This is a genomic window from Halomonas sp. G15 (genome assembly GCF_021282295.1).
Lineage (GTDB): Bacteria > Pseudomonadota > Gammaproteobacteria > Pseudomonadales > Halomonadaceae > Halomonas > Halomonas alimentaria.
This window is the reverse complement of sequence record NZ_JAJSPA010000013.1, coordinates 1-57,671: the sequence shown is the minus strand read 5'-3', so window position 1 is coordinate 57,671 and position 57,671 is coordinate 1. Positions and strand designations below refer to the sequence as shown.

The following is a 57,671-nucleotide window of genomic DNA, read 5'->3' as shown; positions in this document are numbered from 1 at the left end:
CTGGTTTCCTTCATCTGGTCGATCGCCGACGACTGCCTGCGCGACGTCTACGTGCGCGGCAAGTACCGTGATGTGATCCTGCCGATGGTGGTACTGCGCCGTCTCGACGCCCTGCTGGAGGCAAGCAAGGCCAACGTACTGAAGGAAGTGACCTTTCAGCGTAAGGAGCTGGAGCTGGCAGAGCCGGACGAGGCGGGGCTACGCGACGCCTCCGGCTATGTGTTCTACAACACCAGCAAGTGGACCCTGAGCCAGCTCTACAAGACGGCCACCAACAACCAGCAGATCCTGCTGGCCAACGTCGAGGACTACCTCGAGGGCTACAGCCCCAACGTGAAGGAGATCATCGACAAGTTCGACCTCCGCCGTCAGATCCGCCACATGGCCAGCAAGGACGTGCTGCTGGATGTGCTGGAGAAATTCACCTCACCCTATATCAACCTGACCCACGAAGACGCCGAGGACCCGGACGGCAACCGCCTGCCGGCACTCTCCAACCTGGGCATGGGCTACGTCTTCGAGGAGCTGATTCGCAAGTTCAACGAGGAGAACAACGAGGAAGCCGGGGAGCACTTCACCCCCCGCGAGGTGATCGAGCTGATGACCCACCTGGTCTTCGATCCCGTCAAAGACTGCCTGCCCCCGGTGATGACCATCTATGACCCGGCCTGCGGCAGTGGCGGCATGCTCACCGAGTCCCAGAACTTCATCAAAGACGAGGAAGGCGCCATCCGCGCCGGTGGCGACGTCTATCTCTACGGCAAGGAGATCAACGACGAGACCTACGCCATCTGCAAGTCCGACATGATGATCAAGGGCAACGACCCGGCCAACATCCGCTCCGGCTCCACCCTCTCCACCGACGAGTTCGCCGGGGACCGCTTCGACTTCATGCTCTCCAACCCGCCCTACGGCAAGAGCTGGGCCAGCGAGCAGAAGTTCATCAAGGATGGCAAGGAGGTCATCGACCCTCGCTTCAAGGTCGAGCTGGGCGACTACTGGGGCAATCGCGAAACCCTCGATGCCACGCCCCGCTCCAGCGACGGCCAGTTGCTGTTCCTGATGGAGATGATCAGCAAGATGAAGGCCGGCGAGGCCGGACTGGGCTCACGCATCGCCTCGGTGCATAACGGCTCCAGCCTGTTCACCGGCGACGCCGGCAGCGGCGAGAGCAACATTCGTCGCTACATCATCGAGAACGACCTGCTGGAGGCGATCATCCAGCTGCCCAACAACCTGTTCTACAACACTGGCATCACCACCTACATCTGGCTGCTCAGCAACCGCAAGGCCGAAGCGCGCCGTGGCAAGGTCCAGCTGATCGACGCCAGCCTGCTCTATCGCAAGCTGCGCCGAAACCTCGGCAACAAGAACTGCGAGTTCTCTCCCGAGCATATCGGGGAGATCACCCGGTGCTATCAGGCGCTGGAAAGCATCGACCGCCCGGCGGGAGGCGACGGCATCGCCGCACAGGTCTTCGACAACCGCGACTTCGGCTACCACAAGGTCACCATCGAACGCCCCGATCGGCGCAAGGCGCAGTTCAGCGCCGAGCGCATCGAGACCCTTCGCTTCGACAAGGCCCTGCGCGAGCCCATGGCATGGGCCTATGCGCAGTGGGGCGACGCGCTCTACGAGCCCGATACCCTCAAGGAGCATGAGAAGGCGATCCTCGCCTGGTGCGAGGAGCAGGAGCTCGGCCTCAACGCCAAGCAGCGCAGGAAGCTGCTGGATGAGGCCACCTGGCAGAAACACCTCACCCTGGTCAGCGCCGCCCAGGAGCTGATGGCGACCATCGGCACCGAGGAGTTCAACGACTACAACCGCTTCAAGTCGCTGGTGGAGCAGGAGTTCAAGGCGCTTAGCAAGCGGAAGGGCATCAAGCTCTCCGCCGGCGACAAGAGCGCCATCCTCAACGCCATGAGCTGGTACAGCGAGGACGCCGAGAAGGTCATCAAGCAGACCGTGAAGCTGACCGGCGAGGTACTCGCCCAGCGCCTCGCGTTCCTGGGCTGCCGGGAGGAGGACCTGCCCGACTTCGGCTATACCCCCACCGGCAAGCCAGGTGAATATGTCATCTATGAGGCGAGCGCGGAGCTACGCGACAGCGAGAGCATCCCCCTCGACCAGAGTATCCATGGCTTCTTCCTGGACGAGGTCAGGCCCCACGTGCCGGAAGGCTGGATCAATATGGCATCGGTGAAGATCGGCTACGAGATCAGCTTCAACAAGTACTTCTACAAGCACCAGCCGCTGCGCAGCATGGAAGAGGTCGCCCGCGATATCGTGGCGCTGGAGCAGCAGGCGGAAGGGCTGATTGCCGATATTCTGGGCATTGAAGTCAAGGAAGTTTCGGGGATAGACAATGCATAAGAACTCCTTGTCTGTAGATGAAAATTATGATTACGAGGACTCCGGCGTAGAGTGGCTTGGAAAAATCCCAGCTCACTGGAAACTGTATCGCTTCAAATATATTGCCTCTATTATGACGGGAGACAAAGATACTGCCCACAGGAATTATGCTGGCGCTTACCCGTTCTTCATACGCTCTCCAAAAATTCAAAAAATCGACACCTACTCTTACGATGGAGAAGCTATTCTTACGGCTGGCGATGGGGATATCGGGAAAATCTTCCATTACATAAATGGTAAGTTTGATTACCACCAGAGGGTTTATAAATTTTCCGAATTTAAAAAGGTTTATGGAAAATACCTATACTACTATCTAAAAAACAGCTTAGCAGAAGAGGTTGTAAAACTTTCCGCAAAAACAACCGTAGACTCTTTACGACTCCCCTTCCTGCAAAACTTCCCAGTCGCGGCGCCACCACTTAGAGAACAAAATAATATATATAAATTTCTCGATAAAAATATCGCTCTTATAGACCAGTCAATAAAAATTAAGCAGCACCAGATCGATCTTCTCAAGGAACGCAAGCAGATCCTGATCCAGAATGCCGTTACGCGCGGGCTCAACCCAGATGCGCCCATGCGGGATTCGTGCATTCCCTGGATAGGACAGATACCGGCTCACTGGAAAATCCTGAGATTCAAACACCTATTCTCTCAGAGCAGGATTCCCGTGCGTCTAGCAGACGGCGTCGTGACTTCATACCGTGACGGGCAGGTAACACTTCGATCGAAACGTCGAATTGATGGCTACACAGAAGCTATTCTTGAACAAGGTTATCAAGGCGTACGCAAAGGACAGCTTGTTGTAAATTCCATGGACGCCTTCGAAGGTGCGATTGGCGTCTCGGACTCTGATGGCAAGTGCACCCCAGAATACATTGTCTGCGACCCACGCTCAGAAGAATATGATCCCGGGTACTTTTCCTACCTACTCAGGGAAATGGCCTTGGCAAGGTACATTCAGGTCATTTGTCACGCTGTTCGCCAACGTGCAGTTCGCATTAGATACAACAACCTGGCCAATCTTTCCATGGCAATACCACCTAAATCAGAACAAATTGATATCGTATACCACATAAAATCGGAGTCTCTAAAAGTCGACAAGGCTATTGCACTATTACAGGATCAGATCGAACGCCTCAAGGAGTACCGCGCCACCCTGATCGATAGCGCCGTCACCGGCAAGATCCGGGTGCCCGGCGTGGAGGATCCCGCCCCCGCCCTTTCCATGGATGGACCTAAGGAGAACTCATGGATATAAATAGAATGCGAAGCCAGTTTGACGACCTGAGCCACACCGTTCCTGAAGAAGATATCGAGTTCTGGTTTGCCCGCGACCTGATGAAGCCACTGGGTTATGCGCGATGGGAAAATTTCCAGACTGCTATCCGCCGAGCCATAGAGTCTTGCGAATCAACAGGTTATAGCCCTGAAGACCATTTTCGTGGCGTCACGAAAATGGTCCCTCTGGGCAGTGGCTCTGAGCGACCAGTGGATGACTTCATGCTCACCCGCTACGCCTGCTACCTGATTGCTCAGAACGGCGACCCTCGCAAGGAGCCCATTGCCTTTGCCCAGAGCTATTTCGCCGTTCAGACCCGCAAGCAGGAGCTGATTGAAGACCGCATGCGGCTGATTGCCCGGATGGATGCCCGGGAGCGTCTGCGTGAATCCGAAAAGGGCCTGTCGCAGAACATCTACGAACGAGGCGTGGATGACAAGGGCTTTGGCCGCATCCGCTCCCGGGGAGATGCCGCCTTGTTCGGCGGTAACACCACCCAGCTGATGAAGCAGCGCTACGGCATCACCAAGAGCCGCCCACTCGCCGACTTTCTGCCCACGCTGACCATCGCGGCCAAGAACCTGGCCACCGAAATGACCAATCACAATGTCATGCAGGAAAACCTGCAAGGCGAAAAGTCGATTACCCAGGAGCATGAACAGAACAATGTAAGCGTCCGCGACATGCTGGGTCAGCGTGGTATTCAGCCGGAAAACCTGCCGCCAGAGGAAGACATCAAGAAGTTGGAGCGCCGGGTAAAAAGTGAACAAAAACGGCTTGAAAGACAGTCTGGTAAATTACCCGGCGATGAGGAGTAGTCATTACGCTGTTGCCAGCGGCGTCCGACTCCACGGAACCGCAAGGCCTACCGCTACGTTCACTACTGGGCCTGGGACGTTGCTGCGCTTTCTCTCCATGCCAGAGAGGCTACTAACCCACAGAATTAGACGAATGCAGACGCGAAGCGAGCCGGAAGCTGCGGGAAGCCTTGAAAATAAGCTATATTTTACAAATGGTTATGTGGTCATCAACAAATGTCTAACCGCCACTCGCTAGACATTTCTAGACATTCCCTCGGCCCCGCAAGCTAGAGAATGGCTGCGGCTCGAAGGCAAAGAGGGGCAGGAAAGCTTCAATTGACGACCATTTGATGGGCTACCCTGGCAGAAGCAGCGGATCACAGGAAAGTCTATTAATAACAATGAATTATAAAAAATCCTTCATTTGACGGACTACAAGGAAGTCAAGTCACACGCAGGAGAGGTCATGGTCAGCCAGACGAACGAGCAAGCACTGGAAGCGAGCATCGAGCGCGCCCTGACGGGCAGCTGCCGCGAGGACGGCATCGCACTGGGCGAGAACCAGGCCGAGCGCCCCTTCAGCCCGGCGCATGGCTACCACCCGGGCCGCCCCGATCACTTCAACCCGCACTACGCCGTCGATACCCACCAGCTGTGGCGCTTCCTCGAGGCCACCCAGGCCAGGGAGCTGGATAAGCTCAGGCAGCGCCATCCGGACTGGGAGCGCAAGCTGCTGGAGCGCTACGACCGCCTGGTCGGCAAGCATGGCCTGCTGCACCTGCTCAAGAAGGGGCTGAGCCTCGATGACGCCCACTTCACCCTGATGTATCCCTCACCACTGGCCAGCAGCTCGGCCAGCGTCAAGGAACGCTTCGCGGCCAACCGGTTCAGCTGCACCCGCCAGGTGCGCTATTCGCTGGCCAATAGCCTCGAAGAGATCGACATGGTGCTGTTCATCAACGGCCTGCCCTTCGCCACCCTGGAGCTGAAGAACCCCTGGACCGGGCAGACCGCGCGCTATCACGGCCAGAAACAGTATCGGCAGGACCGCGACCCCAGCCAGCCGCTGCTACAATTCGGGCGCTGCCTGGTGCACATGACCGTGGATACCGACGAGGTCTACATGACCACGCGGCTGTCGGGCTCGAGAACCGACTTCCTCCCTTTCAACAAGGGCAGCGAGAGCCACGGGGCGGGCAATCCGCGCAACCCGCACGGCCATCGCAGCGCCTACCTGTGGCAGGAGGTCTTCACCCGGGAGAGCGTGGCCAACATCATCCAGCACTTCATGCGCCTGGACGGCAGCAGCCGCATGCCGCTGACCAGGCGGACACTGTTCTTCCCCCGCTATCACCAGTTGGATGTCGTGCGCCGCCTGGTGGCCCACGTCAGCGAGCATGGCGTCGGCCAGACCTATCTGGTGCAGCACTCGGCCGGCTCGGGCAAGTCCAACTCCATCACCTGGGCGGCCTACCAGCTGATCGAGACCTACCCAAGCGCCGAGGACGTGCGCGGTGCCCGCGGGCTGGAAACACCACTGTTCGACTCGGTCATCGTGGTCACCGACAGGCGGCTACTCGACAGGCAGCTACGCGACAACATCCGGGAGTTCTCGGAGGTCAAGAACATCGTTGCGCCGGCACAGCGCTCGGCCGACCTGAAGCAGGCCCTGGAGCAGGGCAAGAAGATCATCATCACCACCATCCAGAAGTTTCCCTACATCATCGATGGCATCAGCGACCTGAGCGACAAGCGCTTCGCCGTGATCATCGATGAGGCGCACGGCTCTCAGGATGGCGATGCCCACGGCAAGATGAACCAGGCCATGGGCGGCGACGCGGGGCCCGAGGAGGACGTGCAGGACCAGGTGCTCCAGGCCATGCGTGACCGCCGGATGCGCGGCAACGCCTCCTATTTCGCCTTCACCGCCACCCCCAAGCGCAGCACGCTGGAGAAGTTCGGCCAGGCCACCCCGGAGGGCGAGTTCAAGCCTTTCCACCTCTACTCGATGAAGCAGGCCATCGAGGAGGGCTTCATCCTCGACGTGCTGGCCAACTACACCACTTACCGCAGCTACTACGAGATCCAGAAGTCCATCGACGATAACCCGCTGTTCGATACGGCCAGGGCCCAGAAGAAGCTGCGCGCCTACGTGGAACGGCACCCCCAGACCATCCGCGCCAAGGCGGAGATCATGCTCGACCACTTCATCCAGCAGGTGGTCAATCACAAGAAGCTGAAGGGCCAGGCCAAGGGCATGGTGGTCACCCAGAACATCGAAGCCGCCATCCGCTACCACCAGGCCATCTCGCGCCTGCTGGAAGAGCGTGGCAGCCCCTTCACGGCGCTGGCGGCCTTCTCGGGAACCAAGACGGTGGATGGCATCGAGTACACCGAGGCCGACATCAACGGCTTACCCGAGGCCGAGACGAGGGAGACGTTCGATGGCGACGAGTACCGGCTGCTGGTGGTGGCCAACAAGTACCTGACCGGCTTCGACCAGCCGAAGCTGACGGCCATGTACGTGGACAAGAAGCTCCAGGGCGTACTCGCGGTTCAGACCCTTTCCCGCCTCAACCGCGCGGCAACGAAGCTGGGCAAGAAGACCGAGGATCTCTTCGTCCTGGACTTCTTCAACACCACCGACGACATCAAGAAGGCCTTCGATGATTTCTACACGGCCACCAGCCTGTCGGAGCCGACCGATGTCAACGTGCTGCATGAGCTCAAGGAGGCCCTGGACGAGGTCGGCGTCTATGAGTGGCATGAGGTGGAAAGCTTCATCGGGCACTACTTCGGCAATGCCGATGCCCAGGCGCTGAGCCCGCTGATCGATGCAGCCGCGGACCGCTTCAATGACGAATTGGAGCTAGATGACCCGCACAAGGCGGATTTCAAGATCAAGGCCAAGCAGTTCGTGAAGATCTACAGCCAGATGGCCTCGATCATGCCGTATGAGGTGATCGATTGGGAAAAGCTGTTCTGGTTTCTCAAGTTCCTGATTCCCAAGCTTGTCGTCCGTGACAGGGAGGCCGACGAGATCGATGCGCTGCTGGAGTCGGTCGACCTGTCGTCCTACGGCCTGGAACGGGTCAAGCTTGGCCATCGAATCGGGCTGGACGAGACACCCACGGAGCTCGACCCCACCAACCCGAACCCTCGCGGCGCCCATGACGGTGGCTCCGAAGCCGACCCGCTGGACGAGATCATCCGCACCTTCAACGAGCGCTGGTTCCAGGGCTGGGAAGCCACGCCGGAGGAGCAGCGCGTCAAGTTCCTCAGTATCGCCAGGAGCATCCAGGCTCACCCGGACTTCGAGGAGAAGTACAAGAACAACCAGGACACCCATAACCGCGTGCTGGCCTTCGAGAAGATCTTCGAGGAGGTGATGCTGAAGCGCCGTCGCGCCGATCTGGAACTTTACAAGCTGCTGACCCACGATGAAGCCTTCAAGTCGTCTATGCAGGAAAATCTGAGAAAAGTGCTGGGATAGCCGCGCTACAAGGGATAAAAAGCCCCTGCAGTGCGCCATGAATTCATGCGATACTTCGCGCTTTTCTCACGGCACACGCCGCTTCACCCAGTTACCAATCAGGGATGCCGACCATGCACCAGGGTACCCTCTTCATCGTTTCCGCCCCCTCCGGCGCCGGCAAGACCAGCCTGGTGCGCGAGCTGGTCGAGAGCCTCGACGGCATCCAGGTTTCGGTCTCTCACACCACCCGCGCCCGCCGCGAGGGCGAGGTGGACGGCGTCAACTACCACTTCGTGGATGTGCCCGGCTTCGAAGCGATGATCGAGCGCGGTGAGTTCTTCGAGTACGCCCGGGTCTTCGACAACTACTACGGCACCTCGCGCCCGGCGGTGCAGGCCGCCCTGGCCGCCGGTCAGGACGTGATCCTGGAGATCGACTGGCAGGGCGCCCGCCAGGTTCGCCAGCAGCTGCCCGAGGCGGTGTCGGTGTTCATCCTGCCGCCCTCCCGGGAGGAGCTGGAGCGCCGCCTCTCCGGCCGCGGCACCGACGAACACGCGGTGATCGAGCGGCGCATGCGCGACGCGGTGAGCGAGATGGCCCACCACGACGAGTATGACTACCTGGTGATCAATGACGACTTCACCACCGCCCTGGACGAGTTGCGCGCCCTGGTGGTGTCATGCCGCCTGACCCGCGAGCGCGCCGGCACCAGCCACGCCGCCCTGCTCCAGGCACTGCTCGCCTAGGCATTCTGACTGTTACGGATCGCGAGAGGCGCTGGGGCCTGGCGCCGGAACAGCCTCGAATACATACGCCCGAATAAGCCCCAGCCCCCGCACCGTGGCGCTTGTCAGCGCTGCCGGGCGTCGAGTAACCTATCGGGTCTATCCATAACGGACTCCCGTCCACGCACCCACCGCGTGTCCGACGCCGGGGTCCCGTCAGCTCTTCAGGAAGGCACCCATGGCGCGAGTCACAGTCGAAGATTGTCTGGAAAATGTCGAAAACCGCTTCAAGTTGGTGATGATCTCCACTCACCGCGCCCGCCAGCTGGCTCGCGGCTCCCGCGACGCCATGCTGCCGTGGGAGAACGACAAGCCCACCGTCATGGCCCTGCGCGAGATCGCCGCCGGCCTGGTCGACGCCAGCGTGCTCGACGAGCCCGTCGAGGCCCTGGTGCGTCCGCCGCAGCCCCAGTACGGCAGCTTCACCGAGGAGTGATCCATGACGGCGCCCGGGCGCCGTCTTCCCCTTCCGGACACTCACGCAGGAGTCAGGGCGCGCCGCATGTTCACCATCGATGACCTGGCCGACCGTCTCGGCGGCTACCTACCCCAGGGCGAGATCCAGCAGGTCAAGCGCGCCTTCTATTACGCCGAGCAGGCCCACGACGGCCAGCGCCGGCGCTCCGGCGAAGCCTACGTCACCCATCCCCTGGCCGTCGCCAACATCCTCGCCAACATGCATATGGACCATCAGAGTCTGATGGCGGCCATGCTGCATGACGTCATCGAGGATACCGGCGTCGGCAAGGAAGCCCTGGCCCGTCAGTTCGGCGCCCCGGTGGCAGAGCTGGTTGATGGCGTCTCCAAGCTGACCCAGATCGCCTTCGAGGACAAGGCGGTGGCCCAGGCGGAGAACTTCCAGAAGATGGTGATGGCGATGTCCCGGGACATCCGGGTAATCATCGTCAAGCTCGCCGATCGCCTGCACAACATGCGCACCCTGGGCGCCCTGCGTCCCGAGAAGAAGCGCCGCATCGCCCGCGAGACCCTGGAGATCTACGCCCGCATTGCCAGCCGGCTGGGCATCAACACCATCCGCGTGGAGCTGGAGGACCTCTCCTTCCACGCCCTCCACCCGATGCGGGCCGAGCGCATCAAGCGCGCCGTCTCCAGCGCCCGGGGCCACCGTCGCTCGACGATCCGCCAGATCCAGAACAACCTGCAGCGCAGCCTGGACGACGAGGGGCTGCCCAGCACCGTGGTGGGGCGCCAGAAGCACCTGCTGTCGATCTACCGGAAGATGCGCGACCAGCGCAAGTCGTTCAACGAGATCATGGACGTCTTCGGCTTTCGCATCCTCACCGAGGATGTCGACAGCTGCTATCGCATCCTCGGCATGGTGCACAACCTCTACAAGCCGGTGCCCGGACGCTTCAAGGACTATATCGCCATCCCCAAGGCCAACGGCTACCAGAGCCTGCACACCACCCTGTTCGGTCCCGGCGGCATGCCCATCGAGGTGCAGATCCGTACCCGTGAAATGGAGGCCATGGCCAACAACGGCATCGCCGCCCACTGGCTCTACAAGGCGGGGCAGACCGACCACCCCATCGCCGAGGGTAGCCGCGCCCGGGCGCGCTCCTGGATCAAGGGGCTACTGGAGATGCAGCGCCACGCCGGGGACTCGCTGGAGTTCATCGAGCACGTCAAGAACGACCTGTTCCCCGACGATATCTACGTGTTCACCCCCAAGGGCGACATCATGGAACTGCCCCAGGGCGCCACGGTGATCGACTTCGCCTACAGCGTACACACCGATATCGGCAACAGCACCATCGCCTGCCGCATCGACCGCCACCTGGCTCCCCTCTCGACCCGCCTGGAGAGCGGCCAGACCCTGGAGATCATCACCGCCCCCGGGGCGCGCCCCAACCTCTCCTGGCTCAACTTCGTGGCCACCGCCAAGGCGCGATCGGCGATCCGCCATGCCTTGAAGCACCAGCAGCACACCGAGGCGGTCCAGCTCGGCCGACGACTGCTCAACAAGGCCCTCGGGGGGTTCGAGACCAGCCTGGAGGAGCTGCCCGACGGGCTGCTTCCCGGCCTGCTCGACGAGTTGGGCCTGAAGAACGAGGATGCCCTGCTCGAGTCCATCGGCCTCGGCTCGCGAGTCGCCCACGTGATCGCCCGGCGTCTGATGGACCTGCAACACGGCGAGGCGACGGTTCGCTCCAACCTCCCGGGCAGCCGCCAGCATGGCCCCATCGTGATCAGCGGCGCCGAAGGCATGGTCATCAAGTTCGCCCGCTGCTGTCACCCCCTGCCAGGCGACCCGGTGGTGGGCCACCTCTCGGTGGGCAAGGGGATCGTGGTGCACCGAGCCGAGTGCCGTAACCTAGGCGAACTGAAGGACGACCCCGAGAAGCTGTTCCCGCTGGAATGGGCGGAGAACATCGACGAGGACTTCCCGGTGGCGCTGCGCCTCGAGGTGGAGAGCCGCCGTGGCCTGGTGGCCGAACTCGCCGGGGTGGTCACCGATGCCGATGCCAATATCGAACGTATCGGCATCGAGGAGCGCGACGCCCACCTGGCCACGGTCAACCTGACCCTGGCGGTACGCGACCGCGTCCACCTGGCGCGCATCATCAAGCGGCTGCGCAACCTCTCCCACGTCGAGCGCATCAGCCGCCTGGGCAACTGACACTTCCCCCACCGGTCCGGTCGCCCCCGCCGGGGGGCACCGGGCCGTTTCCTTGCTGAACAGAACCACAACGGAGCGACACCATGAGCAACAAGGCCGTGATCAACACCGAGAAGGCACCCGCCGCCATCGGCCCCTACTCCCAGGCCATCAAGGCCGGCAACACCGTCTACCTCTCCGGTCAGATCCCCCTGGACCCGGCCACCATGGAGCTGGTCTCCGACGACTTCGAGGCCCAGGCCCGCCAGGTCTTCACCAACCTGCGTAGCGTCTGCGAGGAGGCCGCCGGCTCCCTGCAGGACATCGTCAAGCTGAACCTCTACCTGGTCGACCTGGGCCAGTTCGCCGTGGTCAACGCCATGATGGAGGAGTTCTTCGAGAAGCCCTATCCGGCACGCGCCGCCATCGGCGTAAAGGCGCTGCCCAAGGGCGCACAGTTCGAGGCCGAAGGGGTAATGGTCATCGGCGACTGACCGAGCCGTGCGACTATTTCTGGCTCTGGAGCCCCCGCCCGCGCTGCGCGCGCGGTTGGGGGCGCTGGCCGACCTCGCCCAGGCGCAGTGCGGCGGGCGGCGAGTGCCGGACGAGAGCCTGCACCTGACCCTGGCCTTCCTAGGTGAGGTGGAGACCGCACGGGCCGAGGCACTGATCGAGTGGCTGCAGGGCGAGTCGCACGAAGGCGGTGAATGGCGTCTGGATCGCTGGGGAACCTTCCGCCGGCCGGGCATCGTCTGGGTCGGCGGAAGCACGCCCGACCCGGCACTCGGCGCACTGCAGGCGCGACTGTGGGACGGACTGGAGGCCCTCGGCCATGCGGGGCGGCCGACGCGCTTCGTGCCCCACGTCACCCTGCTGCGCCGTGCCCGTCAGCTGTCGGTCGAGGCGCTAGCACCGGTCGAGCTCACCTGGCGCTGGCGGCGCCTGACGCTGCTGCGCTCTTTCACCCTGCAGGACGGGCCCCGCTACGAGGTGCTGGCGCGCTCGGCCTGAGCGGCCGGAACTGAGTGGCCGGCCCTGTGCGGGTCAGGCCTTCTCCGGCAGGAAGCCGCCCTCCCGCAGCACCTGCGCATACCCCTCGCGAAAGCTGGGATAGCGGAACTGGTAGCCGCTCTCCAGCAGCCGGGCGTTGCTGCAGCGCTTGCTGGCGCGGCGGCGCAGCGGCGACTGGATGGTCTCCGTGGCCTCGACCTTCAACTGCCTGGCCAGCCAGGCCATGACGTCGTGGAGGGGCGCGGGCTCGCAGTCGGTGGCCAGATAGAGCTCCTCTAAGCTCTCGCCCTCCAGCATCCGGCCGATCAGGTGGGCGAGCACCCCGGCGCAGTCGTCGCGATGGATGCGGTTGGTGTACATGGCGGGGCTCGGCGGGGCGATGCGCCCCTCACCCACCTGACGGATCAGGCGGTCGCGGCCGGGGCCATAGATCCCCGAGAAGCGCACCACGCTGCCGGGCAGGGCGTGGTCGAGCAGCGCCCGTTCGGCCTCGCACATCAGCTGGCCCGAGAAGCCGGTGGGCTCGGTGGGGCTCGCCTCGTCCACCGTCTCGCCGTCGCGCTGGGCATAAACGCTGGTGGAGGAGACGAAGAAGACATGCCGCGGCGCCTTCTTGCGCGCGCCGAACTCGGCCAGGGCGGCCGCCAGCCCCTCGGGGTAAGCGGCACGATAGGCGGCCTCCTCGAAGCGATCCGCGCTGGCCACATAGACCAGGATATCGGCGTCAGGCAGCGCGGCCAGGCTGTCCGGGTCGGTGAAGTCGGCGGAGACCGCCTCCAGGCCCGTATCCCTGAGCGACTCGGCCCTGCGGCGGACCCCGATCACGCGCTGGCCTTGCGCCTGGAGGCGTTGACCAAGTGCCGTGCCGATATCACCGCAGCCCAGAATCAGTGTGGTTGTCTTCACCTTTGCCTCGCCCCCTGATAAAAAGTCCCTATTGGAAATCCACGAGGATGCCGTCCAGGCAACCCAGATGACTCTAACAGAACTCCGCTACATCGTGACACTGGCACAGGAACGCCACTTTGGTCGTGCCGCCGAACGCTGCTTCGTCTCCCAGCCGACCCTCTCGGTGGCGGTGAAGAAGCTCGAGGAGGAGCTCGGCGTGCCGCTCTTCGAGCGTTCCAAGTCCACGGTCCAGGTCACGCCGCTGGGCGAGAAGATCGTCGAGCAGGCCCAGCGGGTACTGGAGCAGACCAGCGTGATCAAGGAGCTGGCCACGGCGGGGCGCGACCAGCTGGCGAGCCCCCTGCGCATCGGCGCCATCTACACCATCGGCCCCTACCTCTTCCCCCACCTGGTGCCGGAGCTGGCGCGCAGTGCCCCGCAGATGCCGCTCTATATCGAGGAGGGCTTCACCGGCAACCTGCGCCGCAAGCTGCGCAGCGGCGAGCTGGACGCCATCATCGTCGCCCTGCCCTTCACCGAGACCGACGTGCTTACCAAGGCCCTCTACGAGGAGGAGTTCGAGGTGCTGGTACCGGCGGACCACGCCTGGGCCGGCCGCGACTGCGTGTACAAGGAGGAGCTGCTCCAGGAGCGCCTGCTGCTGCTCGGCGAGGGCCACTGCTTCCGAGACCAGATCCTCGAGGCCTGTCCGGCGATCAGCCAGAAGCTCAACAGCCCCCACAACACCCTGACCGCCGAAGGCGGCTCGCTGGAGACCATCCGCCATATGGTGGCCTCCAAGCTCGGTATCACCGTGCTGCCGCACTCGGCCATCGGCACCGTCCACTACGAGAGTGGCCTGCTCGCCAGCGTACCCTTCGCGGCCCCCGCCCCGACGCGCACCGTGGCCATCGCCTGGCGCGCCAGCTTCCCGCGGCCCAAGGCGATCGACGCCATCACCGACGCCGTCGCTCGCTGCCGCCAGGCCGACCCCGCCTCGGCATGAGCGCCGACCAGACGGCTCTCGACGCGCCGGTCACCTCGCTCAAGGGCGTCGGCGAGGCGCTGGCCCAGAAACTCTCCCGGCTGCGCATCGACAGCGTGGCCGACCTGCTCTTCCACCTGCCGCTGCGCTACCAGGATCGCACCCGCATCACCCCCATCGGCACCCTGCGCGCCGGCCACGAGGCGGTGGTGGAGGGCGAGGTGGTGGCCGCCGAGGTGGTGCGCGGCCGCCGCCGCAGCCTGCTGGTGCGCCTGCGCGACGGCAGCGGCCTGCTCAGCCTGCGCTTCTTCCACTTCTCGCCGGCCCAGCAGCAGCAGTTCCAGCCCGGCGGCTGGGTACGCGGCTTCGGCGAGGCCCGCGCCGGCGCCACCGGGCTCGAGATCTACCACCCCGAGTATCGCCTGCTCAAGGCCGATGCCCCGCCGGTGGAAGACCACCTCACCCCGATCTACCCCGCCACCGAGGGGCTGCACCAGACCCGCCTGCGGGCACTGATCGAGCAGGCCCTGGCGCGCCTAGACGCTGCGCCCGAGGCGCTGCCCGACTGGATCACCGAGGACCTGCGCCAACGCTTCCGGCTGCCCGAGCTGCACCGCTGCCTGCACGTGCTCCACCAGCCGCCGCCGGAGATCGACCCCGAGCAGCTGGCGAGTGGCCGCCACCCGGCCACCCGCCGCCTGGCGCTGGAGGAGCTGCTCGCCCACCGCCTCAGCCTGCAGGCGGTACGCCTGCAGATCCAGCAGGATGGTGCCCCGGCCCTGCCCTCGGGGCGTGGCCTGCAGGCGCGCTTCCTGACCCAGCTGCCCTTCTCGCTGACCGCCGCCCAGCGCCGAGTGCTCGACGAGATCGCCGCCGACCTGGCTCGGGAAGTACCCATGCTGCGCCTGGTGCAGGGCGACGTGGGCTCCGGCAAGACGGTGGTGGCCGCCATGGCGGCACTCTCCGCCATCGCCGGCGACTGCCAGGCGGCCATGATGGCCCCCACCGAGATACTCGCCGAGCAGCACTACCGCGCCTTCCGGGCCTGGTTCGCCCCGCTGGGCATAGAGGTCGCCTGGCTGGCCGGCAAGCTCAAGGGCAAGGCGCGCCTGGACACCAAGGCGGCGATACAGGACGGCCGCGCGCGCATGGTGGTGGGCACCCACGCGCTCTTCCAGGGCGACGTGCACTTCCAGCGCCTGGGACTGGCGATCGTCGACGAGCAGCATCGCTTCGGGGTCCACCAGCGTTTGGCGCTGCGGGAGAAGGGCGAGGCCGGCGGCCTCACGCCCCACCAGCTGGTGATGACCGCCACCCCCATCCCGCGCACCCTGGCGATGAGCGCCTACGCCGACCTGGATGTCTCGGTGATCGACGAACTGCCCCCCGGCCGCACCCCGGTGAAGACCGTGGCGATGCCCGACGAGCGGCGTCCCGAGGTGGTCGAGCGCATCCGCCACGCCTGCACCGAGGGACGCCAGGCCTACTGGGTCTGCACCCTGATCGAGGAGTCCGAGGTGCTGGAGTGCCAGGCCGCCGAGGCGACCCGGGACGAACTCACCGAGGCACTGCCGGAACTCGCCATCGGCCTGGTCCACGGGCGCATGAAGGCCGCCGAGAAGGCGGAGGTGATGGATGCCTTCAAGGCCGGGGAGCTGGACCTGCTGGTGGCCACCACGGTGATCGAGGTGGGGGTCGACGTGCCCAACGCCAGCCTGATGATCATCGAGAACCCCGAGCGGCTGGGGCTCTCCCAGCTGCACCAGTTGCGCGGGCGGGTAGGGCGCGGCGCCACCAACAGCTTCTGCGTGCTGCTCTACCACCCGCCGCTCTCCGCCCACTCCAAGGAGCGCCTGGCGGTGATGCGCGAGACCACCGACGGCTTTCGCATCGCCGAGAAGGACCTGGAGCTGCGCGGCCCCGGAGAAGTTCTGGGCACCCGCCAGACGGGCCTTGCCCAGATGAAGATCGCCGACCTGGAACGCGACGCCGACCTGCTGGACCGCGTCGCCCCCCTGGCCGAGGCACTGATGGCCACCCACCCCGAGGCCAGCCAGCCACTGATTCGCCGCTGGCTGGGCGAAGAGGCCGGCCGCTACGGACAGGTGTGACGGCCGCAAGCCCGCAAGATCGCGATCCTGGTCAAGGCTGATCCTCGATCAGCCTTGCCGAGGCTTCCCGCAGCGGCACCAGCTGATGACCGATCAGCTCAAGCTGAGCCCCCAGCAGAGAGTCCGGCGCCGCCTCGGTCACCTCCAGGGAGGCATGCGGATCGATCGGTTCCCGCCGCTCCAGCGCCCGGGCCAAGCCGTCCAGTTCGGCGAGGACCGCCTCGGCCAGCGCACTCTCCGCCGGTGTCACCCCGCGACTCTCGCCGCGATGGGCGCCCAGCGCGGAAAGATAGTTGAGCAGGGTGTGGGCGTGGAGCTGGAAGGGCAGCCCGCGGTCGACGTCGCGGCGGAAGGGGCCCGGCTCCTGCTGCACATTGGCCAGCATCGCGGCGAGCTCCGCATCGGCGTTGTGGGCATTGCGGCGGGCCAGGCGATAGGCCAGGTCGTCGCGCTTGCCGCTGGCATACTGCTCGACCAGCGCCGCCAGATAGTCGCGCCCTGCCGCCAGGGTGGCGGCCGCCTGACGATGCAGCCGCCTGCCCTGCCAGTCGGGCAGGATCGTCAGCACGGCAAGCCCGGCGATGCCGGCGCCCAGCAGGGTGTCCAGGAGACGCGGCCAGATCAGCCCGAAACCATCCCCCACCTGGTTGAAGCAGCTCAGTACCATCAGGGTGATCGCCCCCGTGGCCAGGGTGTAGTGGCGCCCGCGCAGGGCGAAGAAGGCGACCCCGGCGACCACCGCGATCCCCGCCTGGAGCGCCGGCGACGGGAACAGGCTGATCAGCGCCCAGCCCACCACCAGCCCCAGCACCGTGCCCAGGATGCGCTGCCACAGGAAGCGCCGAGTGGCGCCGAAGCTGGGCCGGCAGACGAACAGGCTGGTCAGCAAGATCCAGTAGCCCTGGGTGGGATGGATCAGGTGCAGGACCGCATAGCCAGCGACCAGGGTGGCGGCCAGGCGCACGGCGTGACGGAAGACCGGCGAACGTGGGGTCAGCTGGGCCTGAAGGCGTTCGATCACGTCACCCAGGCCCCGGGGGGTGCGGTCATGGAGCGCATCATCGTCCCCCTCGCCGAGCTCCGGATGGCGCGCCCCGGCCAGGGCTCGCTCCAGGGTCCCCAGATTATCGGCCACGGCCCCCAGGGGGGGCAGCAGCGGCTGGCTCTCGTCGGATATCGTCCCCCGCAGGTGCACCAGGGAGGCCTCCAGGTCGACCAGCGCCTGCTCGCTGGGGGCCAGGTCGAAGGAGCGCTTGAGCAGCAGGCCCCGGGCCAGGGTCCGGCACGCCTCGCCCTGAGCCTGGAGCACCCGCTGGACGCGGAACAGCACGTCGTGATGGAAGAAGGCCTCGGCCAGCTCGGCATAGGGGGAGTGGGAGGAACTGGCCCGCTCGTGGATATCCTGGGCGATGAAGTAGAGACGCAGGTAGCGCGCCAACCGCGGCGAGGCGCGCTGCCCCTCCAGGCGACGAAAGAGGCGCTCCTTGGCGTCGTTGAGGGCCTCCACCACCCGGCCGTTCTGGCGCGCCAGCGCCAGGCGCCGACCCTCCACATCCAGCCCGCGCAACGGCTCGAAGAGCGCTGCCTTGAGTCCGAGGTAGCGGGCCAGCTCGCGGTAGACCCTCGCCATGGCCAGCTGCAGCGGCTGACGCGAGAAGAGCGAACACCACGCCACGGAGATCGCGCCATACCAGGCGGCACCCGCCACCAGCAGCGCCGGCTCACGCCACAGTTCGCCCAGCGCCGGGCTGCCGCGCTGCTCGAGGCTGATCAGGGTGTAGATGGTCAGGATCAGGGTGGCATTGGCGATGGTCGCGTAGCGCTGGCTGACCGCGCCGAGCATGGTCATGCCAAAGGCCGCCAGGCCCAGGGTCACCACCAGGGGCCAGGGGTGTGTAAAGAGCAGTTCCATCGCCAGGGAGGCCAGCGCAAAGCAGACCAGGGTGACCAGCAGGGCGGCAAGCCGGCCGGACCACTCATCATCGGTCTCGGCCAGGGCACTGGCGATGGCACCCAGGAACAGCGGAATCAGGCTGGCCATGTCGCCGCGCCACCAGCACAGCAGCGTGATACCGGCCAGGGCGATGAAGACCCGCAGGCTGTAAGCGGCGGGCTCGAGGGTCCAGAAGCGGCGCAGGACCAGGGAGGGGGACATGGCGGGCACAGATCTCCCGCGGTCAGAGGTGGCGCAGCAGCTTCTGCAGACGCTGGAGATCGGCGGCGTCGCCGACCAGGCGCACGCGCCCATCCATCATGCCGTCGAGGAAGACCTGCTGGGTCGGCTTGCGCAGCACCTCGAGCGCGGTGGCCGCGTCCTCGAAGCGCAGCTCCAGGTCGAGGTCCACGGGCAGGCCGCGGCCATGCTCGATGCCGCGGGGTGACATGCGATAGTGGCGCGCGATGGAGAGGTCCTCGGTGGCCACCCCCCAGTCGAGGCCGCGCATCTCGCCGAGCAGCTCGCGGAAGCGGGGCTTGCGACGCAGGGCGCGGGTGAGCAGCCAGCCCAGCACCCAGAGCATCAGTTTCAACTTCATGTCATCACCACCGGATCCCTGGAGGGTGGAAACGAAGACGCCTGGCGCCGGAACCTGGCCAGGCGTCCCGGGGTTACCTTCCCGGAGTTACTTGGCCACGGCGTCCTTGAGCCCCTTGCCCGGCTTGAAGGCTACCGTCTTGCTGGCCGGAATGGTCAGCGGCTGGCCGGTCTGGGGGTTCTTGCCGGTGCGCGCGGCGCGCTCGCGCACGGCAAAGGTGCCGAAGCCGATCAGCGAGACATCCTGTCCCTGGGAGACACTCCCGGTGATCTCGTCGAGGATGACATTGAGGACCTGGCTCGCCTTGTCCTTCGACAGGTCGGCACGCTCGGCAATCGCCGCCGCGAGTTCTGGCTTACGCATACAACCCTCCTGGTGTGGCACTGGATCCCGGCGCATCGCACGGGATGTTGTTGTCATGGCAGACGGCGCTCGCCGTTCACCCGGTGACGTCACCGGGCGACGGGCGAACGGCGTCGAAAGGTACGCTGCGGCGACCGCCACGGGTCGCCATCGCCGGTCTAGCCTAGCAACGCCGGCGCAGCCCGCGCCAGTTCGACTTTCCGACGCACGCAGGCGCCTGTCAACGCAAATCCGATCAAACGTCCGTCCTCGGCCTCGGCCAGGGCAGTGAGATCCCCCGCCTCCCCCTCGATCCGCCAGCGTGCCGGGGCACGCATGGGCGGCAGCGCCACCACCGGCAGCAGCGGCGTCTTGACCAGCACCGGCCAGGCGCCGTAGCGCACCGGGGTGGGTGTGCCGGTCAGGGTGCGGGCCAGGGCCCGAGCGGAGGCCTGGAGCGGCTGCACGTACATGGCGTTGACCCCCTCGACGCAGGCCACATCTCCCAGCGCATAGACATCCGGCGCCGAGGTAGCCAGGGTCCGATCGGTGTGGATTCCCGCGGCGCTGACCGCGAGGCCCGCCGCCTCGGCCAGCGCCGTGCGGGGCGACAGGCCGGTGGCCAACAGGATCAGGTCGGCCACCACGGCAGTGCCGTCCTCGAGACATACCAGCGCATCGCCGCCCTCGGCCTGGAGTCCCACGACCCCCGCGCCCAGGTGCAGGCCCATGCCGGCGTCCCGGAAGGCCTCGCCCAGCGCTCGCCCCAGCGGCTCGGGAAGCAGGCGCGGCAGCGGCGCGGCCTCCGGTGCCACCAGACTCACCCGATGGCCGCCGGCCAGCAGGTCGTTGGCGAACTCGCAGCCCACCAGGCCGGCACCGACGATGGCCACCCGGGCCGGCCGGCCCAGGTCGCTCACTGCGGCGTGGAAGGCGCGATAATCGTCCAGGTCGTTGACCGTCATCACCCGTCCGGCCAGGGCCTCGGGCACGTCGAAGGGGGCGACCGGTGCCGCCCCGGTGGCCAGCACCAACTCCCCGTAGTCCAGCCGCTCCTCGCCGATGCGCAGGGTATGGGCCCGGGTATCGATGGCCTCGACCCGGGTATGGGTGCGCACCACCGCGTTCAGAGACTCGGCGATCGCCAGGGCGCTGCGGGCGGCCAGCCGCTCGGGCGGCAGCCCCTTGGCGAAGCCGGTGGAGAGCAGCGGCTTGGAGTAGTCGTCGCCGCTGTCGGCGGTGATCAGGGTCACCGGTCGCTCGGTGTCAAGGGCGCGCAGCTGGCGCAACAGGCCGAGGCCCGCCATGCCGCTGCCGAGGATGGTCAAGGGGGCGCTCATGGGTCTCCTCGTCGAGGAAGGGGGATGGTGGCGCATGGTACACTACCCGGCCCCAAGGATGGACACGGAGCCCGTGGTGCCCGATTCCTCACGTCACGCCCTGCCCGGTCCGGTGCGCTGGCTGCCGCTGGCCGCGGCGCGGCCCTCCATGAGCCCCGCCTGGCGGCGCTGGGTCGGCTCCCGGGATTCTCTGACCCTGCGACTCACCGAGGCCGGTCGGCCGCGCCCCTTCCAGGTCCAGCTGCTCGACCAGCGTACCGGAACCCCGCGGCGCGACGAGGCCCAGGCCCTCGCCCTGCCACCGGGACGCCAGGCCTGGCTGCGCGAGGTCGCGCTGTGCCTGGGCGAATCACCCTGGGTGGTGGCGCGTTCGGTGGCCCCCCTTGAGGGGCTGCCCGCCCATGACCTGGAGCATCTCGGCGAACGCTCCCTGGGCAGCTGGCTGTTCCGCCAGCCGGACCTCGAGCGCGGAGAGATCGAGGTGACCCGCGCCCCTGCCGGCTTCCACCCGGACCGCGGGCCCTGGGGACGCCGCTCGGTGTTTCGCCACGGCGACTTCCGCGTGCTGGTGCAGGAATGGTTCCTCGACGCCATGGCGGATGACCTCGGCCTGCCTTCGCGCTAGGCTCTGGGATTCCCGATGCCCAGGGGCGCCGGGGATACGCCGAAGAGGAGGTCCTACGCCAGGGAAGGCGTCGGTAGCGCCCAGGGAAGGGTTCACAGCGCCTCCTCGAAGGCGTATCACCGGAACAGCCCCGTCAGCGCATCCCCCCACTCCACAACCCACCGCGAGGTAGAGATGGACCGCTCCCTGATGCGCCCCACGGGCCTGGCCCGGATCCCCGACTTCCTGCGCCTGATGCGCCTCGACCGCCCCATCGGCACCTGGCTGCTGATGTGGCCCACCCTGTGGGCGCTGTGGGTAGCCGCCGAGGGCCTGCCGGAGCGCCACCTGCTGCTGATCTTCGTCGCCGGCGTCTACCTGATGCGCGCCGCCGGCTGCGTGGTCAACGACTACGCCGACCGCCACTTCGACGGCCACGTCAAGCGGACCCTGGATCGCCCCCTGGCCACCGGCCGCATCAGCGAAGGCGAGGCCCAGGCGCTGTTCCTGCTGCTGGTGCTCGCGGCCTTCGTGGTGGTGCTGTTCACCAACCTGTTCACGGTCCTGCTGTCGATCGGCGGCCTGATCCTGGCCTTCATCTACCCCTTCATGAAGCGCTACACCCACCTGCCCCAGCTCTTCCTGGGGGCCGCCTTCTCCTGGGCGATCCCCATGGCCTTCGGCGCGGTGCTCGGCCAGGTGCCCTTCGAGGCGTGGCTGCTGTTCGCCGCCAATGTGGTATGGACCGTGGCCTACGACACCCAGTACGCCATGGTCGACCGCGACGACGACCTGAAGATCGGCATCAAGTCCACCGCGGTGCTGTTCGGCGGCGCCGACCGCTTCATGATCGGCCTGCTGCAGCTGGTGACGCTGGCGCTTCTGGCCTGGGCCGGGGCACGGCTCGACCTGGGCGGTTTCTTCTGGCTGGGCCTGGCGGCCATGGCCGCCACCTTCGCCTGGCAGCACTGGCTGATCCGCGAACGCGAACGCGAGCCCTGCTTCCGGGCCTTCCTCAACAACTACTGGTCGGGGCTGCTGGTGTTCGCCGGCATCGCCCTGAGCCTGTGGCCGGGCATCCAGTAGGGCAGTGCTGTCACTCCAGTGTCATAATGGCGTGGTGCAATCGACATCGACCCGTCATTGACCCGAGGCTTCAGGATGACCGCCAAGACCGTACTGATTGTCGACGATGAAGCGCCGATCCGCGAGATGATCGCGATGGCGCTGGAGATGGCCGACTATCGTGTGCTCGAGGCGGACAACGCCCAGACCGCCCACGCCATGGTGGTGGACCACCAGCCCGACCTGCTGCTGCTCGACTGGATGATGCCCGGCACCAGCGGCATCGAGCTGGCGAGGCGCCTCAAGCGCGAGGAGACCACCGCCGAGCTGCCGATCATCATGCTCACCGCCAAGGGCGAGGAGGACAACAAGATCCAGGGGCTCGAGTCCGGCGCCGATGACTACATCACCAAGCCCTTCTCGCCCCGCGAGCTGGTGGCGCGCCTCAAGGCCGTGCTGCGCCGCGCCACACCGCGCGGCGTCGAGGATCCGGTGGAGGTGGAGGGACTGCTGCTCGACCCGGTCAGCCATCGGGTCAGCGCCGACGGCCAGGGGCTCGAGATGGGTCCCACCGAGTACCGCCTGTTGCAGTTCTTCATGACCCACCAGGAGCGCGCCTACACCCGCAGCCAGCTGCTGGACCAGGTGTGGGGCGGTAACGTCTACGTCGAGGAGCGTACCGTCGACGTGCATATCCGCCGCCTGCGCAAGGCGCTGGGCGAGCGCCACCAGCATCTGGTACAGACGGTGCGCGGCACCGGCTACCGGTTCTCCGCCAAGGCCTGATGTGAGGCTCTGGAAGCGCGAGCTGTGGCGTCTTCTTCTGCTGGCTGGCCTGGGCCTGGCGATCGGCTGGCCGCTGGGCGCACCGGGCGCCGGACTGTCCCTGGGCCTCGCGCTGTGCCTCGCCTACCACCTCCATCAGTTGCGCAGCCTTCACCATTGGCTGACCCATGACACCCAGGCGGAGCCGCCCTCGGCCGCGGGGCTGTGGGGCGACCTGATGGACCGCCTCTACCGCTATCAGAAGGGCCAGCGCATCACCCAGGGGCGGCTGCTCAGCACCCTGCGGCGTATCCAGGAGTCCTCCGAGGCGATGCGCGACAGCGTGGTGATGCTCGACCGCCATGGCGACATGGAGTGGTGGAACAGCGCTGCGGAGCAGATGCTGGGGCTGAAGGCGGCGCTGGATCGCGGTCACCACATCACCAACCTGCTGCGCGACCCACGCTTCGTCGACTACTTCCACCGTCGCGACTACCGCGAACCGCTGACCCTGCCCTCGCCCATCGACGAGCGCATGATCCTGCAGTTCCAGATCACCCTCTACGGTGACGACGAGCGCCTGCTGATGGCCCGCGATATCACCCGCCTGCACCGCCTGGAGGAGATGCGCCGCGACTTCGTGGCCAACGTCTCCCATGAGCTGCGCACGCCGCTCACGGTGCTCGCCGGCTACCTGGAGACCTATGCCGACCAGGCCGAGCTGCTCCCCCCCCGCCTGGGCCGCGGCCTCGCCAGCATGCAGGAGCAGACCACCCGCATGCAGAACCTGGTCGAGGACCTGCTGCTGCTGTCGCGACTGGAGATCGACCGCGGCGGCGCCGACCATGTGCCACTGGACATGGCCGCACTGCTGGAGAGCGTCAGACGCGACGCCGAGGCGCTCTCCGGCGGGCGCCATGTCATCACGGTGGAGCTCAAGGAGCCGCGGGCCCTGACGGGCAGCGAACAGGAGGTCCGCAGCGCCCTCTCCAACCTGGCCTTCAACGCCGTGCGCTATACCGCTGAGGGCAGCCATATCACCCTGAGCTGGCGCCCAGGCCCCGACCACGGCTCCTGCCTGGAGGTGATCGATGACGGCGAGGGCATCGATCCGGTGCATATCCCGCGCCTTACCGAGCGCTTCTACCGGGTCGACAAGGGGCGCAGCGCGGCGACCGGAGGTACCGGCCTGGGCCTGGCCATCGTCAAGCATGTGCTGCTGCGCCACGACGCCCATCTGGAGATCGACTCCCGACCCCACCAGGGAGCCACCTTCCGCTGCGTCTTCCCCGCCACCCGGCTGGCAACCGGCACCCACGCCGGCTGACGCCTCAGCCGCGGCGCGCCGGCAGGTTCCGGTAGTGGCCATCCCACATCAGCACTCCAGCAGCCACCGCCCCGGGCAGCAGGAAGAGGTTGGCCAGCGGGATCCAGGTGATCAGGGTGACCCCGCCACCGTAGCTCAGCGTCGGCCACCAGCGAGACTTCAGGCGGCGCCGCATGTCGGCGAAGCTCACCTTGTTGTTGTCCATGGGGTAATCGAGGTAGGTGATCGCCATCATCCAGGCCGAGAACAGCGCCCACAGCAGCGGTGCTGCCAGGTTGACCACCGGGATCCAGCTGATCACGAACAGTACCGCCATGCGCGGCAGGATGTAGGCGAGCTTGACCATCTCGCGGCCCAGGGCATCCACCGCGGTCTTGGCCAGGCCACGGTCGTCGAGGGGCGCCCGGCCGGTGGCGGCGATCTCCACCTTCTCGGCCAGGAAACCGTAGAAGGGCGCGGCGATGATATGGGTCACCAGGGTGAAGGTGAAGAACACCGCCAGCACCAGGCTGAGTACGAACAGTGGCCAGATCAGCCACTCCAGCCAGGCGAGCCAGCCGGGCACCATGGCCATCCAGTGGTCCAGCCAGCTGCCGAAGTTGGCCAGCACGAACCACAGCATGGCGACATAGACCAGCAGGTTCACGGCGATGGGAGCAAATACGTAGCGGCGCAGGCCGGCCCCGTAGACCAGACGGGTACCACGGGCCAGGGCCGTGAAGGCATCAAGCATTGCAGTTCCTTGCGAGAGCGACGACCAATGAAAGCAGGCCATCACCCTGTGGCGATGGCCTGCGCTATTGACGATGAATCGCTGCCCGAGGTCAATCCCTGCGCGAGATCGCCTCGGCGTCGAGGTCCTCGGGGTCGGTGTGGCGGATATCCATGCCCTTGACCAGGTAGACCACGTACTCGGCCAGGTTGTTGGCGTGGTCACCGATACGCTCCAGGGCACGCAGGATCCACATCAGGCTGAGCACCGGCGAGATCGAGCGCGCATCCTCCATCATGAAGGTCATCAGCGAACGCATGGCGCTCTGGTACTCGTTGTCGACCTGCTCATCCTCGTGGACCAGCTTGAGCGCCAGCTCGGTGTCGAAGCGGGCAAAGGAGGTCAGGGCGTCACGCACCATGCGCCGCACATGCTCGCTGATCATGCGCACCTCGACGAAGCCGCGGCTGCCGTTGTCGCCGTCGATCAGCTCGCAGGCGTTGCGGGCGATCTTGCTCGCCTCGTCGCCGATGCGCTCCAGGTCGGAGCCGGCACGGATCACCGCCAGCACCAGGCGCAGGTCGGAGGCGGTGGGCTGGCGGCGCGCCAGCACCTGGGTGCACTCCGCGTCGATCTTGATCTGCATATCGTTGACCGCGCGGTCATTCTCGACCACCTGGCGGCCCAGCGCAGAATCGCCCTCGAGCAGGGCAGTGACGGCGTCCTGAACCTGCTTCTCGACCAGCCCCCCCATCGCCATCAGGTGGGTCTTGAGCTCCTCGAGCTCCTGGTTGAACTGCCGGGAAATATGCTGGCTGTGGATATCGCTGCTGATGTCCATGGGACTCTCCTTGGGGCCGGACCGGTCAGATCATGCGCCCGGTAATGTAGTTCTCGGTGCGCCGCAGGCGCGGATTGGTGAATAACGTCTGAGTGGGGCCGTACTCCACCAGCTCACCCTGCTGCAGGAAGGCGGTGTAGTCGGAGACCCGGGCCGCCTGCTGCATGTTGTGGGTGACCAGCACCAGGCTGAGCTGCGACTTCAGGTTGCGGATCAGTTCCTCGATCTTCAGCGTCGAGATCGGATCCAGGGCCGAGGCCGGCTCGTCGAGCAGCAGCACCTCGGGCTGCACCGCCAGGGTCCGGGCGATCACCAGACGCTGCTGCTGGCCGCCGGAGAGGGTCCATGCCGAGGCGCGCAGGCGATCCTTCACCTCTTCCCACAGCGCCGCCGAGTGCAGGGCCCACTCGACGGTGTCGTCGATCTCGCGCCTGCGCATGCCGCCCTGCAGGCGCAGGCCGAATGCCACATTCTCGTAGATCGACATGGGGAAGGGATTGGGTGCCTGGAACACCATGCCCACCCGGCGCCGCAGCTCCGCCACATCCACCTGCGGGGCGTGAATATCCTGCCCTTCGAGGCGGATCTCGCCGCTCCGCACCACCTCATCGTTGAGGTCATGGAGCCGGTTGAGGGCCCGCAGCAGGGTCGACTTGCCGCACCCCGAGGGCCCGATGAAGGCCGTCACCCGATGCCGCGGAATACGCAGCGTGAGATCGCGCAGCGCCGGCTTCTCGCCATAGGCGAGGCTCAGGCCAGCGATCTCCAGGCTGCTCTCGGCGGCCGCGAAATCGATGATCGGCCCGCCGGCGGCGGATGACGAGGTGAAAACGGACACGAAACAGTCTCTCCCCGGGGCTCGCGCTACCAGCGCGACGGTGCCCCATGACGCGCCCTCAGATGATGACGCAGGAATATTGCAGTCAGGTTAAGCACCAGGATCACCAGCACCAGCAGCAACGCCGTGGCGAAGACCAGCGGTATGGCGGCCTGGACGTCATCACCGTGGAAGGCGGCATCATAGATGTGGTAGCCAAGATGCATGAACTTGCGCTCAAGATGCAGGAAGGGGAAGTCGCCGTCCACCGGCACCTGGGGAGCGAGCTTGGCCACGCCCACCAGCATCAGCGGCGCCACCTCGCCGGCGGCCCTGGCCACGGCCAGGATCATCCCGGTCAGCATGGCGGGCACGGTCATCGGCAGCACCACCCGGGTCAGCATCTCCATGCGCGTGGCCCCCAGGGCCAGGGCGCCCTCCCGTTGATGGTCGGGTACCCGGGCCAGCCCCTCCTCGGTGGCCACGATTACCACCGGCAGGGTCAGCAATGCCAGGGTCAGCGAGGCCCACAGCAGGCCGCCGGTGCCGAAGGTGGGCGACGGCAGTGACTCGGCGAAGAACCACTCGTCCAGGGTGCCGCCGATGCCATAGACGAACACCCCGAGCCCGAACACCCCATAGACGATGGAGGGGACCCCGGCCAGGTTGCGTACCCCGATGCGCACCAGCCGAGTGAGAGGCCCCTGGTGGGCCACCTCGTTGAGGTAGATCCCCGCCAGCACCCCGAAGGGGGTCACCACCAGCGACATCAGCAGCACCATCAGCACGGTGCCGAAGATTGCCGGCCATACCCCGCCGTCGCTGTTGGCGGCACGTGGCCCCTCGGAGAGGAAACGCCATACCCCCCCTGCCCAGGCGACCAGCTTGTCCGGCGACGACATGGCATTGGGGCGCCAGGCGCGCAGCACAGTGTCCAGGGGCTGCTCGATGCGGCGCCCGTCGACACTCTCCAGTATCAGGATGTCGTCACCCATGGCCGACTGGAGCTCGCGGATCCGTGCATTGGCCGCGGCCAGCGCCGCACGGGAATCCGCGTCGCCGAGGTTCCCGGCGTTGTCGAGGCGCCGGACCAGGGGCACCACCACATCGTCGCGCAGCCGGTCGCGCTCGTCGCGCAGGACGTCGAGTTCGGACAGCCGCGCCTGCAGGGCAGGCCAGGCCGCCTCGCCGGTGTGGTGCTCGCCGCCACCGGTGACAGCCACCAGCCGGCCGTGGAACTCTCCCCAGCGGCTGCGCTGCAGCACCACCAGTTCGGCGGGGTGGCGGATATCGGCGATGGCACTCACCTCGACCCAGCGCCAGCGATCGCCGTCCAGGTCGCGGTTGCCGGTAAAATAGAGCCGCTCACGCGTCTCCTCGCCGGGAATCTGCTCCTCGCGCACCGCCACCCCGGCGAAGGGCTGACCATCCTGGAGAGCCACCACGGCCACTTCGGCAGGCCAGAAGTGGCCCAGGCCACGGATCGCCAGCAGCAACAGCAGTGCCAGCAGCATCAACAGCGACAGCGCTACGCTGCCGGCGGCCAGCCATGGCCAGGGGCCTTCGCCACGCCGGCGCCACAGGGTCCTCATGTACCGCCCTCCAGCCGCCGGTAGCGGCGCCGCAGTCGAGTGCGCACCCCCTCGGCCAGGGTGTTGACCAGGAAGGTGAAGGCGAACAGCACCAGTGCCGCCAGGAACAGCAGCCGGTAGTGGGTGCCGCCGACGGCGGCCTCCGGCAGTTCGATGGCGATGGTGGCCGACAGCGAGCGCAACCCCTCCAGCGGGTTGAGGCTCATCAGGGCGGTATTACCGCTCGCCATCAGCACGATCATGGTCTCGCCCACCGCACGGCCGGCGCCGATCATGATCGCGCTGAAGATGCCTGGCGCGGCGGCGGGCAGCAGCACCTTCCATAGCGTCTGCCAGCGAGTGGCCCCCAGCGCCTGGGCCCCCTCGCCGAGGCTGTCGGGCACTCCGGCCAAGGCATCCTCGGCCAGGGCATAGATGCCGGGAATCACCGCGAAGCCCATGGCCAGGCCGACGACCATGGCATTGCGCGCCACATAGTCGAGGCCCAGGGTAGTGGCGAGCCAGCCGCGCAGGTCGCCGCCGACCAGCGTGGCCTCGGCCACTGGGGCCAGCCACAGGGTGGCGATTCCTACCAGCACCAGCCAGGGCATCAGCCAAAGCCCCGCCCAGCCGAGGGGCAAACGCTCCCTCAGGGGAACCGGCAGCAGTGCCCTGCCTCCTCCTGCCAGCAGTGCCCCGAGGGGCATCATCACCAGCAGCAGCAGGGCGGCGGCCAGATGACGCTCCACCCAGGGCGCCAGCAGCATGCCGGCGACGAAACCGATCACCACCCCGGGCAGCGCCTCCATCAGCTCCAGGGTGGGCTTCAGCCGGGCGCGCAGGCGACGCGGCATGTAGAGCGCCGAATGAATGGCGGCGCCCAGCGCCAGGGGCACCGCAAACAGCAGCGCCCAGAGCGCGGCCTTTAGGGTGCCCCAGACGAGCGGCGCCATGCCGAAGTGGGTGGTATCCCCCTCGACCAGCGGTTCGGGCCGCCAGCGATACTGGGGCTCGGCGAAACCCTCCACAGGCTGGGGACGCCACAGCTCACCGGTGCTCAGGGCATCGGCCCCCAGGAACAGCGGCACCACCTCCAGGGCCAGGAACACCCCGATGGCCAGCACCGAGACCACCACGCCGACGCCCCCCGCGGTAATCAGCAGGGTCGCCAGGCGGTCACGCACGCGGCGGCGTCGCAGACGCAGGGAGAGGGGAGGACGAGGATCTTTCATGACCACTCATGGGCGTTGGAGAAGGAGTGAAGGCACCACTTTACGACACTGTGGTGACAATCACGTGACAGCGCTACTCGACGGGCGGCAGCGAGTCCAGCCATTCGCGCTGCTCGGCCAGACGTTCCTCGGTCAGGACGACGAAGCCCTGCTCCTCCACCACTGTCTGTCCCAGCGGGGAGAATACCAGCTCGAGGAAGGCATGCTCCGGCCCTGGCAAGGCACCGCCGGGAGGCAGGTTAAGGTAGAGATAGAGGGAACGCGACAGCGAATAGTCGCCGCGGCGGACCGCCTGCGGCGTGGGCGAGGCGGCCTCGCCTGCCGCGTCGCGGCGTGGCAGCGCCTTGACGCCGGCGGTCAGGTGGTTGAGGCCGGCGAAGCCGATGGCCGAGGGCTCGGCTGCCACCGCGGCCACTACGGCCGCCGAACCGGGGTGCTCGTTGAGATCCACCCGGTAGCTGCCGCCACACAGCGCCCGCAGGCGGAAGAGGTCGTGGGTACCCGAGGCGACGTTGCGCCCATGCAGCACGATGCGATCGCCCGGCAGCTCGACTCCCAGCTGCGACCAGCGCTCGATGCTCTCCTCGGCACCGCAGCGGCGCGACTCGGAGAAGATGGCATCCAGCTCCCGCCGGGTGAGGCTCGCCAGCGGATTGTGGCGATGCACGATGACCGCCAGGGCATCGCGGGCAATCTCCAGCTCCACGGGAGGATAGCCGTGGCGTTCGATGAAGGCCTCGCGTTCGAACTCGTTCATGGGCCGCGACATGGGGCCCAGGCGCGTGGTACCTGCCGCCAGGGCGGCAGGGGCGCTGGCCGAGCCGCTGGCCTGGAGTTGCAGGCGAACGCCCGGGTGGCGTTCGGTCAGCAGTTCGCCCCAGCTCAGCATGAGCCCCGCCAGGGTATCCGAACCTACCGCGCCCAGGGGACCAACGACGTCGTCCGCCGGCAGCCGTGCCGCCATCAGGCTCAGCAGCCCGCCCAGCAGCAGCGCCGACCAGCGCCCTCGCCTGTGCCCTCGCCTGGGCCTGTCGATTACCGCCATTCAGCCTCCACCGATCGTTGCTTCTCCGGCACATGATACCCCATCGTACCCGACTGGCCGGACAGGGCTGGAGGGCGGACCGGGCTGGGTTTACCATGGGCCGCGGTCTCGCCCCCAATAACAAGCCAGGATGATGACACCTTCATGACAGACCTCGATGACAGCCCCCGTCCACGGGGCGAGCTCACCCTCAAGCTGCTGGCCAGTCGCCAGGACACCAACCTCCACGGCGATATCGCCGGCGGATGGCTGGTCGCCCATATGGATCAGGCCGCCGAGCTGGCCGCCGACCGGGAGGCCAATGGCCGCACCGCCACCGTGGCCATCGAGGCCATGGACTTCCTCTGCCCCGTGCGGGTCGGTTCCATGGTGAACATCTTCACCCGCTTGGTGGAGATCGGCCACAGCTCCATTCGCATCGACGTCGAGGTGTGGATCCGCCAACCCCATGAGCGCAACTCCGACGAGCTCCACAAGGTCACCGAGGCGCGCTTCGTGATGGTGGCCATGGATGACAAGGGACGCATCCGTGCGGTGCGGCGCGAGACATGAGCCGGCCGGCCACGAGCACAAACCGGACGAGCACAAACCAGAGGGGGCGCCATTCGGCGCCCCCGCTGTGTGTTACCTGACCGGCCCGGTCGCGATGAACGACTCGCTCAGGCACCGACCGCCTCGCGGGCCTTGAGGTAGGCGAACTCGCCGGCGTCGTTGGAGGGCCGCACCAGCTTCTGGAAGGCGACATAGGAGTCATGAACCCTCTTCGAATCCGGATCGCTCTCGACCTGCTCGGCGATCACCTCCTGGGAGGACTCGTAGAGCGCCTTCATCACATCCTCGGGGAAGGTGCGCAGCTCGACCCCATGCTCGTTGACCAGGGTATCCAGGGCCTGGGCATTGCGGAAGGTGAACTCGCTGATCATCGCCATATTGGCCGCACGGGCCGCCTCGGTCACCACCGCCTTGAGGTCATCGGGCAGGGCATTCCAGGCATCCAGGTTGACGGTTCCCTCGAGGATCGCACTGGGCTCGTTCCAGGCCGAGGTATAGTAGTAGTCGGCCACCTGGTGCAGGCCGAAGGCCAGGTCGTTGTAGGGGCTGACCCAGTCGGCGGCGTCCAGCACACCGGTCTGCATGGAGGTGAAGATCTCCGACCCCGGCATATTGACGGTGGTGACACCGATACGATTCATGGCCTCGCCGGCAAGGCCTGGCAGGCGTAGCTTGAGCCCCTGCAGGTCTTCCAGGGAATTGATCTCCTTCTTGAACCAGCCGCCGGGCTGGGTCGTGGTATTGCCTACCGGGAAGGGCTTGAGATTGTGCTTGGCATAGATCTCGTCCCACAGCTCCTGGCCGCCACCGTAATAGAGCCAGGCGTTGGTTTCCTGGGTCGTCATGCCGAAGGGCACGGCGGTAAAGAACTGCGACGCTGCCAGCTTTCCCCGCCAGTAGTAGGAAGCGGAGTGGCCCATCTCGGCGGTGCCGGCGGCCACGGCATCGAAGACCTCCAGGGCGGGAACCAGCTCACCGGCGCCGTGCACGCGAATGCGCATGCGGCCATTGGATAGGGTCTCGATGCGCTGGGCGAAGTCGTTGGCCCCAGTGCCGAGCGCGGGGAAGTTCTTGGGCCAGGAGGTGACCATGTCCCAGGTGATGGTCTCCTGGGCATTGGCGGTAGAAACGAAGGGGGCGGCGGCGATACCGGCGGCGCCGGCGCCTAGCGTCTTGATGCTGTTCTTGAGAAAGAGACGGCGTTGCATGCGGCATGACTCCGAAAGCTTATTATATAGGGCCACGGAACGAGACTTGGCCGTGGCAGTGTCCGCGGAACAGTATGCTCCAGGGCCGAACCCGCTCACAAGCTGCCCGCCTGTCGTGGACGTCAACGGAAGGTCATGCCGCCACAGCGATCACAGTGGCGTCAGCTTGGCGAAGCCCAGCACCAGCCACTTGTCCCCCTCGCCCTCGAAGCTGACCTGCACCCGCGCCCGGGGCCCCTCGCCCTCGGCGTTGAGGATCACCCCCTCGCCGAATACCGGATGGCGCACCCGCTGGCCCAGGGAGAGGGAGGGCAGGTCGTCGCCGCCGTTGACCTCGCTCTGGCGCAGTCCGGCAGGGCGCGAGGCGGTCACCGGCCGCGACACCTGACCGCGCAGGCGCACCTCCTCCAGGTACTCCTCGGGAATCTCGCGCAGGAAGCGCGAGGCGCGCTGGAAGGTCTCCTTGCCGTGAAGCCGGCGAATCTCGGCGTGGGTCAGGTAGAGCTTGTGCATGGCGCGGGTGAGGCCCACGTAGCAGAGGCGGCGCTCCTCCTCGAGGCGCCCCGGCTCCTCGACAGACATGCGGTGGGGGAAGAGCCCCTCCTCCACCCCGGCGATGAACACCACCGGGAACTCGAGCCCCTTGGCGGAGTGCAGGGTCATCAGCTGGACGCTGTCCTCGAACTCGTCGGCCTCGTGCTCGCCGGCGTTGAGCGCCGCCTCGGAGAGGAAGGCCTCCAGCGCCACCGCGCCCTCCCCGGCCTCGGGCGGGTCGAAGGATTCGCCCTGGGTGAAGGCCTTGGCCGCGGTGACCAGCTCCTCGAGGTTCTCGACCCGGGCCTGGCCCTTCTCGCCCCGCTCGTTGCGGTGGTGCTCGAGCAGGCCGGTACGCGCGATGACATGGTCGATGATCTCGTGCAGGGCGAGCCCTGCGCTGTCGTTATCCAGGGCGTCGATCAGGTCGGCGAAGACCTGCAGGGCGCTGCCGGCACGCCCCTTGAGGGAGCCATCGGCCAGGCCATCGTGAAGCGCCTGCCACAGCGAGACGCCGGCCTCCCGGGCACGCTGGCGCAGCAGCTCCACGGTACGGGTGCCGATACCCCGGGCCGGCACGTTGATCACCCGCTCCAGGGAGGCGTCGTCGTCGCGGTTGAGCAGCAGGCGCAGGTAGGCCAGGGCGTTCTTGATCTCCAGGCGCTCGTAGAAGCGATGGCCGCCGTAGATGCGATAGGGCACGCCCTGACGGATCAGGGTCTCCTCGATCACCCGCGACTGGGCGTTGGAGCGGTAGAGGATGGCGATCTCACGGCGATTGGTTCCCTCCTCGACCCGTTCACGCAGGGTATCGACGATGAAGCGCGCCTCGTCGAGGTCATTGAAGCCGCTGTAGACCGAGATCGGCTCGCCGCGCTCGCCGGCGGTCCATAGCGTCTTGCCCATGCGCTCGGCGTTGTGGCTGATCAGGGCGTTGGCGGCCTCGAGAATGGCGCTGGTGGAGCGGTAGTTCTGCTCCAGACGCACGGTCTTCGTGGCGGTGAACTCACGCTCGAAGCGGCGGATATTCTCCACCCGGGCGCCGCGCCAGCCATAGATCGACTGGTCATCATCCCCCACCACCGTCATCGGCGTGGTCATGCCGGTGAGCAGCTTGAGCCAGGCGTACTGCAGGGTGTTGGTGTCCTGGAACTCGTCCACCAGTACGTGGGCGAAGCGTTCCTGGTAGTGGGCCAGCAGGGCGGGATTGTCGCGCAGCAGCTCCAGGCTGCGCAGCAGCAGCTCGCCGAAGTCCACCAGGCCACCGCGCTCGCAGGTGAGCTGGTAGCGCTCGTAGAGCTCGACCATCTGACTCAGGTAGGCATCGCCGTGGACGTCCACCTGGTGGGGACGCAGCCCCTCCTCCTTGCAGCCGGAGATGAACGACTGCACCTGCCGCGGCGGGAAGCGCTCGTCGTCGACGTCGTTCTCCTTGATCAGCCGCTTGACCAGGCGTAGCTGGTCATCGGAGTCGATGATCTGGAAATGCTGGGGCAGGCGGGCATCCTGCCAGTGGGTGCGCAGCAGGCGATGGGCGATGGAGTGGAAGGTGCCCACCCAGACGTGGCGCAGCGAGAGGCCCAGCAGCGCTTCCAGGCGAGTGCGCATCTCGCGCGCCGCCTTGTTGGTGAATGTCACGGCCAGCACCGCGTAGGGGGAGAGCCCTTCGGCCTGCATCAGCCAGGCGATGCGATGCACCAGCACCCGGGTCTTGCCGGAGCCGGCCCCGGCCAGTACCAGCATGTTGCCCTGGGGGGCGCTGACCGCCTCACGCTGGGCGGCATTCAGGTGGTCGAGGATCGCCGTGACGTCGTCCATGGGAAGGCATCGCTGCTCGGAAAATGGGCGGATAGCTTAGCATACTGGCCCATTCAGAGCCGGAGCCGTAACAAACCGGAGGGAGTCGGAGCTGATCCGTCGACAAGCCTGCGAGGAGGCGCTGTGAACCCATCCCTGGGCGCTACCGACGCCATCCCTGGCGTAGGACCTCCTCTTCGGCTTGTCCCCGGCGCCCCTTGTTCTAGGGCTTCCCTTCCTGCTCCGGGAAGCGCAGCGGTGTCAGGCTCTTCTTCACTTCACGAAGCTGCTCGGCAAGTTTGGGGCCACGGGTCTTGGCCACGCCCACGGCGAGCACGTCGACCAGCACCAGGTGGGCGATGCGCGAGCTCATGGGGGTGTAGATCTCGGTGTCCTCGTGGACATCGATATACAGCGGCAGGGTGACCTCCTCGGCCAGCGGCGAGCCGCTGGGGCACAGCCCGATCACGGTAGCGCCGGCCTCCTTCGCCAGGCGCACGCTGGCCACCAGCGCCCGGGTACGCCCGGTCTGGGAGATCGCCACTACCACGTCGCCCTCCTTGAGGGTCACCGCCGACATGTTCTGCATGTGCGGGTCGGCATGAGCGGCGGTGGAGATCTGCAGGCGGAAAAACTTGTGCTGGGCATCGAAGGCCACCGCTCCGGAAGCCCCGAAGCCGTAGAACTCGACCCGGTTGGCCATGGCCAGGGCGTTGATCGCCTTGCTCAGCGCCTCGTTGTCGAGGCGGTCGCGCACCGACAACAGGGTGCCCACGGTGGAGTCGAAGATGCTCTGGGAAAATTCCGCCACCGAGTCGCTGTCGTTCATCGAGAACTGGGCGAACTGGCTGCCGGTGGCCAGCATCTGCGCCAGCTGGAGCTTGAAGTCCTGGAACCCGTTGCAGCCCAGCGCCCGGCAGAAGCGCACCACCGTAGGCTCGCTGACCTTGGCCTCGGTCGCCAGGTCGACGATGCGCATATGGATCACTTCCTCGGGGTTGCGCAGCACGAAGCGGGCCACCTTCTGCTCGGAGCGGCGGAAATGCTCCATGCGGCGTCTCATCTCATCGAACAGGGCACGACTCACGCGAAACTCCTTGGCTGGCCACCGCAGGGCGGCGACGGGGCGATCATGGTATCTGCCTACAGTATGCCCGAAGGCGATGCGGGATGGGCAGCGCGGCCTTTCGCGGGGAGCGTTGGCACAGCGTTGTGGAAGAACGCCCACGCCGTCATCATTCTGTCAAGTGAGGTATAGTAATAAATGCAGTGTCGCGTAGCGTCCAAGGAGAGTGTTTATCATGCACAAGGCCGAACGGTTGACCTCCCTGAAGAGCGAACTCCTCGACATCTTCATGAGCATGGAAGTCCAGGAACACGAACAGCGCAGCCGCACCGCCGCCCAGCGCCACCTGCGTGCCCGGCGCGGCATCGAATTGCATGACGAGTTCAAGCGGCTGTCGCGTGACATCGCCGAGTTGCCCGAAGACGAACTCGCCGAGGATGCCATGCACTGAGCCCCGATACGCGACGAGCCCCGCCAGGGCGGGGCTCGTCGGGGCATTCGCCCAGGTATCGCTGCGGCGTGCTAGATCAGGCCGTAGACGAATACCGCGATCACGCCGATCGGCGCCACCACCCGGGCGACGACCTGCCACAGCTGGGCCTGTACACCGGAGAGACCCAGTTCACCCAGCACGCTGTCACGATCGAGGCGCCAAGCCACGAACAGAATCGCTCCCAGGCCGGTCAGCGGCAGCATGAACTTGCTGGTCAGGGTATCCAGGAAGTCGAAGATGTTCAGGCCCACGATCGACAGTTCGCTCCAGACGTTGAATGACATCAGCGCGGCGATGCCCAGCGCCCAGACCGCCACGCCGGCCACCAGGGTGGCGGCCACGCGGGAGAGCGGGGTGCGCTCCTCGAGCAGTTCCACCGTCGGTTCCAGCAGCGAGATGGCCGAGGTCAGGGCGGCGAAGGTCAACAGCAGGAAGAACATCAGGCCGAGGATGGTGCCGCCTGCCATGTTGCCGAAGGCCAGCGGCAGGGTGACGAAGATCAATCCCGGCCCCTCGCCCGGGCTCAGGCCGTTGGCGAAGACGATGGGGAAGATCGCCATGCCGGCGAGCAGCGCGATGACGGTATCGAAGATGATCACGGTGCGGGCGGTGCCGATCAGGCTGACGTCCTCGCCCAGGTAGGAGCCGTAGGCCATCATTATGCCCATGCCCAGCGACAGGGTGAAGAAGGCCTGGCCCATGGCGGCCAGCACCACCTCGCCGCTGATGGCGCTCCAGTCGGGGCTGAACATGAAGGCCATGGCCTCGCCGAAATGCCCGGTGGTCATGCCGTAGATCACCAGGATTACCATCAGGATCACCAGCGCCGGCATCAGGGTGCGTACGGCGCCCTCCAGGCCCTTGGTCACGCCGCGGGCGACGATGAAGATCACCAGCGCCATGAAGGCGGTGTGCCACAGGGTCAGGGCGGTGGGGTTGGCCAGCAGGCCGCTGAACAGGGCGCCGATGCCGTCGGAATCCTGGCCGCTGAACTGGCCGGTGATCGAGCCCAGGGTATAGGAGAGCGACCAGCCGCCGATGACGCTGTAGAAGGAGAGGATCAGGAAGGCGGCGAGCACGCCGCTGGCGCCGACCACCGCCCAGGCCGGCATTCGACCACTCTTGCGGGCCAGGTCCAGCATGGAGTTGATCGGGTTCTCCTGGCCACGGCGGCCGATCAGCCACTCGGCGACCAGGATCGGCAGGCCCACCAGGGCCACACAGGCCAGATAGACGAGCACGAAGGCCGCGCCCCCGCTGTCACCCACCATGTAGGAGAAGCGCCAGATATTGCCCAGCCCCACCGCCGAACCGGTGGCTGCCAGAATGAAGGCCATCTTCGATGACCACTGTGCGTGGGAGAGTTTCGACATGTTTCACCCTGAGTGTACGTGTCGCCAACGGCCGGTCCGGCGCGATGGCGGCTTGTGCTTGTCATTGCCACGTCCAGGGCGCCCCGGGTCACGGGACACCGTCAAGAGTGGCAGGGATCCAGGCAGGATCGCTGCCGCGGCCTAAAACTATCCGATCAAACGCTCGATGGCCAGCGTCTTTGGGGCGCAACGCTTGCCCCCGGGAAGCCGGCCTAGGGGTCGAACAGGCTGGCCTGGGCCTCGCCGGGAAAGGCGGCCAGCGGCGGCAGTGACAGCCTCGCCGCCAGCCGTCCATGGAGGCGCCTGGCCAGCTGGGGAGCCTGGCGATTATCGGGAGTATGCACAAACAGGAAAGGGGTTTTCCCCTGATCTATCCACAGGCAGAGCCGCTCGATCCAGGCCTCGAAATAGCGCGCGTTGATCTCCCCATCGAGATGGCCGATGAAGCGCACCATGGGTCTATTTCCCGTGGAAAGTACGTGTAATGGGCGTCTCGGCTTCTCGTGCTGGGCCTGGAGCAGCCCGGCATGGTCACCGGCAGACGTCGAGAAGAGCGGCCGCACATCGAGCATCACGCGGTCGGCGCCATGAGTTATCAACAATCTGTTCAGGGCGACCTCGGCCCTCCCCTTGTGGAAGAATTCGCTGTGGCGAACCTCCACGGCGCAGGGAATTCCTGTCGGCCAGCGTGCCAGCAGGGCTTCCAGTTGCCCCAGTTCGGCGCCACCGAAATCCCGGGGCAGCTGAACCATCACCGGGCCCAGGCGATCGTGCAGCGGGGCCAGGGCCTCGAGAAAGGCGTCAAGGTCCGACTCGATACCGAGCAGCCGCCGCTCATGGGTCAGGGCGGCGGGCAGCTTGAAGCAGAAGCGGAACCCGGGCGGTACCTGACGGGCCCAGGAGGCCACCGTCTCGGTTCGCGGCGCCCCGCTATAGAAGGTGGTGTTGCCCTCCACGGCGGAGAATACCCGGGCGTACTCCTCCAGCCCGCCACCCCCCGACGGATAGAGGCCACCCCGCCAGTCGGCATTGGCCCACATGGGCAGCCCCAGGTGCAGGCGAGGCTCGGTTATCGGAGAGAAATAAAGTTTGACCAAAAAGGCAAGCTTTTTAGATTAATTCGTGAACAGCAAAAAATAAAGTTTGATCCGATTAGTGGCGGACGACTCACTACCGGCCATTTCAGTTTAAAATAAAGTTTGATTAAAAACACCACCCGAAAGAGCCCTAACGTTAGAAGCCTCAGAACAAAGCCAGCAGCTGATGCCGAAACATGCCATCAAAAGTCACATGCAACATGTCTGCTGATTTTGCTAACCCGCTTTTAGCCCCTTGATGAGCATTAGCACCATCTAATCCGGAAACATCAATGTCTCCGGGGGGTAAACATCACTGTAGAGAAGCTATATCAGATCGCAGCCAAGCTTGACTGCAGACCGGCACTTCTACTCCCTGATATCTGAATCTTTCTGTGCATCATTGTATTTCTGAGTGATTTTCTGAATGCCTCTCTGCAGGATGTCCACCCAAGATCGAAGAAATACATCGTTTTCTCGCGGAACACGTTGCCTGGTGATCTTGCCAGCCACCTCTGTATCCACTGACCGGTATCGTTTAGGATGATCGCAACGATGAAAAACTAGGCAATGTGTACGTAAGTCAGACTCTTTCCAAGTCACTCCACTGTCAGAAAATGACTGCACTATACGAGACACTGACTGCGTGGGCTCCCCTCGCACAATAGCCAGAAGTGTACTAACGGACTCTGGGTTAGCTTCTTCATGTACTAGCAAGCTCTCAACGTCAGCCTCCAAGATGCATATGGAAAGATCGTTACATCGAAGGCCTGCCAAGTAGTACTGTATGGGTCTGCCATCCTCTGTCCTTAGAATCTTTTTGCTACGTGTCTTTGGTAAAGGAAACTCGTAGCAGCAGATTGACCCAGTTAGCTCGTAGTCGTATTCATGAACCAAGATGTTGATGGCTTTTTCAAAGTTTGAAAAACGCCCTGTGGGTTCGCTCGCAATCAGTTCATCAGGCTGTTGTTCTTCTTCCGGATCAGCCTCCTGATTCAAGCGGAGGCTCAACTCTTGGGCATCGCCATCCAGCTCAGAAGGTCCTGCCCCCGTTGACTGTGAAATGCCTGCCTCTGCTTCGCGGGTCCCTGACCCTTCGGGTCTTGGTAGGCCACCATCAACTTCCGTCATGGGACCAGAAGGTATATTGAATTTCAAATTACCATCATCAACCTGGTGCATGCCCTCCGCCATACCTGGCACTGATGGTAAATCAAGCTCCGGATGTTCGTCTGTGGGTTTGCGTTTGCGTGACTTGCGGCTTTCATCAAGAGTCACTGGATAACGCAGTTTCGGGTGACGAAAAATGACTTTCTGCTGTAGGCAGAAATCTTCTACGTTGACTGTACGTATCTCGGATACTTTTTCAAGAAACGGGTCAACGCTATGGGCACACCTCATGACTGAGATTTGCCAGCCATGCATCGGCGGAGGTGAAAACCTGAACATCCATCTCTCTTCATCTGACATCACCCATTCTTGGTAGATACTACCGAAGGACTGCTTGGCTGACTGGGACAGAAAAAGCCATGATAAATGAGACTGAATTCGCTTATTGTGTAGCTGTGAGGCAGGAAAGTCAGCCATCTCTGTGAAACTCACTTCAATGACTTCATCACCACGGCCAATCCGAACCAATGAATCCATTCCATTTGGCCGAAGAGCACAGCGAATCAGATGAGGCGAATGGAAAAACAAAACCCGAGCCAGCTCTATACTGCGAATGAGGCAACTGCTGCCATCCATTGAATGAACTCTGTGCCAATACTCATGATCAAGGAGTACGGCTTCTTCGACCCTATCAATGCTGATTGATCGAGACTGGGAGTCCTTGGGAGGGATTCTCTTTTTATCTTTAAATTTGCTGCCCGGCACCAACATACCGATTACTTCAATAGGCACTGCCGTTAACGGATGATGCTCAAACTTAACATCCACTACCGCCTGTTGCCTAAGCCCAAGTAACTTGCGGGAATAGATCCCCCGAACAGCTTCAAGCTTGGAGTCTGCTGGAAACTTGCGCAATGCCCGACCAGCAGGCGATATGATCTCGGATAATTTGCCTTGCAGCTTTTCGACACCGCTCTTTACTGAGCCCAGCAAGGCGTTCAACTTCATACAGTTGGAATTCCTTTTTCTCTTCCATTAACCGAAGCACACAGCTCGCAAGACGACGCGTTTGGTACTCATCAACGGACTCAGCATAACGATTAAGAAGCAATCTACAAAGCGGCAAAAGATGAGATTTCATCCTAAAGGAGCTCTTCAGACCCATTTGGCGAAGATACCAAGCCTGTGATCGTCTCGGGCCGTCAATTTGATGCCGCAACGATCTCTCCAGGCGGCATATACGGCGTGCATAGTCACGATCACGAGCAGTCCAGTCGATATGATTACGTGGCTTCCTAGCCATCGCTGCAGGTTTGTTTTTCATCAACCACTCACGGTCATATCGATACAGCCACGAGTAGACTCTTGCCCCTTCGGCAGAAGATCTAATGCTTTTCAAAGATGATGCATCAGCGAGGAGCTGCCTCCATATTTCCCTGTACTCCTGGCGACTGTAATCAGCCCGGCTATTCTCATAATGCCTGCGCGCTAATGGCTCAGCAGGAAATGATGCTACTTGCTGAAACAGCCTTTCGAGATTCGTAGGCTGCTCAAACGCCTGTAATACAACCAAGTGCTGGAGATAATTGAAGGGTCGTCGGTGCGTTCTAAACATGGACAACAACCAGTTTGAGTCACCTGAAAGTTCGAGGCCCCATCTTTCAAGTTGCTGTTCCCCCCAGTAGCACAATACCTCGGAACGTATAGCATCATGATCAACGCGGCCGCCCAATACCAGACCCTTGTCCTTAACAATCTGACGGTAGAAACCCGTCCAATGGCCAGGAGTAACAAACGGATAATTCAAATCCAGGAGCTGCTTAATGCAGTCAGCAACCTGTACTAACCTTTGTTCAGCTGCAACCGCCAGCGAGCACTCTAGTCGGTATTGATGAGCTCCAACCAGCTCATGCCTCCGCTCTGACGGCATTGATATTTTGCTATCAACCAAAAGGCATTTATGATCTGGGCAGCATTCCACACCTGGGCACTGCAAGACACGAGACCAAACTGCAAAACCGTATTCTGCCCGCTGCTCATGCCAACACACGGGACAAACTCTGAAGGTATTTGTCCATTTTAGACGCGAAGCGTTGATACCCGAACGCAACATGCCAAAATTCATTCGTCCAGAGCAAAGGTCAGCAAGCAATTTGCTGTACTTTTCATGAGTAGAGAAAGGCCTGAATAGCGGAAGTAGTGAATGACGCTGAATGACTTCTGATGATGATATTGGCCAAATATGCCCTACATGCTCCAGAAGCATATCGATGTGCCCCTGCATCAACCCAGACGGAACTACATTTCGGGAGCCAAAGAGCAGCTTAAGTGCCACCTTGTCATCTTTAACGCCCAGTTGATGAACGCTTCGAGCTAGAACACTACCGAGTAGTTCGTCAGGTAAAGCCTTGGGGAAGTTTTGGAGAGACATTCTGAACACCGATACCAGACCAGTATTCAGAAGCATAGTTCGCCAGGGGGAAATCCGTAAAATTTCCCATCGGCATTCGTCAGTAGTAGTCTAGTGATCCTGAAGCCATACCTGTACGCACATTGCTTCCTGAGCAGAAATGCCTGATGATGAATTTTTTATATCTACAGAAGATACTTTATCTAACATGGCTGACGTTCTTGTATCTTGGATTGGCACTGCAGACATCAGAGGTGGTTCGGACGAGGTTATTGATGGGCCGTTAGCCAGTGTGCTTCGCCACCAGGACTTCAGCTATGCCTATTTGCTTCATAACCAACCGCTGGATGAGGTGAGAAATTATCTACATCGGCTAAAAGAAAGTTTCAGGACGGAATTCGTTTCCGTTCAGGCTGAGCTTCAGAGCCCCATTCACTTTGCTGACATCTACAAAGTCTTGGATGCCACGCTCTCTGACATCGTAGAGAAGCACCCAAGGTCACCGATTTATATTCAATTGACGTCGGGCACGCCCGCAATGACGTCAGTTTCGATCCTTACGGGTAAGACGAAGTATCGAGTTCGTTTTTTGCAATCGTCCCTGCAGCAGGGAGTTCAAGTCGTTGAGCTTCCTTTCGACATAGCTGCTGACTTTTTACCGTCCGTTGCTGACGCTCTGGATGATCGCCTGACGAGCCTTATTGCTTGTGAGGCTCCTTCTACGGCTGCGTTTGACCACATAATCACCCAAGATCCTCAGATGGAACGTTTGAAGGAGCGTGCAGCGATTCTTGCGATGAGAGAAGTGCCGGTATTGATTCATGGTGAAACAGGCACTGGCAAGGAGCTATTTGCTCGGGCTATTCATAACACCAGCCCACGCTCAAAGCAGCCTTTCCTATCTTTGAATTGCGGCGCAATTCCTTCGGAGCTTATTGATAGCACCTTGTTTGGCCATAGCAAAGGTGCATTCACAGGTGCAACAACCAGCAAGCCAGGGGTGTTTGATCAAGCAGATGGTGGCACCCTGTTTTTGGACGAATTCGGAGAGCTTCCACTAGAAGCCCAAGTTCGATTACTACGGGTACTTCAAGATGGCAGCTTTACTCCTGTAGGCTCTACAGAGGAGCGCATAGTTGATGTGCGTATTATTGTGGCAACCAATAGGAACCTTGGGTAGCTACGAATAAGCCCGATCCAAGGCTCTGAAATGTCGTTGTCACCGCCTCAGAGGCGAAAATTCAACACTTTTAGCCCTTTTTAACCAGCTGCAACCACCTTTTCAGGCAGTGCAGACGGATTAACCCCGTGCTCTCAACATCTGATCCACCCGCACAACGTTGGCCAGTGCGAACAGCATGGCCAACTTGCAGTCGTTTTTCTTCAGGCCACGGTAGCGGGCTTTTACAAAACCAAACTGGCACTTGATGATCCGAAACGGATGCTCAACTTTCGCACGGATACTGGTTTTCAGATACTCGGTGCGGATTCTGACCTTATTGATCCGAGGGTGTTTTTTCAGTGTCTTCAGCTTCCCTGGCTGTTCTGCGATGTACCAGTCCGCACTGACATCTTTCAGCTCGTCTCGCTTTTCGGCGCCCCTGTAACCCGCATCAGCAAAGATGAATGCTTCTTCACCGTGTAGCAGTTGATCAGCCTGATTAAGGTCGTGCTCATTGGCCGCAGTTGTCGTGAAACTGTGCGTGATGCCGGTGCGGGCATCAACCCCGATGTGAGCCTTCATCCCGAAGTGCCATTGATTCCCTTTTTTGGTCTGGTGCATCTCGGGATCACGTTCGCCCGTTTTGTTCTTGGTGGAGCAGGGAGCTTCGATGATGGTGGCATCGACCAGTGAGCCCTCTTTCAGCAGGACACCGGCTTCAGACAGCCATTGGTTTACCTCTTCAAAAATCTGTCGAGCCAGACCGTGGCGCTCCAAAAGATGACGGAAGTTCAGGATAGTGGTGTGATCGGGGATGGCCTTGTCCAATGACAATCGAGCGAACAGCCGCATGGACGCGATCTCATACAGCGCGTCTTCCATGGCGGGGTCACTGAGGGTATACCACTGCTGCATGCAGTGAATGCGAAGCATTGTAGACAAGGGATACGGTCGACGACCATTGCCAGCCTTGGGATAATGAGGCTCGATGACGGCTTCGAGACGCGCCCACGGGATCAGCTTGTCCATTCGGCCCAGAAACTTTTCCTTGCGGGTTTGACGGCGCTTGTTGCTGAACTCGCTGTCCGCGAATGTAAGTTGCTGATCCATCGGTGCGTCCTCAATCGTGTACAGCGGGCATTATCCCATGCAGTGGACTTATTCGCAGCTTCCTTAAGTAAGAACCTCTATCTAATTTGGAATCGGATGTCGTCCGGCAGCTATTTCCCACCGTCCGTCAAAGCAGTTCCAATTCCGAAGAAAAGTGGAGGAGAAAGATTGCTCGGGGTACCCACGGTTAGCGATCGTATAGCGCAAACTGTGGTTACTATGACGCTGGAACCTATCCTGGAACCTGTCTTTCATGTGGACTCGTACGGGTATCGGCGCGGGAAATCCCCGCATGATGCGCTTGCGATCACGCGAAAGCGGTGCTGGGAAAGGGACTGGGTGCTGGAGTATGACATCCGTGGCTTGTTTGATCATATTGATCATGAGCTATTGCTCAAGGCCCTTGACCACCATTGCTCTGAATCCTGGGTGCTGCTGTATGTGAGGCGCTGGCTAACGGCACCGATGCAGACGAAAGATGGTAAGCAGGAACGACGGAACGTTGGCACACCACAAGGTGGCCCGTTATCGCCAGTTCTGGCAAACCTGTTTCTGCATTATGCATTGGATCGTTGGCTGACCGTTCGTCATCCGGATATCCCATTCTGCCGATATGCAGATGACGGAATACTGCGTTGTCGAAGTGAGCGTGAGGCTCAGTATCTGCATTCCCAGCTAGATATGCGTGAGGTGGACCCAATAGCTATTCACAGAGATGCCCAACAAACGAGTATACTGGCCTGTGTTTGTCCAGGCTGCTCGGATAAATCACCATCAGCTCCTTGCTAAGGCCAGGCTCACTCACGGGAATAGCCACCAGACTTCCATTTTGGACCTCCTCCCGTACAGAACTTTCAAGCACCAACGATGCGCCAAGTCCGACCTTAACCGCTTGCTTGACGGCTTCGGTGCTACCCAGCTGCATAGATACCGTCGGAAATGGCCCATGCTCACCGAAGTAGGTCGCCAAAAGCCGGCCAGTGCCGGTGCCGGGTTCGCCGCCGATCAGAGCCATGTTAGACAGCGTATCGCGGTCGATATCGGTTCGACGGGCTAACGGGTGACCAGGCGGAACGATTAGAACAACGGGCTCGTTACGCCACGCCTGAGCATGGAATCCGGGTAGATCATGCCACCACTCCATAATCGCCACGTCCAGCTCACCGTCCGATAAATGCCGTGCAATAGTCGGATTGGAATCTATTACCACATCCACCTCGGGCCCTACGCCCAGCTCCTTGTAACGACGGATGTAGGGCTGGAGCATATAAATCCCAATATTGGAGCTCGCCCCAACGCGAAGTCGAGCCTCCATAATGGAAGATCTCGCCTGCTCCTCCAGCCGGAGCAGACTTCGGGCAAAAGGCAACAAGGTTAAGGCAGCCCGGGTTGGCTCACAGCCAGAGCGCCCCCTGTGGACCAATAAAACGCCAAGTTGGTTTTCGAGTTTTTGAAGGTGCTGGGACAGTGTGGGTTGTGCGATGTCCAACTGGCGGGCTGCGGCCTGAAACCCGTTGTGGTCCAGCACCGCCACGAAACTCTTCAGCCAGACAAGATTCAGCATGGGCCGCTCTCGCGGCCACTGGGATCATTGATCGCATCACCCGGCCGCTCACCCCGAAGCACTTGCAGAATGTTCCGAGCAGCGCGTTGCTCGATAGCCAGACGCACCTGGCTGACTGCCGATCCGATGTGAGCAGTAAACAGCGTGTTGGGGTGGGCCCTGAGCCCCTGGGCGATCTCCCTCGGACGATCTTCTCTCGCCCAATCTTCCATCTCAAACACATCAGCGGCGTACCCCCCCAACTGACCGGATTGAAGCGCTTGCAGAACACTACCCTCATCCACCACAGATCCACGGCAGGGATTGATAAGGAATGCGCCCGGTTTCATTCCTGTTAGCGTTTCGCGATTAATGGTGTGGAGGGTTTGCTCATTGAGCGCCAGTGCCAGGATCACAATATCTGACTGGGCCAGCAGCATCTTGAGGGGAGTATGGGACAAACCCAGTGCCTGCTCATGCTGCACGGGTAAACGTTCCGGCTGGGAATAGATTAAATCCGCTCCCCATCCGTTCAGGCGCTGCGCCACCGCTTGGCCGATGGCCCCCATACCCACAATACCAATCCGTGAGCCTTCGATCCCCTGCCCATAGAAGCGTGGTGTCCAGCCAGTAAATTCACCGGATCGAACGAAGTGGTCCGCCGCCTTGACTTGTCGGGTGAGACTGATCGTCAGCCCGACCGTTAGCTCTGCAGTAGGCACGGTTAGCAAATCCGGTACAAATGTCAGCCAAACCCCATGACGCGTGCAGGCATCCACATCAAAGTTGTCATAGCCTTTCAGGGCTGCACCAATCACCTTCAAGCGCGGACACCCCTGTAGGAACTCCACTCCAACTCGGTCTGGCATGAACGCCATCATCGCATCAGCGTCTGCAACGCGCGCAGCCACTTCCTCCTGGGGCAACGTGGCGCCGGATTGGTTGGTGACCAGCTCGCAATCTTGGGCAAGTTCATCCAGAACACTGTCATGGATCTTATGGGTTATCACAACCTTGGGTTTCATAGATGGTCCTTATTTGAATTTCTTACGAAGGCGGCCACTGAGACTGTCCACGACGGTGACCATCAACAAGATGACAATGAGAATGGCGCTGACTTCCTGATACTGCATGATTCTCAGCGAGCCCATCAATTCGAAGCCAATACCACCGGCACCCACCATGCCCATTACGGTCGAGGCACGGAAATTGTATTCCCAGCGATAAATGGACACGTCCGCGAATTGAGGAAGTACTTGTGGCAGCACGGCGTGATAGAGCACCTGCAAGCGAGTAGCGCCGGCAGCATCGGCCGCTTCCACTGGCGCCTCATCTACATGCTCAATCGCTTCGGCAAAAAACTTTCCAACCATGCCAATGGAGTGAAGACCGAGCGCCAGTACGCCAGGCAACGCCCCAAAACCAACAGCAGCCACGAAGATGATGCCCATGATCAGTTCCGGGACTGAACGCAAACCGTTTAAAAGGGTTCGAGTTACTTGGAACACCACCGGATGTGGAGAGGTGTTGCGCGCAGCCAGGAATGCCAGTGGCACAGACAAGGTTACTGCAATGGCAGTACCGGCAATGCTCATCGCAAGCGTGTCGATTAACGGCGACACCCAGCTGGCCACATTGGTGAAGTCAGGTGGAAGAGATTCGCCAATGAGTGTGCCTATGGCTGGCACGCCATTGGCAAGTGTATTGAAATTGAGCAGCCCTACGTGCCAACTTGCGACAAAAATGATGAGCAGCACTAACAGCGACTGTCCGAGTTTTTTCCGCCAGCCTTTCGCGTGCTCATCCAGCACGGAGGCCGACGGGGCCGGCGACAGAGTCGCCGGTTCCGTCGTTGTATAGTTCATGGGGCACTCCTCACATTTTTGCGAAATCAAGATTGAGCAGGCCACCCATAGCGCGGATGACATCGTAATCTTCGTCGGTAATTGCCGCGAATCCCTCAGCCTTCAGGTTGTCGAGAATCTCCGGGTCATCGATCTGCAGAAAGGCTTTCTGAATGTTGCTCTTCAGCTCAGGGGCCAGGTTCGAACGCATGGCCCAGGGGTATTGAGGAAAGTCACCGCTGTAGCCCAGCACTTTGACCTTGCTCCGATCAATCAAACCGAGGTCCATCACATGCTCGAAGATAACTTCGGACAACCCTCCGGCGTCGGCATTGCCATTGGCGACGTTAACCGCAACAGCGTCATGGCTACCGACGAAATGAGCCTCATAGTCCTTTCCGGCTTCGAGCTCTGCCTTCTCAAGGAGTACGGTCTTGGGGATCAGGTGGCTGGAAGTGGATGCGCGGTCACCGTAGGCCATTTTCTTGCCTTTGATATCCGCGAAGGAGCCAACGCCAGAGTCCGCATTGGCAATAATGATGGAGCGATAAGTCGGCTTCCCGTCTACCACCATGGCGGCAAAGGGTTCAATGTCACTCTTACTCTTGGCCATCACATAGGACAACGGACCAAAGTAAGCCAGGTCAATTCGGCCAAAACGCATGGCTTCGATCATGGAGGAGTAATCGGTGGTAACAATCAGTTCTACTTCCTTACCAAGAGTGGTTTCCAGGTAATCCTTCAAAGGTTGGTTTCGCTTGATCAGTTCTGACGCGTTCTCATCCGGCAGCAAGGCAACTTTCAAAAGATCAGGGTCTGTATCTGCGGCATGGGCTGACCAATGGATGCCGAGCATCATTATCAGAGCCAGCAAAGAGTGAATCATTGTCTTCATTGTGCTATCTCCAGTACGTCTGTCGTTATCGGGGTGGTCTTAGGTTTATCCTGATTCCGTGAAGCCAGCGCCGACACTTCCCCTATCACCGCCAGCGAGCATTTTTTTGACCGCCGATTCCGTCTCAACCGCTGAACGCATACCGGGGAGGACCAACCATGGCGACGCTGACCGACGAGAGCAGCCCATTTTGACAGGCATTTCTACCCGCCGGACACGGTGATACTGGCTGCCGATGACCGTCAGCTCTCTGCGTGGTGCCTTTGTCCGACAGACGATCAGCATGGCGTGCCTCGGGGATAGCGCAGGCGGCTTCGCAAGGTGTTCAACACCGTCATGCGTCCGATGTCCTGCCCGAAGTCGAGGATGATCTGCCGCGCCTTGTGAATCACGAGCGCCGCACGATGCACCAGCTCTTGTAGCACGGTGCGGATCCGGCGCCGCTTGGCGGGATGGCGCACCGGGCTCAGCTCGCCGGTCATGCCCAGCTGCCCCATCAGCCGCAGGATGTTGTAGGCCAGCTGGGCGAGGTGCAGGATCAGATCGTTGGTGGCGAACTTGCCCGACGGCAGCCGCTCCAGGTCGAGATCGGTCTTGATCTCACTGTGGAATTGCTCGTGGGTGGCATGCGCCTGGTAGCGTTTGATCACCGCCTCCGGCGCCTCGTCCAGGCTGGTCCACCAGCCTTCCAACTCATAGTCCGGTTCGAGCAGCAACTGGCCATCGCGATCGGCGGTGCGCTCGACCAGGCGCATCACGCGTTGGACGACGTATTCGGTCTTGTTGTCGTCGTGGATCGAGACGGTCTGCGGCCACAGCGCCTGGCGCTTGCCAGGACGCAGCTCTTCCCAGTAGTCCGCCGCCACAGCCAACCAGGTATCCTGATCCGCCGTGGCCGAGCCGCGCGGGTTCCATTTGACGACATAGTCGAGCCGGCGCCCCTCGTCGGCAAAGACCTGGCGCTGCTGTTCGAGAAGCGCCAGGTGCGCCTGGCTGTCGAAGCCGCTGTCCTCGCGTAACAGGATCGGTTGCTTGGTCAGGCCTTGGGCGCGAGGCAGTACCCGCTCCAGGAAGGCGTTGCTCTCCTTCATGGTGTGCTGCTTGCCAGGCCGCAGTTCCAGACCCAGGCACCACCCTTCGTTGCCCAGATAGGCGGCGATCGGGGTGTAGCCATCGACCTGCTGGTAGGTCCGCGAGACGCCTTCCTTCTTCGAGTTGCTGTTGTCCATGACGAAGGTGTCGATGTCCAGGCAGACGTGCGTCGTCTCGGCGGTGATCGGTGCTTCGATCAGTGACAGCAGGGTCGTGGACCAGGTGGCGGTGCGCGCCTGCAGGTCGTTGGCGGCAAGTTTCTCCAGCCGCTGTCGCAGCGTCGCCGCGCTCGGCACCTTCTGCAGGGTCAGCAGTTGTTGGAAGGGCTTGTCGCGGCGGAAGTTCTCGACAGCGTCATAGTCGCTCATGCCCAGACACAGCAGGCCCAGGTAGCTCTTGATCACGTCACTGGTGCGCATGCCCAGCGTGGTGGGGAAGCGGCTGTCGATGCTGTCGACGCCAGCGATCTCGAAGCATTGCCCGATGATGGACAGCCCGGCGTGGCTGGTGAGGGTGCGGCGACTGGCGCGGAACTTGACGTTGGGCATGGCACTGTCTGGGTGAATGGCGATATTCGCTATATTGCCATGCAGTTCAGTAGGTTAGAAGCATTCCTGGGGGCCGGTCTCACGGATTCAGGTTTATGGATGGCTGGTTTGCCTTCCGCAGCTACCACGCTGGGTGAACGGTGGTAAATCTCGTCCAGGTGTTTCGATTTCAGGTTTTCAGGAGCATCGTCAAAAACGATATGAGCGTTCGAAAGGCCGATGATCCGGTCTGCAAAACGCTGGGCGTATTCCAATTGGTGCAAGGAAATAACCGCGGTGATTCCATCTTCCTGACAAATATCGCGCAGTAGGCCGAGTACCTTTTCAGAAGTGGCCGGATCCAGGCTGGCAACGGGCTCATCGGCAAGAATCATGGATGGTTGCTGCACCAATGCTCTGGCGATTCCAACCCGCTGCTGCTGGCCGCCGGACAACTGATCTACTCGGGAAAGCGCTTTGTCAGCCAGACCTACGCGGTCGAGGCATTGCAGAGCCAACTCCAGGTCCTGCCGGGGCAGGGGAAGCAGGCCTCGCCAAGTACCGTGATACGCAAGTCTGCCTGTCAGCACATTCTGTAACGCGGTGTATCGTTCGATCAGCTGGTGATGCTGGAACACCATGGCGGTGCGGCTGCGGTGCTGTCGCAGGATTCTACGGTTGGTCAGTTCACCAAACTCGCCAGACACAACCTTCCCGGTTGTGGGCTTAACCAGGTGATTCAGTGAACGAAGCAGAGTGGATTTACCCGCGCCTGAAAGTCCCAGTAGCACGGTGAATTCGCCCTTGTGAAAGTGAACGTTGGTGGGTTTGAGCGCGAGGACGTTTCCCGGGTAGGTTACGCCCATACTCTCGACTCGAAGCATCACATTGGTTGATTGAGTTGGGGCCACAGGATCACCTTTTGCAATAAATAAGCTCGCCGTATTGCGAGTTACAATTGAACGATAAAGCTGAGAGATGACACCGTCGTGTCACTGACGTGACAGTTTGATGAAGTGCTTTTGGTTCGCAAGGATTTTCCGAAGGGCTCTGTGAAATACATGGAGCTCAGCCAAAGTGGAACGAGCCACCCAGGAGCTTAAGCAACAAAAATTGCGTTCCACCGTCAGTCGGCGAATCTCACGGTACAGTTCGTCCGTGCTGAGTTCATCGAATTGCTTACCGACTATACTCTTGCCTTCGAGGAGGTCGGACGCGCTCTCCAATAGGTCGCGCTTCCAGGTGCTGACTATGGTGGGGTGGATCTGGAAACGGGCAGCAATTCAAGGTGTGGCCTTAAGGGTGGGCAAGGACAGCCTTGCACTTACTAATTCGAAATAAAGTAAGCGAATATTACCCGGAGATATAAGCCAAATCCGGATGGCCAAAAAACGATTTCAATAGTCGTGGCAATTTTTGCAAACGTCGAAGCTGCCGGTAAACAGTGCTCCGAAGTTGTTCTTTGCTGTTAATGATCTTTTTACCGACGTGATGGTATTTGATATAGCCCCAAACAGACTCGTCAGGATTCAGCTCCGGCGAGTACGGCGGCAGGAAGAACAACCTGAGCTTGCCGTCGAGACTCTCAACATAGTCTCGAACCCGACGAGCATGATGAACCGGGTGGTTATCGAGGATCAGGAAAACCGGCTTGTCAACGTCTTGCACCAGAGCCTTGAGGAAACCAAGAAACGCATCGGTGTTCATGTTGCCCTGAATGGTCTTAAAGCGAAGCTCGCCGCGAGGCGAGATGGCCGAGATCAGATTGATGCTGAAGCGACTGCCCGTATTACGGATGATCGGAGTTTCACCCCTGGGTGCCCAGGTGGTGCCACTGTGATAATCAGACCGAATGCTGGCTTCATCGCCGAAATAGATGGTGGCGCCGACTTTTTTTGCTTCCTTGCGAATTTCCGGGTAGGTCTCTTCTTTCCATTGTTTCACGGCCTCTGGCTTTTGCTGGTAGGCCCGATGCAGGGGTTTCTGAGGCGTCAGCCCCAGGTTTCGAAGCAGACGACCGACCGAGACATCGCTTAACCGGACGTTGAACTTTTGCCGGATGAGCTCACGCACTCGGCCCCGAGTCCACAGGGCAAAATCAAACTTCAACTGGTCCGGCGTAAAGGTCGTTATCCAGATATACAGCTCCCGGATCTGAGCACCGCTCAGTTTCTTGGGACGACCGGAAATCTGCTTGGCCTTGAGCGCGTCAAAGCCACCCTCGCGGTAGGCAGCCAGCCATTCATAGATTCGTGCTCGGCTCATCCCCAGCGCTTTGATGACGACTTCTGGACTCTCGCCATCCATGACCCGTTGAACGGCGCGAACGCGAATGGCTTCTAATGTTTTGTGATCAAGTTTACGACCGTCATCGTGGCGCATGTGTGTAAATATCCGATAAGCTTGGCGAACGGAGCCTACATTATAAATGATGTTCGCTTACTTTCGAACCCATTAGTATATTAAGTCTGATACCATGTGGTCGGATCTAATCACAGGAAGCTGTCCAGCCGGATAACAACGCCCATTTCCTGAAACTTGCTATAGGTCTCAGTACCACTGCTCTGTCGAACCAGCCGCAAATCATTTTTCAGATACACCGGCTTGGCCGGTTTGGCCACTGCTTTCTTAGAAACCTGCTTAGGGGTAGGCTTTTCCTGTAAGGCTCGAATATGTGCAACCAGACCCAAAAGATCCTCATCCGGTTTCTCTTCAATAGCTTGTTCGGCCACCACGGGGGCTATGTCCGATCCAATACCCATTTGCATCAACATATCGATCAACTGTTGGGCTTTGCTGGCTTGTTGAGGCTCAGTAGAAGTATGTGGAAGCTCTGGATCAGCAACATGGATGCCAGATGCGCGAATAGTATCAGTTGGTATGTCCAAGTCAGCATAGGCCAGAATTTGTTCTTTTCTGCCACTTCGCAATGCCTTAATCATAGGGTGGATTAGCGAAAGCTCTTCATTGAAGACCTTTTCTACAAGAAGCTGATCGATCACCTCTCGTCTGGCCATGACAGCACGGGTCTGACAGAGATAGAACAGCGATACCGCTACATGAGGGATACCCTGGGTGAACTCCCAGAACAAGTCTTTCATCGGCTCAGTGAGTGGAGTCGGAGCTTCAAACCACTGCAGCTTCCAGAGCCTTTTGATGAAACGCTCCCACTCCGCGTCTTGTTCCGGCTTGTCTGAACGTTCGAAGCGGTTCCAGTTCAGACTGCCAAATTGGGCAGCCCTGCGAGCTGAACGCATGGTCGGTGTAAACAGATCCAGTGCTTTCGGGGTACCAATAAACAGCACCGGCACCTTGATCACATTGGTCAGGGTGACAAAGAAATTCAGCATTTTCTGGGAGCCTCCCGACTTGGATTTTTCCAAGTGCTGAATTTCATCGATAGCCAGCAAGCCTACCGAATGAAGCGCAACTACTCTCGCTACGTCACCTAGCATCGACTCTGCAGAAGAGCGCGATTTTACAAATAACTGTTGATAATCTGTGCCAAGGGCATCATCAACCGCTCTGAAAAAGTTGATGCAGAGATGCCTGACGGAACCATCATGGGGACACTCAACCTTCAGCCAAACCAGCTGGGTATGCTGATAGTCAGGGTGATATATCACTTGCGGATAGCAGCTCAGAATCGCCTCTACAGCTGTCGATTTACCTGTTCCCGAGCAGCCAATCACCGAACTAACCAGAGATTCATTGCCTGCATTACGGCTGGCAGATTTGAAGTCTGTATAACCAACAGTATCAAGATTACGTTGGTGGCTGGCATCGGCTATGTTCCGACTCAGGTAGCCCCGACGAATCATGCTCGAGAGCATTTGTTCCAGTTGCAAATGCGACTTGGTCGGATAGAGGAACTGATCCAATATCCTCATCATCGCATGGCGACGAATGTGCCCAGGCAGCTTCTTCTCACTGTCGCCAACCGTTGGATAACGATTTAGCTTCTTAGCCGTTTCCTGAGGGGAATTAATCGGCGGAAGTGCATTAATCAAAGGATGCCCAGCATAGTCGGGGATTTCGGCCTCGATGTAATGCGCCAGGGGATGCTTAATCATCTCCATCCTCCAAGAACGAATCCAGATCAGGATAATCCAGGCAGGGTTCACTTCGCGTTTTGATATCGATAACCAAAGCCTTATGGCCAGTGGAACTGGCAGAATCTGGCTTACTTAATGATGTACGCTGACGTTCTGCTGCCAACTCATCGCGCCGATTATCACGAATGCCCATCAACCTACGGCTCGCTGGCAGAGATGGCTTTGAGGGTTTCTTCGCTCGCTCACGTTGGACTATATGGTCGATAGCATCCAAGGTGTCGATACTTGAATAGTCTGCCCGCTGCTTGGCAGATGCCTGTGCTCTCTTTCTCTCATATTGCTTTTGAGCCGCTTCCACAAATGTCATTCCTCGATAGCTGCGGCTACGATCTGAAAGATCGCAGACCCAATACTCATCATCGCCAGCAACTGGTCTGATAAATATCTCATTGGTGTTTCGAGGATCAAAAGCTGCTTCAATTTTGGTTGGACGGTTCTGTTTGATCCGGTCGAACCATCCAGCTTTCAACGCTTCCTGGCATGTATAGTTGATTCCACGCAGTTTGATACCTACCTCAGAAATCGTTGCAGTTTCGTTTGGCAACAGGTTAATTCTGGCTAGCCTCTCGTCACAGGTACGCAGCTTTCCTGTCCGGTTGCTAACTCCCCAGTTCCAAAGCGCAATAGGAACAGCTGCCAGATCATTCGGCATATCCGGAGCGAAATCGTAGTCTTTTACGACATGACTGGTGTTATGGCGGAGTACAAGATGAATCATCATCTCCGTAAAAGCAGATAGGCCCAACTCTGCATCAAGCTCGTAGCGTTTCCCTGTCCGTTTTTTGCCATTAACAGGCTCTACCACTCCGCCAACATAGGGTTTGAACTCAGCTTGAATAGTGTTGAAGTGCCGCTCGCAGATACCCTTGTCATCGCCTCTATAGGCTCTGGTGTTGCTTAGTTGAATTCCAAATCGATTCACCAGTGTGTCAGCCTGACGGGAAAGCAGCTCACCTCTATCTGCCAGAATGCTGGCCGGAATACCGACTGCAGGCCAGTCACTATCAGTAATCTCAATACCGTAACGCGCGCAGTACTCAACCTTGCTGCAGAACGCATTCGCTAGAGCCATACCTGCAGTAACCCACGAGGGTGTTTCAAAGCCGATATACATACCTGCAATCATACGGCTGAATACATCCTTCACGAGATACAACACTGGACGCCCTACAATTTTTTCAGGGTCTTCATCTGAAACCAGATACAGATCCACTATGGTTGCGTCAATTTCGTAACGAGCTCCTGGGCCGAAATTATTGGTCGCTGCCGTACTGATTAGGGGTTTGATGTCTTTATCGTATGCCCGAGCTGGCATTCGACGTTTTTCAGCTTCATGCTTTCGATAGTTCTTAGAGTAGAAGTATTGAAGCTGGCCCCGTGTCGCCAATCGACCTGGTGTTATATCAGGGTAACGGGACCGCAGGAGGCCGTTGGCTTTATTGAGTACAACTGACATCGGCACTGGCTTTCCTACGAGATAGCTTGTCTCAATTGCCGTGCGAAATATATCCGCCACATCCTCAGTTACGACAAGTCCTTCCCCCGGTGAGACCGAACGCTTCCGGCCCAGCTTTTTGTCCAAATTTCGTCGTGGCTTGCCACTCCCTCCACATTGTTGATAGTCAGGTGCGAGAGCATTCGGAGACATCCCTCTTTGCCAGAAACGGCGAAGAGCACGAACAATGAACAGGCGAGGTCGTCCCGATTGTTCGACCGCCAATCTTATGAGTTCATTCCGCGTTTTCTTCTCGAATAAAGCTTCATGCTTCTCGAGTAGGGGCTTCAGTGCAGATACTGCTTCATCACGCTTTTGCGCAGCTAATGTGCCTTCCTGGACTGAAGGGATCGGGAAAGGGTCTGTGGTTTCCTGGAAGTCTTCCAGCTCTTCTGACGTTAATGTAAACGGCCAAGCATTCTGATCATCAACATCAATCACCTGATAATTTTCAAGGTTGGTGAACAGAACTCGGATTCTCTGCTCTGAAACAGGAGCTTGTAGAACTGTATTAATTTGCATGACTTAACCTCCATTGTGTAGAGGCCACGCCATCAAAAACGAGTTCTGAGCATTTCCAGTCGTGATATGCTTTTTGAAGTGGTGCTTTTATTTGTCGTGTTGCTACCCCATACCGCAGCATTTGCACATGTGAACCAGGCTCAAGCCCATATTCATCATCCAAGCGAGCACAACACCTCGTAGCTTTTTGCTCAGAATAGGTAGCAAGCCTAGTAATCAATTCTGTAGAGCTGGAATCCTCTACCTCACTACTGAACTGCTCCCAGCGAATGTCGGCAAGAGCAGGCCTGATCCACTGAAGGTTCTCTTTGAGAGAAGGAGATACTTCTCGGTCAGTGAATAGCTTCCATCCAACGCCAGCTTGCTCCCAATAGGCCTTTTCAATTTGTAACTTTTCTATCGTCCGGGCTTTGCCCAATTCTGAGACAGGCTTTACTGCGATGGCCAAGGGAGGGCCCTCACGGAAATCCACCAGCAAATCCGTAGTTACAATCTTGAGCTTTCCTCTGATTTGCGGATGCTTGATGCCCATTTCGGCGCACAAGCGAATTGTCTCCTCCAGCGGAAGTGGAAATTGCTCTCTGATATCCGCTGTATCGTGATACCAGTCGAAGATGCTAAAGGCAGCAAACTCAATACCGGAAAGAAGATGGTGAATACGCCCGGTCACGCGACCAGGGGCCCGGACACTTTCACCGGAACTGCTAAGGTCCTGGATCTGGATGAAAGGCTTATAAGATGCACCGAAGCCATGACCTCGGGCTTTCAGCTTTTTCTGATCCGATGCATCTAGCGGTTTGTTAGCGTCCGACACAACTCCCTCCTGTCAGGGAAAGCAGGAGAGAGTTTTGTATCAGACTTTACAACAAATGATCAAACTTTATTTATTTTAATCAAACTTTATTTTTCACCGATATCGGTGTGTGGTAATCAAATAAAGTTAGAAACTTACTGCTCTCCGAAGCCTATTAATCAATAAGATAATAGTCTTTGTAAATTAATAAAGTTGGTAACAAATTGCCCGTAAAACCCTAAAGCTATTTTTATAAAAATAATGTAACTATTCAGCACCGGTTGGCTGAGTCGGGGCTTCTTGCTGCATGAAGGCTGGCACCTCCCCCGCAAACAGTTGCTCCAGTGCGGTATGCGCCGCTACCCCTTGCTTGACGGCGGTCGAGAGAAA

At 61.5% G+C, this 57,671-nt stretch carries 47 protein-coding genes (1 of these 47 running past the window's edge); 19 read left to right on the top strand and 28 right to left on the bottom strand.

The features are described 5' to 3' along the window. The 9 genes from LWH48_RS08295 to thpR all read left to right on the top strand — a co-directional run. A protein-coding gene (locus tag LWH48_RS08295; RefSeq protein ID WP_232912204.1) for a type I restriction-modification system subunit M crosses the window boundary here: on the top strand, positions 1-2,373 show its 3' portion. The gene continues 24 nt to the left of window position 1, outside the view; the window shows 2,373 of its 2,397 coding nt (coding positions 25-2,397); the start codon falls outside the window, past its left edge; it ends in the stop codon at positions 2,371-2,373. Continuing rightward, entirely contained in the window at positions 2,366-3,673 is a 1,308-nt protein-coding gene (locus LWH48_RS08290; RefSeq protein WP_232912203.1) for a restriction endonuclease subunit S, read from the top strand. The genes LWH48_RS08295 and LWH48_RS08290 overlap by 8 nt, the downstream gene beginning before the upstream one ends. Further along, positions 3,664-4,512, top strand: a complete 849-nt coding sequence (gene dinD / locus LWH48_RS08285) for a DNA damage-inducible protein D (RefSeq protein ID WP_232912202.1) — start codon at positions 3,664-3,666, stop codon at positions 4,510-4,512. Before LWH48_RS08290 ends, dinD begins: the two co-directional genes overlap by 10 nt. A gap of 448 nt (positions 4,513-4,960) precedes the next feature. Beyond that, a complete protein-coding gene (locus LWH48_RS08280; RefSeq protein ID WP_232912201.1) occupies positions 4,961-7,987 on the top strand; it encodes a type I restriction endonuclease subunit R in 3,027 nt (1,008 codons plus the stop codon). 113 nt (positions 7,988-8,100) lie between these two features. After that, a complete protein-coding gene (gene gmk / locus LWH48_RS08275) occupies positions 8,101-8,715 on the top strand; it encodes a guanylate kinase (RefSeq protein ID WP_232912200.1) in 615 nt (204 codons plus the stop codon). 217 nt (positions 8,716-8,932) lie between these two features. Next, a complete protein-coding gene (gene rpoZ / locus LWH48_RS08270) occupies positions 8,933-9,190 on the top strand; it encodes a DNA-directed RNA polymerase subunit omega (RefSeq protein ID WP_232912199.1) in 258 nt (85 codons plus the stop codon). Between the two features lie 66 nt (positions 9,191-9,256). Continuing rightward, on the top strand, positions 9,257-11,395 hold the full coding sequence (locus LWH48_RS08265) for a RelA/SpoT family protein (RefSeq protein WP_232912198.1): 2,139 nt from the start codon (positions 9,257-9,259) through the stop codon (positions 11,393-11,395). An 83-nt stretch (positions 11,396-11,478) separates the two neighbouring features. Further along, entirely contained in the window at positions 11,479-11,868 is a 390-nt protein-coding gene (locus LWH48_RS08260; RefSeq protein ID WP_161431876.1) for a RidA family protein, read from the top strand. A 7-nt stretch (positions 11,869-11,875) separates the two neighbouring features. Next, complete coding sequence (gene thpR / locus LWH48_RS08255; RefSeq protein WP_232912197.1) at positions 11,876-12,385, top strand: RNA 2',3'-cyclic phosphodiesterase; 510 nt, start codon at positions 11,876-11,878, stop codon at positions 12,383-12,385. A gap of 33 nt (positions 12,386-12,418) precedes the next feature. On the opposite strand, the gene LWH48_RS08250 is transcribed toward thpR, so the two are convergent. After that, a complete protein-coding gene (locus tag LWH48_RS08250) occupies positions 12,419-13,291 on the bottom strand; it encodes an SDR family oxidoreductase (protein WP_232912196.1) in 873 nt (290 codons plus the stop codon). 67 nt (positions 13,292-13,358) lie between these two features. Here LWH48_RS08250 and LWH48_RS08245 point away from each other — a divergent pair, with 67 nt between their 5' ends. Then, positions 13,359-14,279 carry a hydrogen peroxide-inducible genes activator gene (locus LWH48_RS08245; protein WP_232912195.1) on the top strand — a complete coding sequence of 307 codons (921 nt, stop codon included), beginning with the start codon at positions 13,359-13,361 and terminating at the stop codon, positions 14,277-14,279. Continuing rightward, the gene (recG, locus tag LWH48_RS08240) at positions 14,276-16,369 is read left to right on the top strand and encodes an ATP-dependent DNA helicase RecG (protein WP_232912194.1); all 2,094 of its coding nucleotides are present in this window, start codon (positions 14,276-14,278) and stop codon (positions 16,367-16,369) included. Before LWH48_RS08245 ends, recG begins: the two co-directional genes overlap by 4 nt. A 31-nt stretch (positions 16,370-16,400) precedes the next feature. On the opposite strand, the gene yccS is transcribed toward recG, so the two are convergent. From yccS to LWH48_RS08220, 4 genes are all read right to left on the bottom strand, one after another. Continuing rightward, positions 16,401-18,524: a YccS family putative transporter gene (gene yccS / locus LWH48_RS08235; RefSeq protein ID WP_232912193.1), complete on the bottom strand. Its 2,124-nt coding sequence runs from the start codon at positions 18,522-18,524 to the stop codon at positions 16,401-16,403. 22 nt (positions 18,525-18,546) lie between these two features. Continuing rightward, entirely contained in the window at positions 18,547-18,903 is a 357-nt protein-coding gene (locus LWH48_RS08230) for a hypothetical protein (protein ID WP_161431882.1), read from the bottom strand. A gap of 87 nt (positions 18,904-18,990) precedes the next feature. Continuing rightward, positions 18,991-19,266 (bottom strand): HU family DNA-binding protein, encoded by a 276-nt coding sequence (locus LWH48_RS08225; protein WP_161431883.1) that lies wholly within the window; start codon positions 19,264-19,266, stop codon positions 18,991-18,993. Positions 19,267-19,424: 158 nt separating this feature from the next. Further along, positions 19,425-20,585, bottom strand: a complete 1,161-nt coding sequence (locus tag LWH48_RS08220) for an FAD-dependent oxidoreductase (RefSeq protein ID WP_232912192.1) — start codon at positions 20,583-20,585, stop codon at positions 19,425-19,427. A gap of 148 nt (positions 20,586-20,733) precedes the next feature. Between LWH48_RS08220 and LWH48_RS08215 the strand changes: the two genes are divergently transcribed. From LWH48_RS08215 to phoR, 4 genes are all read left to right on the top strand, one after another. Then, on the top strand, positions 20,734-21,210 hold the full coding sequence (locus LWH48_RS08215; protein ID WP_161433067.1) for a chorismate--pyruvate lyase family protein: 477 nt from the start codon (positions 20,734-20,736) through the stop codon (positions 21,208-21,210). A 174-nt stretch (positions 21,211-21,384) separates the two neighbouring features. After that, positions 21,385-22,275, top strand: a complete 891-nt coding sequence (ubiA, locus tag LWH48_RS08210) for a 4-hydroxybenzoate octaprenyltransferase (RefSeq protein WP_161431885.1) — start codon at positions 21,385-21,387, stop codon at positions 22,273-22,275. A 75-nt stretch (positions 22,276-22,350) separates the two neighbouring features. Then, positions 22,351-23,040 (top strand): phosphate regulon transcriptional regulator PhoB, encoded by a 690-nt coding sequence (gene phoB / locus LWH48_RS08205; protein ID WP_161431886.1) that lies wholly within the window; start codon positions 22,351-22,353, stop codon positions 23,038-23,040. 1 nt (position 23,041) lies between these two features. Then, positions 23,042-24,346, top strand: coding sequence for a phosphate regulon sensor histidine kinase PhoR (gene phoR, locus LWH48_RS08200; protein ID WP_232912190.1), 1,305 nt, complete (start codon positions 23,042-23,044; stop codon positions 24,344-24,346). Positions 24,347-24,350: 4 nt separating this feature from the next. On the opposite strand, the gene cysZ is transcribed toward phoR, so the two are convergent. The 6 genes from cysZ to LWH48_RS08170 form a co-directional block, all read right to left on the bottom strand. Next, the gene (gene cysZ, locus LWH48_RS08195; RefSeq protein ID WP_232912189.1) at positions 24,351-25,079 is read right to left on the bottom strand and encodes a sulfate transporter CysZ; all 729 of its coding nucleotides are present in this window, start codon (positions 25,077-25,079) and stop codon (positions 24,351-24,353) included. 91 nt (positions 25,080-25,170) lie between these two features. After that, positions 25,171-25,899 carry a phosphate signaling complex protein PhoU gene (gene phoU / locus LWH48_RS08190; protein ID WP_161431889.1) on the bottom strand — a complete coding sequence of 243 codons (729 nt, stop codon included), beginning with the start codon at positions 25,897-25,899 and terminating at the stop codon, positions 25,171-25,173. 25 nt (positions 25,900-25,924) lie between these two features. Beyond that, positions 25,925-26,698, bottom strand: coding sequence for a phosphate ABC transporter ATP-binding protein PstB (gene pstB / locus LWH48_RS08185; RefSeq protein ID WP_232912228.1), 774 nt, complete (start codon positions 26,696-26,698; stop codon positions 25,925-25,927). 65 nt (positions 26,699-26,763) lie between these two features. Further along, complete coding sequence (gene pstA / locus LWH48_RS08180; RefSeq protein ID WP_232912188.1) at positions 26,764-28,308, bottom strand: phosphate ABC transporter permease PstA; 1,545 nt, start codon at positions 28,306-28,308, stop codon at positions 26,764-26,766. Beyond that, positions 28,305-29,519, bottom strand: a complete 1,215-nt coding sequence (locus tag LWH48_RS08175) for an ABC transporter permease subunit (RefSeq protein ID WP_232912187.1) — start codon at positions 29,517-29,519, stop codon at positions 28,305-28,307. Before LWH48_RS08175 ends, pstA begins: the two co-directional genes overlap by 4 nt. A gap of 73 nt (positions 29,520-29,592) precedes the next feature. Continuing rightward, positions 29,593-30,564, bottom strand: a complete 972-nt coding sequence (locus LWH48_RS08170; RefSeq protein WP_232912186.1) for a PstS family phosphate ABC transporter substrate-binding protein — start codon at positions 30,562-30,564, stop codon at positions 29,593-29,595. A gap of 144 nt (positions 30,565-30,708) precedes the next feature. Between LWH48_RS08170 and LWH48_RS08165 the strand changes: the two genes are divergently transcribed. Then, a complete protein-coding gene (locus LWH48_RS08165; protein WP_232912185.1) occupies positions 30,709-31,116 on the top strand; it encodes an acyl-CoA thioesterase in 408 nt (135 codons plus the stop codon). Between the two features lie 107 nt (positions 31,117-31,223). On the opposite strand, the gene LWH48_RS08160 is transcribed toward LWH48_RS08165, so the two are convergent. The 3 genes from LWH48_RS08160 to hexR form a co-directional block, all read right to left on the bottom strand. Continuing rightward, positions 31,224-32,324, bottom strand: coding sequence for a TRAP transporter substrate-binding protein (locus LWH48_RS08160; protein ID WP_232912184.1), 1,101 nt, complete (start codon positions 32,322-32,324; stop codon positions 31,224-31,226). Between the two features lie 150 nt (positions 32,325-32,474). Continuing rightward, entirely contained in the window at positions 32,475-34,676 is a 2,202-nt protein-coding gene (uvrD, locus tag LWH48_RS08155; RefSeq protein ID WP_232912183.1) for a DNA helicase II, read from the bottom strand. Positions 34,677-34,878: 202 nt separating this feature from the next. Then, the gene (gene hexR, locus LWH48_RS08150) at positions 34,879-35,742 is read right to left on the bottom strand and encodes a transcriptional regulator HexR (RefSeq protein WP_232912182.1); all 864 of its coding nucleotides are present in this window, start codon (positions 35,740-35,742) and stop codon (positions 34,879-34,881) included. Between the two features lie 214 nt (positions 35,743-35,956). On the opposite strand from hexR, the gene LWH48_RS08145 reads away from it, so the two are divergent. Next, a complete protein-coding gene (locus LWH48_RS08145; protein WP_161431901.1) occupies positions 35,957-36,172 on the top strand; it encodes a PA3496 family putative envelope integrity protein in 216 nt (71 codons plus the stop codon). 71 nt (positions 36,173-36,243) lie between these two features. Here LWH48_RS08145 and LWH48_RS08140 read toward each other — a convergent pair whose 3' ends face one another. From LWH48_RS08140 to LWH48_RS08130, 3 genes are all read right to left on the bottom strand, one after another. Further along, positions 36,244-37,587, bottom strand: a complete 1,344-nt coding sequence (locus LWH48_RS08140) for a sodium-dependent transporter (RefSeq protein ID WP_232912181.1) — start codon at positions 37,585-37,587, stop codon at positions 36,244-36,246. 212 nt (positions 37,588-37,799) lie between these two features. Further along, entirely contained in the window at positions 37,800-38,627 is an 828-nt protein-coding gene (locus tag LWH48_RS08135) for a DUF72 domain-containing protein (RefSeq protein ID WP_232912180.1), read from the bottom strand. Positions 38,628-40,656: 2,029 nt separating this feature from the next. Further along, positions 40,657-42,204 carry a TnsD family Tn7-like transposition protein gene (locus LWH48_RS08130; protein ID WP_165374924.1) on the bottom strand — a complete coding sequence of 516 codons (1,548 nt, stop codon included), beginning with the start codon at positions 42,202-42,204 and terminating at the stop codon, positions 40,657-40,659. A gap of 139 nt (positions 42,205-42,343) precedes the next feature. Here LWH48_RS08130 and LWH48_RS18235 point away from each other — a divergent pair, with 139 nt between their 5' ends. Further along, positions 42,344-43,363 carry a sigma-54 factor interaction domain-containing protein gene (locus LWH48_RS18235; RefSeq protein WP_064788841.1) on the top strand — a complete coding sequence of 340 codons (1,020 nt, stop codon included), beginning with the start codon at positions 42,344-42,346 and terminating at the stop codon, positions 43,361-43,363. A gap of 120 nt (positions 43,364-43,483) precedes the next feature. On the opposite strand, the gene LWH48_RS08120 is transcribed toward LWH48_RS18235, so the two are convergent. Next, positions 43,484-44,455: an IS5 family transposase gene (locus tag LWH48_RS08120; protein WP_064788842.1), complete on the bottom strand. Its 972-nt coding sequence runs from the start codon at positions 44,453-44,455 to the stop codon at positions 43,484-43,486. Positions 44,456-44,551: 96 nt separating this feature from the next. Between LWH48_RS08120 and LWH48_RS08115 the strand changes: the two genes are divergently transcribed. Then, entirely contained in the window at positions 44,552-45,244 is a 693-nt protein-coding gene (locus LWH48_RS08115) for a reverse transcriptase domain-containing protein (RefSeq protein ID WP_082780664.1), read from the top strand. On the opposite strand, the gene LWH48_RS08110 is transcribed toward LWH48_RS08115, so the two are convergent. The 10 genes from LWH48_RS08110 to LWH48_RS08065 all read right to left on the bottom strand — a co-directional run bounded on the left by LWH48_RS08110 (position 45,159) and on the right by LWH48_RS08065 (position 57,302). Continuing rightward, positions 45,159-46,019, bottom strand: coding sequence for a LysR family transcriptional regulator (locus LWH48_RS08110; protein ID WP_011783503.1), 861 nt, complete (start codon positions 46,017-46,019; stop codon positions 45,159-45,161). The genes LWH48_RS08115 and LWH48_RS08110 overlap by 86 nt on opposite strands. Next, complete coding sequence (locus tag LWH48_RS08105; RefSeq protein ID WP_011783502.1) at positions 46,013-47,023, bottom strand: phosphonate dehydrogenase; 1,011 nt, start codon at positions 47,021-47,023, stop codon at positions 46,013-46,015. Before LWH48_RS08105 ends, LWH48_RS08110 begins: the two co-directional genes overlap by 7 nt. Before the next feature lie 9 nt (positions 47,024-47,032). After that, positions 47,033-47,863, bottom strand: a complete 831-nt coding sequence (gene phnE / locus LWH48_RS08100; RefSeq protein ID WP_020833798.1) for a phosphonate ABC transporter, permease protein PhnE — start codon at positions 47,861-47,863, stop codon at positions 47,033-47,035. Positions 47,864-47,873: 10 nt separating this feature from the next. Further along, positions 47,874-48,737 (bottom strand): phosphate/phosphite/phosphonate ABC transporter substrate-binding protein, encoded by an 864-nt coding sequence (gene phnD, locus LWH48_RS08095; protein ID WP_058579628.1) that lies wholly within the window; start codon positions 48,735-48,737, stop codon positions 47,874-47,876. Between the two features lie 278 nt (positions 48,738-49,015). After that, a complete protein-coding gene (locus tag LWH48_RS08090; RefSeq protein WP_232912179.1) occupies positions 49,016-50,377 on the bottom strand; it encodes an IS1380 family transposase in 1,362 nt (453 codons plus the stop codon). A gap of 29 nt (positions 50,378-50,406) precedes the next feature. After that, positions 50,407-51,222, bottom strand: coding sequence for a phosphonate ABC transporter ATP-binding protein (gene phnC / locus LWH48_RS08085; protein WP_442908302.1), 816 nt, complete (start codon positions 51,220-51,222; stop codon positions 50,407-50,409). Between the two features lie 487 nt (positions 51,223-51,709). Then, positions 51,710-52,738: an IS630 family transposase gene (locus tag LWH48_RS08080; protein WP_054645368.1), complete on the bottom strand. Its 1,029-nt coding sequence runs from the start codon at positions 52,736-52,738 to the stop codon at positions 51,710-51,712. 110 nt (positions 52,739-52,848) lie between these two features. Beyond that, positions 52,849-54,429, bottom strand: coding sequence for an ATP-binding protein (locus LWH48_RS08075; protein ID WP_027853439.1), 1,581 nt, complete (start codon positions 54,427-54,429; stop codon positions 52,849-52,851). After that, complete coding sequence (locus tag LWH48_RS08070) at positions 54,422-56,488, bottom strand: transposase family protein (RefSeq protein WP_232912178.1); 2,067 nt, start codon at positions 56,486-56,488, stop codon at positions 54,422-54,424. The genes LWH48_RS08075 and LWH48_RS08070 overlap by 8 nt, the downstream gene beginning before the upstream one ends. Beyond that, the gene (locus LWH48_RS08065) at positions 56,478-57,302 is read right to left on the bottom strand and encodes a TnsA endonuclease N-terminal domain-containing protein (RefSeq protein ID WP_104417427.1); all 825 of its coding nucleotides are present in this window, start codon (positions 57,300-57,302) and stop codon (positions 56,478-56,480) included. Before LWH48_RS08065 ends, LWH48_RS08070 begins: the two co-directional genes overlap by 11 nt. Between the last annotated feature and the right edge of the window lie 369 nt (positions 57,303-57,671).

What these genes read in the sequence shown, in the direction of transcription:
- phoB (WP_161431886.1), top strand. Translation starts at nt 22,351, where the DNA reads ATGACCGCCAAGACCGTACTGATTGTCGACGATGAAGCGCCGATCCGC.
- dinD (WP_232912202.1), top strand. Translation starts at nt 3,664, where the DNA reads ATGGATATAAATAGAATGCGAAGCCAGTTTGACGACCTGAGCCACACC.
- LWH48_RS08090 (WP_232912179.1), bottom strand. Translation starts at nt 50,377, where the DNA reads ATGCCCAACGTCAAGTTCCGCGCCAGTCGCCGCACCCTCACCAGCCAC.
- LWH48_RS18235 (WP_064788841.1), top strand. Translation starts at nt 42,344, where the DNA reads ATGCCTGATGATGAATTTTTTATATCTACAGAAGATACTTTATCTAAC.
- LWH48_RS08245 (WP_232912195.1), top strand. Translation starts at nt 13,359, where the DNA reads ATGACTCTAACAGAACTCCGCTACATCGTGACACTGGCACAGGAACGC.
- LWH48_RS08105 (WP_011783502.1), bottom strand. Translation starts at nt 47,023, where the DNA reads ATGAAACCCAAGGTTGTGATAACCCATAAGATCCATGACAGTGTTCTG.
- recG (WP_232912194.1), top strand. Translation starts at nt 14,276, where the DNA reads ATGAGCGCCGACCAGACGGCTCTCGACGCGCCGGTCACCTCGCTCAAG.
- LWH48_RS08070 (WP_232912178.1), bottom strand. Translation starts at nt 56,488, where the DNA reads ATGCAAATTAATACAGTTCTACAAGCTCCTGTTTCAGAGCAGAGAATC.
- LWH48_RS08175 (WP_232912187.1), bottom strand. Translation starts at nt 29,519, where the DNA reads ATGAAAGATCCTCGTCCTCCCCTCTCCCTGCGTCTGCGACGCCGCCGC.
- LWH48_RS08130 (WP_165374924.1), bottom strand. Translation starts at nt 42,204, where the DNA reads ATGTCTCTCCAAAACTTCCCCAAGGCTTTACCTGACGAACTACTCGGT.
- LWH48_RS08265 (WP_232912198.1), top strand. Translation starts at nt 9,257, where the DNA reads ATGTTCACCATCGATGACCTGGCCGACCGTCTCGGCGGCTACCTACCC.
- LWH48_RS08170 (WP_232912186.1), bottom strand. Translation starts at nt 30,564, where the DNA reads ATGGCGGTAATCGACAGGCCCAGGCGAGGGCACAGGCGAGGGCGCTGG.
- LWH48_RS08220 (WP_232912192.1), bottom strand. Translation starts at nt 20,585, where the DNA reads ATGAGCGCCCCCTTGACCATCCTCGGCAGCGGCATGGCGGGCCTCGGC.
- phnC (WP_442908302.1), bottom strand. Translation starts at nt 51,222, where the DNA reads ATGGGCGTAACCTACCCGGGAAACGTCCTCGCGCTCAAACCCACCAAC.
- rpoZ (WP_232912199.1), top strand. Translation starts at nt 8,933, where the DNA reads ATGGCGCGAGTCACAGTCGAAGATTGTCTGGAAAATGTCGAAAACCGC.
- ubiA (WP_161431885.1), top strand. Translation starts at nt 21,385, where the DNA reads ATGGACCGCTCCCTGATGCGCCCCACGGGCCTGGCCCGGATCCCCGAC.
- LWH48_RS08225 (WP_161431883.1), bottom strand. Translation starts at nt 19,266, where the DNA reads ATGCGTAAGCCAGAACTCGCGGCGGCGATTGCCGAGCGTGCCGACCTG.
- LWH48_RS08165 (WP_232912185.1), top strand. Translation starts at nt 30,709, where the DNA reads ATGACAGACCTCGATGACAGCCCCCGTCCACGGGGCGAGCTCACCCTC.
- LWH48_RS08160 (WP_232912184.1), bottom strand. Translation starts at nt 32,324, where the DNA reads ATGCAACGCCGTCTCTTTCTCAAGAACAGCATCAAGACGCTAGGCGCC.
- LWH48_RS08115 (WP_082780664.1), top strand. Translation starts at nt 44,552, where the DNA reads ATGTCGTCCGGCAGCTATTTCCCACCGTCCGTCAAAGCAGTTCCAATT.
- pstA (WP_232912188.1), bottom strand. Translation starts at nt 28,308, where the DNA reads ATGAGGACCCTGTGGCGCCGGCGTGGCGAAGGCCCCTGGCCATGGCTG.
- LWH48_RS08290 (WP_232912203.1), top strand. Translation starts at nt 2,366, where the DNA reads ATGCATAAGAACTCCTTGTCTGTAGATGAAAATTATGATTACGAGGAC.
- cysZ (WP_232912189.1), bottom strand. Translation starts at nt 25,079, where the DNA reads ATGCTTGATGCCTTCACGGCCCTGGCCCGTGGTACCCGTCTGGTCTAC.
- gmk (WP_232912200.1), top strand. Translation starts at nt 8,101, where the DNA reads ATGCACCAGGGTACCCTCTTCATCGTTTCCGCCCCCTCCGGCGCCGGC.
- LWH48_RS08215 (WP_161433067.1), top strand. Translation starts at nt 20,734, where the DNA reads ATGAGCCCCGCCTGGCGGCGCTGGGTCGGCTCCCGGGATTCTCTGACC.
- phnE (WP_020833798.1), bottom strand. Translation starts at nt 47,863, where the DNA reads ATGAACTATACAACGACGGAACCGGCGACTCTGTCGCCGGCCCCGTCG.
- LWH48_RS08135 (WP_232912180.1), bottom strand. Translation starts at nt 38,627, where the DNA reads ATGTGGGCCAATGCCGACTGGCGGGGTGGCCTCTATCCGTCGGGGGGT.
- LWH48_RS08260 (WP_161431876.1), top strand. Translation starts at nt 11,479, where the DNA reads ATGAGCAACAAGGCCGTGATCAACACCGAGAAGGCACCCGCCGCCATC.
- LWH48_RS08110 (WP_011783503.1), bottom strand. Translation starts at nt 46,019, where the DNA reads ATGCTGAATCTTGTCTGGCTGAAGAGTTTCGTGGCGGTGCTGGACCAC.
- LWH48_RS08120 (WP_064788842.1), bottom strand. Translation starts at nt 44,455, where the DNA reads ATGGATCAGCAACTTACATTCGCGGACAGCGAGTTCAGCAACAAGCGC.
- uvrD (WP_232912183.1), bottom strand. Translation starts at nt 34,676, where the DNA reads ATGGACGACGTCACGGCGATCCTCGACCACCTGAATGCCGCCCAGCGT.
- LWH48_RS08080 (WP_054645368.1), bottom strand. Translation starts at nt 52,738, where the DNA reads ATGCGCCACGATGACGGTCGTAAACTTGATCACAAAACATTAGAAGCC.
- yccS (WP_232912193.1), bottom strand. Translation starts at nt 18,524, where the DNA reads ATGTCCCCCTCCCTGGTCCTGCGCCGCTTCTGGACCCTCGAGCCCGCC.
- LWH48_RS08230 (WP_161431882.1), bottom strand. Translation starts at nt 18,903, where the DNA reads ATGAAGTTGAAACTGATGCTCTGGGTGCTGGGCTGGCTGCTCACCCGC.
- LWH48_RS08075 (WP_027853439.1), bottom strand. Translation starts at nt 54,429, where the DNA reads ATGATTAAGCATCCCCTGGCGCATTACATCGAGGCCGAAATCCCCGAC.
- LWH48_RS08145 (WP_161431901.1), top strand. Translation starts at nt 35,957, where the DNA reads ATGCACAAGGCCGAACGGTTGACCTCCCTGAAGAGCGAACTCCTCGAC.
- phoU (WP_161431889.1), bottom strand. Translation starts at nt 25,899, where the DNA reads ATGGACATCAGCAGCGATATCCACAGCCAGCATATTTCCCGGCAGTTC.
- phnD (WP_058579628.1), bottom strand. Translation starts at nt 48,737, where the DNA reads ATGAAGACAATGATTCACTCTTTGCTGGCTCTGATAATGATGCTCGGC.
- LWH48_RS08280 (WP_232912201.1), top strand. Translation starts at nt 4,961, where the DNA reads ATGGTCAGCCAGACGAACGAGCAAGCACTGGAAGCGAGCATCGAGCGC.
- LWH48_RS08140 (WP_232912181.1), bottom strand. Translation starts at nt 37,587, where the DNA reads ATGTCGAAACTCTCCCACGCACAGTGGTCATCGAAGATGGCCTTCATT.